Origin of the sequence: Simplicispira hankyongi, assembly GCF_003570885.1 — a bacterium.
Classification (GTDB): domain Bacteria; phylum Pseudomonadota; class Gammaproteobacteria; order Burkholderiales; family Burkholderiaceae_C; genus Simplicispira; species Simplicispira hankyongi.
Genome location: NZ_QXJC01000003.1, coordinates 852,984 through 908,705 on the forward strand (window position 1 = coordinate 852,984; position 55,722 = coordinate 908,705).

Annotated in this window: 56 protein-coding genes, 1 tRNA gene and 1 pseudogene (2 of these 58 running past the window's edge); 20 read left to right on the forward strand and 38 right to left on the reverse strand. The window is 66.0% G+C overall.

Annotated features, from left to right (window positions below):
* The 12 genes from D3F03_RS10600 to D3F03_RS10655 form a co-directional block, all read left to right on the forward strand.
* On the forward strand, positions 1–1,137 hold the 3' portion of the coding sequence (locus tag D3F03_RS10600; RefSeq protein WP_119109313.1) for a protein-disulfide reductase DsbD family protein. It extends 1,101 nt beyond the left edge of the window; the window shows 1,137 of its 2,238 coding nt (coding positions 1,102–2,238); its start codon lies beyond the left edge, outside the window; the stop codon is at positions 1,135–1,137.
* 45 nt (positions 1,138–1,182) lie between these two features.
* Positions 1,183–2,295 carry a uroporphyrinogen decarboxylase gene (gene hemE, locus D3F03_RS10605; protein WP_119109314.1) on the forward strand — a complete coding sequence of 371 codons (1,113 nt, stop codon included), beginning with the start codon at positions 1,183–1,185 and terminating at the stop codon, positions 2,293–2,295.
* 309 nt (positions 2,296–2,604) lie between these two features.
* The gene (gene priA / locus D3F03_RS10610) at positions 2,605–4,683 is read left to right on the forward strand and encodes a replication restart helicase PriA (protein WP_119109509.1); all 2,079 of its coding nucleotides are present in this window, start codon (positions 2,605–2,607) and stop codon (positions 4,681–4,683) included.
* A 39-nt stretch (positions 4,684–4,722) separates the two neighbouring features.
* The gene (atpD, locus tag D3F03_RS10615; protein WP_119109315.1) at positions 4,723–6,159 is read left to right on the forward strand and encodes a F0F1 ATP synthase subunit beta; all 1,437 of its coding nucleotides are present in this window, start codon (positions 4,723–4,725) and stop codon (positions 6,157–6,159) included.
* Complete coding sequence (locus D3F03_RS10620; RefSeq protein ID WP_119109316.1) at positions 6,156–6,611, forward strand: F0F1 ATP synthase subunit epsilon; 456 nt, start codon at positions 6,156–6,158, stop codon at positions 6,609–6,611. Before atpD ends, D3F03_RS10620 begins: the two co-directional genes overlap by 4 nt.
* The gene (locus tag D3F03_RS10625; protein WP_119109317.1) at positions 6,608–6,898 is read left to right on the forward strand and encodes an AtpZ/AtpI family protein; all 291 of its coding nucleotides are present in this window, start codon (positions 6,608–6,610) and stop codon (positions 6,896–6,898) included. Before D3F03_RS10620 ends, D3F03_RS10625 begins: the two co-directional genes overlap by 4 nt.
* Positions 6,895–7,164: an ATP synthase subunit I gene (locus tag D3F03_RS10630; protein WP_119109318.1), complete on the forward strand. Its 270-nt coding sequence runs from the start codon at positions 6,895–6,897 to the stop codon at positions 7,162–7,164. The genes D3F03_RS10625 and D3F03_RS10630 overlap by 4 nt, the downstream gene beginning before the upstream one ends.
* Complete coding sequence (locus D3F03_RS10635; protein WP_119109319.1) at positions 7,161–7,838, forward strand: F0F1 ATP synthase subunit A; 678 nt, start codon at positions 7,161–7,163, stop codon at positions 7,836–7,838. Before D3F03_RS10630 ends, D3F03_RS10635 begins: the two co-directional genes overlap by 4 nt.
* 5 nt (positions 7,839–7,843) lie before the next feature.
* Complete coding sequence (locus D3F03_RS10640; RefSeq protein WP_119109320.1) at positions 7,844–8,095, forward strand: F0F1 ATP synthase subunit C; 252 nt, start codon at positions 7,844–7,846, stop codon at positions 8,093–8,095.
* Between the two features lie 21 nt (positions 8,096–8,116).
* Positions 8,117–8,866 carry a F0F1 ATP synthase subunit B family protein gene (locus D3F03_RS10645; protein WP_119109321.1) on the forward strand — a complete coding sequence of 250 codons (750 nt, stop codon included), beginning with the start codon at positions 8,117–8,119 and terminating at the stop codon, positions 8,864–8,866.
* Positions 8,863–10,437, forward strand: a complete 1,575-nt coding sequence (locus tag D3F03_RS10650; RefSeq protein ID WP_119109322.1) for a F0F1 ATP synthase subunit alpha — start codon at positions 8,863–8,865, stop codon at positions 10,435–10,437. Before D3F03_RS10645 ends, D3F03_RS10650 begins: the two co-directional genes overlap by 4 nt.
* A gap of 3 nt (positions 10,438–10,440) precedes the next feature.
* Positions 10,441–11,331: a F0F1 ATP synthase subunit gamma gene (locus D3F03_RS10655; RefSeq protein ID WP_119109323.1), complete on the forward strand. Its 891-nt coding sequence runs from the start codon at positions 10,441–10,443 to the stop codon at positions 11,329–11,331.
* An 84-nt stretch (positions 11,332–11,415) separates the two neighbouring features.
* Here D3F03_RS10655 and D3F03_RS10660 read toward each other — a convergent pair whose 3' ends face one another.
* Both D3F03_RS10660 and D3F03_RS10665 read right to left on the reverse strand, forming a co-directional pair.
* Positions 11,416–11,670: a DUF3297 family protein gene (locus D3F03_RS10660; RefSeq protein WP_119109324.1), complete on the reverse strand. Its 255-nt coding sequence runs from the start codon at positions 11,668–11,670 to the stop codon at positions 11,416–11,418.
* An 88-nt stretch (positions 11,671–11,758) separates the two neighbouring features.
* On the reverse strand, positions 11,759–12,712 hold the full coding sequence (locus D3F03_RS10665; RefSeq protein WP_119109510.1) for an AEC family transporter: 954 nt from the start codon (positions 12,710–12,712) through the stop codon (positions 11,759–11,761).
* Positions 12,713–12,826: 114 nt separating this feature from the next.
* Here D3F03_RS10665 and D3F03_RS10670 point away from each other — a divergent pair, with 114 nt between their 5' ends.
* The 3 genes from D3F03_RS10670 (at position 12,827) to D3F03_RS10690 (ending at position 17,402) form a co-directional block, all read left to right on the forward strand.
* Positions 12,827–14,896, forward strand: a complete 2,070-nt coding sequence (locus tag D3F03_RS10670; protein WP_119109325.1) for an ATP-dependent helicase — start codon at positions 12,827–12,829, stop codon at positions 14,894–14,896.
* A 232-nt stretch (positions 14,897–15,128) separates the two neighbouring features.
* Complete coding sequence (locus tag D3F03_RS10675) at positions 15,129–16,334, forward strand: phospholipase A (protein WP_119109326.1); 1,206 nt, start codon at positions 15,129–15,131, stop codon at positions 16,332–16,334.
* Positions 16,335–17,015: 681 nt separating this feature from the next.
* Positions 17,016–17,402, forward strand: coding sequence for a hypothetical protein (locus tag D3F03_RS10690; protein ID WP_119109327.1), 387 nt, complete (start codon positions 17,016–17,018; stop codon positions 17,400–17,402).
* 9 nt (positions 17,403–17,411) lie between these two features.
* On the opposite strand, the gene D3F03_RS10695 is transcribed toward D3F03_RS10690, so the two are convergent.
* Positions 17,412–17,882, reverse strand: coding sequence for a universal stress protein (locus tag D3F03_RS10695; protein WP_119109328.1), 471 nt, complete (start codon positions 17,880–17,882; stop codon positions 17,412–17,414).
* Between the two features lie 305 nt (positions 17,883–18,187).
* Here D3F03_RS10695 and tgt point away from each other — a divergent pair, with 305 nt between their 5' ends.
* Together tgt and D3F03_RS10705 are read left to right on the forward strand one after the other, a co-directional pair.
* A complete protein-coding gene (gene tgt, locus D3F03_RS10700; protein ID WP_119109329.1) occupies positions 18,188–19,360 on the forward strand; it encodes a tRNA guanosine(34) transglycosylase Tgt in 1,173 nt (390 codons plus the stop codon).
* A gap of 48 nt (positions 19,361–19,408) precedes the next feature.
* Entirely contained in the window at positions 19,409–19,924 is a 516-nt protein-coding gene (locus tag D3F03_RS10705) for a hypothetical protein (protein WP_245960573.1), read from the forward strand.
* 13 nt (positions 19,925–19,937) lie between these two features.
* On the opposite strand, the gene D3F03_RS10710 is transcribed toward D3F03_RS10705, so the two are convergent.
* Entirely contained in the window at positions 19,938–21,041 is a 1,104-nt protein-coding gene (locus tag D3F03_RS10710) for a zinc ribbon domain-containing protein (RefSeq protein ID WP_119109330.1), read from the reverse strand.
* 196 nt (positions 21,042–21,237) lie between these two features.
* Between D3F03_RS10710 and D3F03_RS10715 the strand changes: the two genes are divergently transcribed.
* The gene (locus D3F03_RS10715; RefSeq protein WP_119109331.1) at positions 21,238–22,413 is read left to right on the forward strand and encodes a saccharopine dehydrogenase family protein; all 1,176 of its coding nucleotides are present in this window, start codon (positions 21,238–21,240) and stop codon (positions 22,411–22,413) included.
* Positions 22,414–22,419: 6 nt separating this feature from the next.
* On the opposite strand, the gene D3F03_RS10720 is transcribed toward D3F03_RS10715, so the two are convergent.
* Positions 22,420–23,040 carry a LysE family translocator gene (locus tag D3F03_RS10720; protein WP_119109512.1) on the reverse strand — a complete coding sequence of 207 codons (621 nt, stop codon included), beginning with the start codon at positions 23,038–23,040 and terminating at the stop codon, positions 22,420–22,422.
* 92 nt (positions 23,041–23,132) lie between these two features.
* On the opposite strand from D3F03_RS10720, the gene D3F03_RS10725 reads away from it, so the two are divergent.
* Together D3F03_RS10725 and D3F03_RS10730 are read left to right on the forward strand one after the other, a co-directional pair.
* Complete coding sequence (locus tag D3F03_RS10725; protein ID WP_199665442.1) at positions 23,133–23,597, forward strand: Lrp/AsnC family transcriptional regulator; 465 nt, start codon at positions 23,133–23,135, stop codon at positions 23,595–23,597.
* A 152-nt stretch (positions 23,598–23,749) separates the two neighbouring features.
* Positions 23,750–24,244 (forward strand): YXWGXW repeat-containing protein, encoded by a 495-nt coding sequence (locus tag D3F03_RS10730; RefSeq protein ID WP_119109332.1) that lies wholly within the window; start codon positions 23,750–23,752, stop codon positions 24,242–24,244.
* A gap of 68 nt (positions 24,245–24,312) precedes the next feature.
* Here D3F03_RS10730 and D3F03_RS10735 read toward each other — a convergent pair whose 3' ends face one another.
* The 33 genes and pseudogenes from D3F03_RS10735 to D3F03_RS10895 form a co-directional block, all read right to left on the reverse strand.
* Positions 24,313–25,545 carry an FIST signal transduction protein gene (locus tag D3F03_RS10735; protein WP_119109333.1) on the reverse strand — a complete coding sequence of 411 codons (1,233 nt, stop codon included), beginning with the start codon at positions 25,543–25,545 and terminating at the stop codon, positions 24,313–24,315.
* Positions 25,546–25,591: 46 nt separating this feature from the next.
* Positions 25,592–26,458 (reverse strand): PhaM family polyhydroxyalkanoate granule multifunctional regulatory protein, encoded by an 867-nt coding sequence (locus D3F03_RS10740; protein WP_119109334.1) that lies wholly within the window; start codon positions 26,456–26,458, stop codon positions 25,592–25,594.
* 92 nt (positions 26,459–26,550) lie between these two features.
* A pseudogene (locus D3F03_RS10745) lies at positions 26,551–27,063 on the reverse strand (copper chaperone PCu(A)C); the annotation flags it as partial.
* 20 nt (positions 27,064–27,083) lie between these two features.
* Entirely contained in the window at positions 27,084–27,638 is a 555-nt protein-coding gene (locus D3F03_RS10750; RefSeq protein ID WP_119109336.1) for a YcnI family copper-binding membrane protein, read from the reverse strand.
* A gap of 10 nt (positions 27,639–27,648) precedes the next feature.
* The gene (locus tag D3F03_RS10755) at positions 27,649–29,982 is read right to left on the reverse strand and encodes a TonB-dependent receptor (RefSeq protein WP_119109337.1); all 2,334 of its coding nucleotides are present in this window, start codon (positions 29,980–29,982) and stop codon (positions 27,649–27,651) included.
* A gap of 79 nt (positions 29,983–30,061) precedes the next feature.
* The gene (locus tag D3F03_RS10760) at positions 30,062–30,421 is read right to left on the reverse strand and encodes a DUF2946 family protein (protein WP_119109338.1); all 360 of its coding nucleotides are present in this window, start codon (positions 30,419–30,421) and stop codon (positions 30,062–30,064) included.
* A gap of 35 nt (positions 30,422–30,456) precedes the next feature.
* Entirely contained in the window at positions 30,457–32,508 is a 2,052-nt protein-coding gene (gene recD, locus D3F03_RS10765) for an exodeoxyribonuclease V subunit alpha (RefSeq protein WP_119109339.1), read from the reverse strand.
* The gene (recB, locus tag D3F03_RS10770) at positions 32,505–36,281 is read right to left on the reverse strand and encodes an exodeoxyribonuclease V subunit beta (protein WP_119109340.1); all 3,777 of its coding nucleotides are present in this window, start codon (positions 36,279–36,281) and stop codon (positions 32,505–32,507) included. Before recB ends, recD begins: the two co-directional genes overlap by 4 nt.
* The gene (gene recC / locus D3F03_RS10775) at positions 36,278–39,856 is read right to left on the reverse strand and encodes an exodeoxyribonuclease V subunit gamma (protein WP_119109341.1); all 3,579 of its coding nucleotides are present in this window, start codon (positions 39,854–39,856) and stop codon (positions 36,278–36,280) included. The genes recB and recC overlap by 4 nt, the downstream gene beginning before the upstream one ends.
* 110 nt (positions 39,857–39,966) lie before the next feature.
* A tRNA-Met gene (locus tag D3F03_RS10780) sits at positions 39,967–40,043 on the reverse strand.
* A 19-nt stretch (positions 40,044–40,062) separates the two neighbouring features.
* Complete coding sequence (rplQ, locus tag D3F03_RS10785) at positions 40,063–40,458, reverse strand: 50S ribosomal protein L17 (RefSeq protein ID WP_119109342.1); 396 nt, start codon at positions 40,456–40,458, stop codon at positions 40,063–40,065.
* 90 nt (positions 40,459–40,548) lie between these two features.
* Complete coding sequence (locus tag D3F03_RS10790; RefSeq protein ID WP_119109343.1) at positions 40,549–41,541, reverse strand: DNA-directed RNA polymerase subunit alpha; 993 nt, start codon at positions 41,539–41,541, stop codon at positions 40,549–40,551.
* Positions 41,542–41,647: 106 nt separating this feature from the next.
* A complete protein-coding gene (rpsD, locus tag D3F03_RS10795) occupies positions 41,648–42,271 on the reverse strand; it encodes a 30S ribosomal protein S4 (protein ID WP_119109344.1) in 624 nt (207 codons plus the stop codon).
* A 92-nt stretch (positions 42,272–42,363) separates the two neighbouring features.
* Positions 42,364–42,768 carry a 30S ribosomal protein S11 gene (gene rpsK / locus D3F03_RS10800; RefSeq protein ID WP_119109345.1) on the reverse strand — a complete coding sequence of 135 codons (405 nt, stop codon included), beginning with the start codon at positions 42,766–42,768 and terminating at the stop codon, positions 42,364–42,366.
* 18 nt (positions 42,769–42,786) lie between these two features.
* A complete protein-coding gene (gene rpsM / locus D3F03_RS10805; RefSeq protein ID WP_119109346.1) occupies positions 42,787–43,152 on the reverse strand; it encodes a 30S ribosomal protein S13 in 366 nt (121 codons plus the stop codon).
* 24 nt (positions 43,153–43,176) lie between these two features.
* The gene (gene rpmJ, locus D3F03_RS10810; protein WP_005793651.1) at positions 43,177–43,290 is read right to left on the reverse strand and encodes a 50S ribosomal protein L36; all 114 of its coding nucleotides are present in this window, start codon (positions 43,288–43,290) and stop codon (positions 43,177–43,179) included.
* A 143-nt stretch (positions 43,291–43,433) separates the two neighbouring features.
* Positions 43,434–44,753: a preprotein translocase subunit SecY gene (secY, locus tag D3F03_RS10815; RefSeq protein WP_119109347.1), complete on the reverse strand. Its 1,320-nt coding sequence runs from the start codon at positions 44,751–44,753 to the stop codon at positions 43,434–43,436.
* A gap of 23 nt (positions 44,754–44,776) precedes the next feature.
* Entirely contained in the window at positions 44,777–45,208 is a 432-nt protein-coding gene (gene rplO / locus D3F03_RS10820; protein ID WP_119109348.1) for a 50S ribosomal protein L15, read from the reverse strand.
* A 10-nt stretch (positions 45,209–45,218) separates the two neighbouring features.
* Positions 45,219–45,401, reverse strand: a complete 183-nt coding sequence (gene rpmD / locus D3F03_RS10825; protein ID WP_119109349.1) for a 50S ribosomal protein L30 — start codon at positions 45,399–45,401, stop codon at positions 45,219–45,221.
* Between the two features lie 13 nt (positions 45,402–45,414).
* Complete coding sequence (gene rpsE / locus D3F03_RS10830; protein WP_119109350.1) at positions 45,415–45,933, reverse strand: 30S ribosomal protein S5; 519 nt, start codon at positions 45,931–45,933, stop codon at positions 45,415–45,417.
* Positions 45,934–45,950: 17 nt separating this feature from the next.
* A complete protein-coding gene (gene rplR, locus D3F03_RS10835; protein WP_119109351.1) occupies positions 45,951–46,316 on the reverse strand; it encodes a 50S ribosomal protein L18 in 366 nt (121 codons plus the stop codon).
* 11 nt (positions 46,317–46,327) lie between these two features.
* Positions 46,328–46,861 (reverse strand): 50S ribosomal protein L6, encoded by a 534-nt coding sequence (gene rplF / locus D3F03_RS10840; RefSeq protein ID WP_119109352.1) that lies wholly within the window; start codon positions 46,859–46,861, stop codon positions 46,328–46,330.
* Between the two features lie 24 nt (positions 46,862–46,885).
* Positions 46,886–47,281: a 30S ribosomal protein S8 gene (gene rpsH, locus D3F03_RS10845; protein ID WP_119109353.1), complete on the reverse strand. Its 396-nt coding sequence runs from the start codon at positions 47,279–47,281 to the stop codon at positions 46,886–46,888.
* A gap of 20 nt (positions 47,282–47,301) precedes the next feature.
* Positions 47,302–47,607, reverse strand: a complete 306-nt coding sequence (gene rpsN, locus D3F03_RS10850; protein ID WP_119109354.1) for a 30S ribosomal protein S14 — start codon at positions 47,605–47,607, stop codon at positions 47,302–47,304.
* 8 nt (positions 47,608–47,615) lie between these two features.
* Positions 47,616–48,155 (reverse strand): 50S ribosomal protein L5, encoded by a 540-nt coding sequence (gene rplE, locus D3F03_RS10855; RefSeq protein WP_119109355.1) that lies wholly within the window; start codon positions 48,153–48,155, stop codon positions 47,616–47,618.
* A 10-nt stretch (positions 48,156–48,165) separates the two neighbouring features.
* Positions 48,166–48,486, reverse strand: a complete 321-nt coding sequence (gene rplX, locus D3F03_RS10860) for a 50S ribosomal protein L24 (RefSeq protein WP_119109356.1) — start codon at positions 48,484–48,486, stop codon at positions 48,166–48,168.
* A gap of 9 nt (positions 48,487–48,495) precedes the next feature.
* Positions 48,496–48,864 (reverse strand): 50S ribosomal protein L14, encoded by a 369-nt coding sequence (gene rplN / locus D3F03_RS10865; RefSeq protein ID WP_119109357.1) that lies wholly within the window; start codon positions 48,862–48,864, stop codon positions 48,496–48,498.
* A 205-nt stretch (positions 48,865–49,069) separates the two neighbouring features.
* Positions 49,070–50,662: a glycerol-3-phosphate dehydrogenase/oxidase gene (locus tag D3F03_RS10870; protein ID WP_119109358.1), complete on the reverse strand. Its 1,593-nt coding sequence runs from the start codon at positions 50,660–50,662 to the stop codon at positions 49,070–49,072.
* A 150-nt stretch (positions 50,663–50,812) separates the two neighbouring features.
* Positions 50,813–52,546: an ABC transporter substrate-binding protein gene (locus tag D3F03_RS10875; RefSeq protein ID WP_119109359.1), complete on the reverse strand. Its 1,734-nt coding sequence runs from the start codon at positions 52,544–52,546 to the stop codon at positions 50,813–50,815.
* Positions 52,547–52,619: 73 nt separating this feature from the next.
* Positions 52,620–52,928 carry a DUF2160 domain-containing protein gene (locus D3F03_RS10880; RefSeq protein WP_119109360.1) on the reverse strand — a complete coding sequence of 103 codons (309 nt, stop codon included), beginning with the start codon at positions 52,926–52,928 and terminating at the stop codon, positions 52,620–52,622.
* A 25-nt stretch (positions 52,929–52,953) separates the two neighbouring features.
* Positions 52,954–53,766 (reverse strand): carbohydrate ABC transporter permease, encoded by an 813-nt coding sequence (locus D3F03_RS10885; protein WP_119109361.1) that lies wholly within the window; start codon positions 53,764–53,766, stop codon positions 52,954–52,956.
* Positions 53,759–54,655 carry a carbohydrate ABC transporter permease gene (locus tag D3F03_RS10890; protein WP_119109362.1) on the reverse strand — a complete coding sequence of 299 codons (897 nt, stop codon included), beginning with the start codon at positions 54,653–54,655 and terminating at the stop codon, positions 53,759–53,761. Before D3F03_RS10890 ends, D3F03_RS10885 begins: the two co-directional genes overlap by 8 nt.
* Positions 54,656–54,716: 61 nt before the next feature.
* Positions 54,717–55,722: the 3' portion of an ABC transporter ATP-binding protein gene (locus D3F03_RS10895; RefSeq protein WP_119109363.1), read on the reverse strand. Its footprint extends 71 nt past the window's final position; 1,006 of the gene's 1,077 nt are visible here — the last part of the coding sequence; the start codon falls outside the window, past its right edge; the stop codon is at positions 54,717–54,719.

The following is a 55,722-nucleotide window of genomic DNA, read 5'->3' on the forward strand; positions in this document are numbered from 1 at the left end:
GTGTTCCCGGTGCTGGCCATCAAGCTGCTGGCCCTGGCGCGGCACGGTGGCCGGCCGCGCGCGCAGCGCCTGGCGGCGCTGGCCTACACCGTCGGCGTGGTGCTCTCCTTCCTGGCCCTCGGTGGGCTGCTGCTGGCGCTGCGCGCCGCGGGCGAGCAGCTCGGCTGGGGCTTTCAGCTGCAGTCGCCCCTGGTGGTGGCGCTGCTGGCCGGGCTGTTCACGCTGATCGGGCTGAACCTGGCAGGGGTGTTTGAGTTTGGCCAGTTCGTGCCGGGGCGCCTGGCCACGCTGCAAGCGCGCCACCCGGTGACCGACGCACTGCTCTCGGGCGTGGTGGCCGTCGCCATCGCCTCGCCTTGCACGGCGCCCTTCATGGGCGCGTCACTCGGCTTTGCCGTCGCCATGCCCGCGCCGCAGGCCCTGGCCGTGTTTGGCGCACTGGGCCTGGGCATGGCCCTGCCGTATCTGCTGGCCGGCTTTATTCCAGCGCTGGCACACGCCCTGCCGCGCCCGGGCCCGTGGATGGGCACCTTCCGCCGCGCCATGGCCTTCCCCATGTTTGCCACCGTGGTCTGGCTGGTGTGGGTGCTGGGCCAGCAAAGTGGTATCGATGGCGCCGGCGCGCTGCTGGCGCTGCTGGTGGCAGGCAGCAGCCTCGTCTGGACGTTGACGCTGCGCGGCCGCACACGCCTGCTGCTGGGCATCGCGGCGGTTGCCGCCAGCGCAGCGCTGCTGCTGGGCCTGGGGCCGAACGTCGTGCGCATGCTGCCAGCCGGTGGCACGTCGGTGGCAACCTCGCAAGCCTGGCAGCCCTGGTCGGCCGCGCGCGTGGCCGAGCTCACCGCGTCGGGCCAGCCGGTGTTTGTCGATTTCACCGCGGCCTGGTGCGTCACCTGCCAGTACAACAAGCGCACCACCCTGGCCGACCCCGAGGTGCTGGCCGACTTTGCCCGGCGCAAGGTCACGCTGCTGCGCGCCGACTGGACGCGGCGCGACCCGGCCATTACCGCCGCCCTCACCCAGCTCGGGCGCAGCGGGGTGCCGGTGTATGTGCTGTACGCCAAGGGGAAAGCGCCCGTGGTGCTGAGCGAAATCCTGGGCAAGGGCGAAGTGCAGGCGGCGCTGGCCGGGCTTTGAGGCCTGCCTGAAGGAGGGCGTGTCGCCGCCTGCGACAATCCCCCCATGAGCTTCGCACCCCTTACCAACGACACCTTTTTGCGCGCCTGCCGCCGCCAGGCCACCGACTACACGCCTTTGTGGCTGATGCGCCAGGCCGGGCGCTACCTGCCCGAGTACAAGGCGACGCGCGCCAAGGCCGGCAGCTTCATGGGCCTGGCGACGAACGTGGACTACGCCACCGAAGTCACGCTGCAGCCGCTGGAGCGTTTCCCGCTCGACGCCGCCATCTTGTTCAGCGACATCCTCACCGTGCCCGACGCCATGGGCCTGGGCCTGTCGTTTGCCGAGGGCGAAGGCCCGCGCTTTGCCAAAGTGGTGCGCGATGAAGCGGCTGTTGGACAGCTTACCGTACCCGATATGGACAAGCTGCGCTATGTGTTCGACGCCGTCACCAGCATCCGCAAGGCCTTGAACGGCCGGGTGCCGCTGATTGGCTTCTCGGGCAGCCCCTGGACCCTGGCCTGCTACATGGTCGAGGGCAAGGGCAGTGACGATTACCGCCTGGTCAAGAGCCTGATGTACAGCCGCCCCGACCTGATGCACCGCATCCTGGCCGTCAACGCCGACGCCGTGGCCCAGTACCTGAACGCCCAGATCGACGCGGGCGCCCAGGCGGTGATGGTGTTTGACAGCTGGGGCGGCGTGCTGGCCGATGGCGCCTTCCAGGAGTTCAGCCTGGCCTACACGCACCGCGTGCTGGCGCAGCTCAAGCGCACCGGCGTGGACGGCCAGGACGTGCCGCGCATCATCTTTACCAAGGGCGGCGCCTTGTGGCTTCAAGAGATGAACGCGCTCGACTGCGAAGTGCTGGGCCTGGACTGGACCGCCAATCTGGCCAAGGCGCGCGCCCTGGTGGGCGGCAAGGTCGGCGGGCCCGGCAAGGCGCTGCAGGGCAACCTCGACCCGAACGTGCTGTTTGCCCCGCCCGCGCAGATTGAAACCCAGGTGCGCAAGGTGCTGGAGAGCTTTGGCACCCCGCACACCGACCGCACGGCGACCGGCCCGACGCACATCTTCAACCTGGGCCACGGCATCAGCCAGTTCACGCCACTCGACCATGTCGCCGCGCTGGTGGAGGCGGTGCACCAGCAGTCGCGGGCGATGCGCGGGGCTTGACACACAGCAATTTTTTTGCTGGTTGTGCACACAAACCTGAAAACACCGCACCACCGGCTTGCGTTTCCCCAAGCCTCTCGTAAGTATTTGATTTGTATAGGGTGAACGGCACTGCTGATTTGCTGGGCAACGTAAGCAAAGCCCCTGTTTTCAAGGCTTCGCGGCGGGTCGGGTCGTTCTATCCACAAAGTTATCCACAGAACCCCTGGATTCTTTAAAAACTTCTGAAGGATCAGCCACTTGCACCCGGATGCGCCAAAGAAGGATGAAGTTCGACACACCGATGCGGTTGTGTCCTGCACGGTGCAAGTGGCAGTGCACACCCCCGCCCACAGCGCGCTGGGCGGCTTGCTGAGCTATGCGAGCCTCCAGCCCCTCGCTCCCGGCACGCTGGTGCGCGTGCCCCTGGGCACGCGCGAAGTGCTGGGCGTGGTGTGGGAAGCACCCGCCAGCGAGCCGGGCGTACCCCCCGCGCAACTGCGCGCCATCGCCGGTGTTCTTGCGGGCCTGCCGCCGCTGAACGCGCACTGGCGCGCCCTGGTGGCCTTTGCCGCGCGCTACTACCAGCGCAGCCTGGGCGAAGTGGCGCTGGCCGCCCTGCCGGCGCAGTTGCGCACCCTGGGGCCCGAGCAGATGGCGCGCCGGCTGCGCAGGCCCGCTGCGGCGGGTACGGACACCGATGCTACTCCATTGATAGCGCTTAGCACAGAGCAGGAAAGCGCCAGAGCCGAAATTGACTCTAAAAATGGGCCTTTCCTGCTGTTTGGCAGCACCGGCAGCGGCAAGACCGAGGTGTACCTGCGCTGCGTGCAGGACCTGCTGCTGGCCGCCCCGGCAGCGCAGGCGCTGGTCATGGTGCCCGAGATCAACCTCACGCCGCAGCTCGAAGAGCGCTTTGTCGCGCGCTTTGGTGCCGGCCAGGTGGTCTCGCTGCACAGCGGCATGACCAACCCGCAGCGCCTCAAGAGCTGGCTCGCCGCGCACAGCGGGCAGGCGCGCATTGTGCTGGGCACGCGGATGGCGGTGTTTGCCTCTATGCCTGGCCTGGGCCTGATCGTGGTCGACGAGGAACACGACGCCAGCTACAAACAGCAGGAGGGCGCCCGCTATTCGGCGCGGGATCTCGCCGTCTGGCGTGCCCGCGCCTGCGGCGCCAAGGTGATCCTGGGGTCGGCCACGCCCTCATTGGAGAGCTGGCACGCCAGCCGCCCGCCAAGCGAGGGCGACCCCGAGGGCGGTCGCTACCAACGGCTTGAGATGCCCAGCCGCATCGGCGCCGCTGCCCTGCCCCGCGTGCGCCGCGTCGACATGGGCCAGCAGCCACGCCGTGCCGTTTTTTCGGCACCGTTGCTGGCCGCCATCACCGAACGCGTGCAGCGCGGCGAGCAGTGCATGGTGCTGCTCAACCGCCGTGGCTATGCGCCCGTGCTGCATTGCCAGGATTGCGACTGGAAGAGCGACTGCCCGCACTGCAGCGCCCACCAGGTGTTCCACAAGATCGACCGCAGCCTGCGCTGCCACCACTGCGGCTACGCCCAGCGCGTGCCGCGCGCCTGCCCGGCCTGCGGCAGCCCCGACATCGCGCCCATGGGACGCGGCACCGAGCAGTTGGAAGAACATCTGGCCGGCCTGCTCGAAGGCGTGTCCCGGCAAGGCGGCGGCCCGGTGCGCATCGCCCGCATCGACGCCGACAGCACACGTGCCGCCGGCGCGCTGCAAAGCCAGCTCGCCCAAGTGCACGCGGGCGAAGTGGACGTGCTGGTCGGCACGCAGATGATTGCCAAGGGGCACGACTTTCGCCGCGTCAGCCTGGTCGCCGCGGTGCAACCCGACGGCGCCTTATTTTCGAGCGACTTTCGCGCACCCGAGCGCCTGTTTGCCTTGTTGATGCAGGCCGCAGGCCGCGCCGGGCGCGACGCCGCATGGATGGCCGAGCGCGGCACCCCGTGCGAGATGTGGGTGCAGAGCCACCACCCCAAGCACCCGGTCTACGAGGCGCTGCGCCGGCACGACTACGCCGCCTTTGCCGCGCAGCAGCTCACCGAGCGCGAGCAGGCGGGCATGCCGCCTTTTGCCTTCCAGGCACTGGTGCGGGCCGACGCGCGCACGCAGGAGGTGGCCCAGGGGTTTCTCGCCGCCGCCGCCAACGCCGCGCGCGAGGCCGCATTGCCCGGCGTGGAACACATCAGCCTGTACCCACCCATCCCGCTGGCGGTGCAGCGCGTCGCCGGCGTCGAGCGGGCCCAAATGCTGGTGGAGAGCGCCAGCCGCCCGGCGCTGCAGCATTTTCTGGCCGCCTGGCAACCGCTGCTGCATGCGCTGCGGGCAGACCCCGCGCACAAAGGGCTGGTGCGCTGGCTGGTGGACGTGGACCCGCTGGCGATCTGATTCGTTTCGCAGCCGGTGCACAATGAAAAGCATCTTTCCATGTCCGCCTTGCCCGAATCCCTTGCCGCTGCCAGCGCTCCCGGAGCGCCGGCCCCAGGCCGTGTGCACGCCGTGCGCGGCGGCGTGGTCGAGGTGCGCTTTCCTCCCTCGATCCTGCCCACGCTTGGCACGGCGCTGCTCGCCTGCCCGCCCGGCGCCCCCACACTGACACTGGAGGTCGAGAGCCAGGTGGACGAATGCACCGTGCGCAGCGTCGCCCTGCAGGACACCCAGGGCCTGGCCCGCGGCGTGCCGGTGCGCTCCATGGGCGGGCCACTGGCCGTGCCCGTGGGCGACGCCCTGCTCGGGCGCCTGATCAACGTGCTCGGCGAGCCCGGCGATGGCGGCGCGCCGATTCCCGAGGACACGCCGCGCCGGCCGATCCACCGCCCGCCCCTCCCACTGGGCCAGCGCCGCGCGGTGGCCGACGTGTTTGAAACCGGCATCAAGGTGATCGACCTGCTGGCCCCCCTGGCCCTGGGCAGCAAGGCGGCCATGTTTGGCGGCGCGGGCGTGGGCAAGACGGTGCTGGTGATGGAGCTGATCCACGTCATGGCGCAGACCTACCAGGGCCTGTCGGTGTTTGCCGGCGTGGGCGAGCGCACGCGCGAGGGGCACGAACTGCTGCTGGACATGCGCAACTCGGGCATGCTGGCCAATACCATCCTCGTCTACGGCCAGATGAACGAGCCGTCCGGCGCGCGCTGGCGCACCCCGCTCACCGCGCTGACGCTGGCCGAGTACTTTCGCGACGAACAGCAGCGCAATGTGCTGCTGCTGATGGACAACGTGTTCCGCTTCGTGCAGGCGGGCGCCGAAGTCTCGGGCCTGCTCGGGCGCCTGCCGTCCCGCGTGGGCTACCAGCCCACCCTGGCCAGCGAAGTGGCGGCGGTGCAGGAGCGCATTGCCTGCGGCGAACACGCTTCGGTCACCGCGATCGAGGCGGTCTACGTCCCGGCCGACGACTTCACCGACCCGGCCGTCACCGCCATTGCCGTTCACCTCGACAGCCGCATCGTGCTCTCGCGTTCGCTCGCCGCCGAGGGCATGTACCCGGCGGTCGATCCGCTCGCCTCGCAGTCGCGCCTGCTCGACCCGGCGGTGGTCGGCCAGGCGCACTGCGACCTGGCCCGCGAGGTGCGCGAGGCCATTGCGCGCTACCGCGAGCTGCAGGACATCATTGCGCTGCTGGGCGTGGCCGAGCTCAGCGCCGAAGACCAGACGCGCGTCAAGCGGGCACGCCGGCTGCAGCGCTTCCTGACCCAGCCCTTCAGCGTGACCGAGGCCTTCACCGGCCAGGCCGGGCGCCAGGTGGCATTGAGAGACACGCTGGCCGGCTGCCGCGCCATTCTGGACGGCGCGGGCGACGATCTGCCCGAGAGCGCTTTCTACATGGTGGGCACGCTGGACGAAGCCCTGGCGAGGAAGACCCCATGAACGCGGCCGACGCCTGGCCACGGGCCAACGCCATCCACCTCGTGCTCTCCAGCCTGGGCGCCGTGGTGGTCGATGCCCCGGGCGTGCGCTCGGTGCGCGCACAGGATGCCACGGGCAGCTTCGGCCTGTGGCCAGGCCATGAGGACCTGTTGGTGGTGCTCAGCGTCGGCCTGCTGTCCTGGCGCGACGCTCAGGATGCCTGGCACTGGTGCGCGGTGCGCAGCGGCGTGCTCACGCTGCGGCGCGGTTGCGAGCTGCAGATCGCCAGCCGCGAGGCCGTACTCGGCGGCGACCCCGCGCAGCTTGAGCACACCGTGCTGGAGCAGTTGCGCCAGCGCCAGCTAACCGAGGAGCATGCACGCCGCGAAAGCCACCAGATCGAAGTGCAACTGCTGCGCCAGCTGCAGCCCGGCAGGGCCGGCATGGGCACTGCGCCGGGAGTATGGCCATGAGCGAGAGCCCCTTGCCAGAGGAAGACCGCACCTGGATCGCACAGCTGCGCCAGCAGTGGGAGCGCCAGCAGCGCAGCCGCCGCGAGGGCGAGCCCAGCCTGCTGCACCAGCTCGCCAGCGTGGGCGTGCTGGGCTGGGTGGTGGTCGTGCCCACGCTGCTGGGCATCGCGCTGGGGCGCTGGCTGGATGCGCACTGGCATACCGGCATCACCTTCACCGCAGCGCTGCTGCTGCTGGGCCTTGTGCTCGGCGGCTGGTCGGCCTGGCGCTGGATACACCGACCATGACGGCGCTGTTTTTCTTCCCCGGCCTGCTGCTGGGCGCATGGCACTTCGGCAGCCTGCACTGGCTCGCCGGGCGGCTCACGGGCAGCGGGCAAGCCCCGTGGGGCCGTCTGTTGGCACTGCAATTGCTGCGCTTCGCGCTGCTCGCCGGTGCCTGCTACGGCGCCGCGCGCGTTGGGCCATTGGCGCTGGTGGCCCTGGGACTCGGGGTACTGGCGGCGCGGCCGCTCGTCATTCATCTCACCAAAACCCGCCGGCCACCCCCATGACCAACAGCCCGTTCAAGCACGAAGTTCTGCTGCACCTGGGGCCGCTGGCCATCACCGCGCCCGTGGTCACCACCTGGGGCGTGATGCTGGCGCTCGTTCTGGGCGCCGCCTGGCTGCGCAGCCGTCTGTCGGTGCGCACGCCCGGCCGGGTGCAAGCGCTCGCCGAACTGGCATTCGACATGGTGCAGACGGAGATGCGCTCGACCATGAATGCCGACCCCGCGCCCTTCCTGCCCATGATTGCCACGCTGTTCGTCTTCATCCTCACGGCCAACCTGAGCGGGCTCATACCCGGCGTCGAGCCGCCCACCGCCGCCCTGGAGACCGACCTGGTGCTCGCGCTGGCCGTGTTTGCCGCCGTGCTGGGCTGGGGCATTCGCCGGCACGGCCTCTGGGGCTACCTGCGCAGCTACGCCCAGCCCAGCCTGCTGGTACTGCCGCTGAACCTGATCGAGGCGCTGACGCGCATCGTCTCGATGTCGGTGCGCCTGTTTGGCAACATCATGAGCGGCGTCGTGATCTCCACCGTGGTGCTGGGACTGGCGGGGCTGCTCGTGCCCGTGCCGTTCATGGCACTTGAACTGCTCACCGGGCTGATCCAGGCCTATATTTTTACCGTGCTCGCCATGGTCTTCATCGCTGCGGCCGCGAGCGAATCTTCTGAACCGGAGTGACCCTTATGGACAACCACTGGATTGAACTTGTCAGCATCGTCTGCGCCGCCTTGACGGTGTCTTTTGGCGCCATTGGCCCGGCGCTCGCCGAGGGCCGTTCGGTGGCTGCGGCCATGGATGCGCTGGCCCGCCAACCCGAGGCCGCCAGCACCATCTCGCGCACGCTGTTTGTCGGCCTGGCCATGATCGAAACCACCGCCATTTACTGCCTGGTCATCGCGCTGCTGCTGCTGTTCGCCAACCCGTTCCTGCGCTAAGCGCTTGTTGACGTTCTGACGATGCACATCGACCTCTCCACCCTGCTGCTGCAAGCGGTCAACCTGCTGGTGCTGCTGGTACTGCTGCGCTGGCTGCTGTACCGGCCGCTGCAGTCCGTGATCGCCGCGCGGCGCGCGCTCGTCGCCAAGGAGCTGGCCGATGCCAGCGACAAAGCGGCACAGGCGCAGCAGGCCGCCAGCGCGCTGGCGAGCCAGCAGCAAACCCTGGAAACCGAACAGGCCCGTCTGCTCGACGCCGCACGCCGGGACGCCGCCGCCGAGCGCGAACAACTGCTCGCCAGCGCCCGCCTTGAGGCCAAGGCACAGCTGGACGCTGCACGTGCACAACTGGCGAGCGAACGCCAGCAGGCCGCATCAAGGCTCTTTGACGAAGCCTCCGGTCTGGCAGTGGACCTGGCGGGCCGGATGCTCACGCTCACGCCCGTCGATGACAGCACCTTCATCGACAGCCTGCTGGCCCAGGTGGCCGCAACGCCCGAGGCGCAGCGTGCGCAGTGGTTCGCGCCGGGCAGTGCAAGAAATGTGGAACTGTGCACCGCACGCGCCTTGGCGCCTGCGGCGCAGGACGCGCTGCGCACGCGCCTGCAGGCCTTGCTGGGCAACAGCGTGGCCCTCACCTGCACGCACGACAGCGCCCTCATTGCCGGCGCCGAACTGCGCTTTACCCTGGGCACGCTGGCGCTGCACTGGGCGCGTACGCTGCAAGAGGCCCGGCAGGCCCTGGCCCCGGTGGCGCAGGAAGCGGCATGAGCGAGGCCCTCGCCGAAGGTTCCGAGGTCTGCGAGACCGCGCCCGTGCCCGAACCCCTGGTGGCCAGCCTTCAGCGCTGGCGCAGCGCCGCCGCCGCGCGCCTGCCCGAAGGCGCTCAGCCGGCACATTTCGAAGAAATCGGCCGCGTGCACGCCACGGGCGACGGCATCGCCGAAATACGCGGACTGGCCGGAGCGCGCCTGGGCGAACTGCTGCGCTTCTCCAGCGATCGCATGGGCTACGCGGCCAGCCTCAATGCCGACAGCATCGCCTGCGTGCTGCTCGACGACAGCGCTGGTGTGGCCGTGGGCGACGCCGTGCGCCGCACGGGCGACGTGGTGCAGGTGCCCGTGGGCGAGGCGCTGCTGGGCCGCGTCGTAGACCCGCTGGGCCGCCCGCTCGACGGCCGTGGGCCGGTGGCAAGCACCGAGCGCCTGCCCGCCGAACGGCCGGCGCCCAGCATTCTCGAGCGCGCACTGGTCCAAGAGCCGGTGCACACCGGCACGCTCGCCGTCGATGCCCTGTTTCCCCTGGGGCGGGGCCAGCGCGAGCTGCTCATCGGCGACCGCGGCACGGGCAAGACGGCGATTGCGGTCGATGCCGTCGTTGCGCAAAAGGACAGCGAGCTGATCTGCGTCTACATCTGCGTCGGGCAAACCTCGGAATCGGCCGCCGCCGTGGTCGCCGCCATTGAAAAGTTTGGCGCCCCCGAACGCTGCATTGTTGTCGTGGCCAGTGGCAGCACCGCCCCCGGCCTGCAATGGCTGGCGCCCTTTGCCGGGTTTTCCATGGCCGAGTGGTTCCGTGACCGCGGCGGCCATGCGCTGGTGGTGGTGGACGACCTGAGCCAGCATGCGGCCACGCACCGCGAGCTGGCCCTTCTGATGCAGCAGCCACCGGGGCGCGAAGCCTATCCGGGCGACATTTTTCATGTACACGCCCGGCTGCTCGAGCGCGCCGCCATGCTCTCGCCCGAGCGCGGCGGGGGCTCGCTGACCGCGCTGCCGGTGGCCCGCACCGAGGCCGGCAACCTGAGCGCCTACATCCCGACCAACCTGATCTCGATTACCGACGGGCAGATCGTGCTGAACCAGCGCCAGTTCGAGCTGGGCCAGTTGCCTGCGGTGGACACGGGCCTGAGCGTAAGCCGCGTCGGCGGCAAGACCCAGGCCCCGCTGATGCGGGGCGCGGTGGCGCAACTGCGCCTGGCTTACGCCCAGTTCCTTGAACTGGAAGTGTTCACCCGCTTTGGGACCGAGCTGGACGCACGCGTCCAGGCGCAGATCGCCCGGGGCCGCCTGATCCGCGCGGCCCTGGGCCAGCCACGGCTGGCGCCGCAGGACGCGGCGCTGCAGGTGGCCCTGCTGATCGCGCTGCAGACCGGGCTGCTCGATACCGGCGGCCCGCAGGCACTGCCGGCCAGGCTCGCGCAACTTGGCGCCGCCATTGCCGCTGACCCCGTGCTGGCGGCAGCGCTGCGCACCCGCGGCAAGCCCCCACCCGGCCTGCAGGAGCGCCTCAGTGCCCAGTTGGCCCAGGTGCTGGGCGAGCCGGCAACCGCAGTGGTGTGAACCGTGGACCGCACTGCCGCCGACGTACAGGCACGGCTTGCCACCACGCAAGGTTTTGGCGAACTGGTCAATGCGCTGCGCGGCATGGCGGCGGCCCGCTCCGAACGCGCCCGCGCCCGCATTGCCGGCGCCGATGCCTACAGCCGCACCGTGGCCGCGGCCATCGGCCAGGCCCTGGCGCTGCTGCCCGAAAGCGATGCGCCAGCGCCCTCTGCCGCCGATCACCGCCCCGGCCCCAGCACCGGCGAAGCGCTGTGGCTGGTGTTTGGCGCGGAGCAGGGCTTCAACGGCGGCTACACCGAGCGTGTGCTGGACGCCTTGCCCACCGGGACGCCAGCCGTGCGCACCGTGCTGCTGGGAGAACAGGCCCAACACATCGCGCACGTGCGCGGGCTCAAGATCGAAGCCCACGCCCCTCTGGTCGCGCACGCGGACGCCGTGATCCCCACCAGTGAACGGCTGCGCAGCTTGTTGCTTGCCACGCTGGCAAAGCGGCCTGCGGCCAGCGTCGAATTGCTGTTTGGCGAGATGGGGGCCGGCAACCACTTCGAACTGCGGCGCCAGCGCCTGCTGCCACTGGACCTCGCCACCCTGCGCGCCGCGCCCGAGCAGGCTCCGCGCGTGCACCAGAAGCCCGCCGAACTGCTGGACCTGCTGGCAGGCGAATATGTCTCGGCGCGGCTCGCCAGGGCCACCCTGCACAGCCATGCCTGCGAAAACCTGGCGCGGCTCTCGGCCATGGCGGCGGCGCACGAGAACATCACGAAAATGAGCAGCACGCTGCAGGACGAGCTGCGCCGCCTGCGCCAGGAGGCCATCACCGCCGAAGTGGTGGAACTGGCCGCCGGCCTGCGCTCCCTGCGCCGGCAAAGCGACGCAGCCGCCAAACCCTGAGCACCGCTGTCCGACAGCCCCTAAGCTGCGGCGCCAGGACGGCGCTGCCGGACTTTAGGCCACGACCTGCCGCCCCAAAAAAATTTAAGCCGGCTTGTAAAACGCCTCGACCTTGCCCTTGAGCGTGATCAGCAGCGGCCGCCCCTTGCGGTCCAGCGTCCGGCCAGCCGGCACCTTCACCCAGCCTTCGCTCACGCAGTATTCATCGACGTCAAAGCGCTCCTTGCCGTTGAGGCGGATGCCAATATCGTGCTGGAACACCTCGGCGACGTGGTGGGCGCTGCGCGGATCGACGCTGAGGCGGTCGGGCAGCGCGGGGGGAACATGGGGCTGGGTCATGGTGGCAATGCAGAACGTAAAAAATATCAGTCAAAAGTGGCTCTAGCGCTTATCTGGCATGCGCTGAGAGCTATAACTTAAATAGCATTCAAGTCAGCAGCGCCACCGCTCCCGAAAAGCTCAGGAACGCCAGCGCCGTGGACACCAGAATGATGCGGGCAATGCGCCCGTTGTGCGCGCCAAAGCGCTCGGCCAGCAGCGAGACATTGCTGGCGCTGGGCAGCGCCGCCAGCAGCACCAGAACGGTGAAGGCGAAAGGGTCCAGCGGCACACCCAGCGCCATCGCGCCGCGCCCGACCAGCCACACCAGCAGCGGGTGCAGGAAAAGCTTGGCCAGCGCCAGCGGCACGTAGTCGCGCACCAGCACGCGCTCGTGCTGGTTCATCTGCGAGCGCGCCAGCACCGCGCCAATGGTGAACAGCGCCACCGGCGAGGCGGCGTCGGCGAGCATGGCGATGGTCTTGTCCACCGGGCCGGGCAGCTTCCACGCCGCCGCCGAGGCGATGGCGCCCAGCGCGATCGACCAGGGCATCGGGTTGGTCAGCATGCCGCGCAGGGCGCGGCGCAAGGCCACCGCCATGCCATGCGTGCCGGCGCCGTCGAGCTGCGACAGCGCAATGCACAGCGAGGTGGTCAGCACCATGTCGATCATGATGGTGACGATGGCAGGCCCCGCCGCAGTGGCCCCCAGCAGGGCCACCAGCAGCGGCACGCCCATGAAGCCGGTGTTGGGAAACGCCGCCACCAGCGCGCCAAACGCCGCGTCGTTCCAGTTGGTGCGCGGGCCGCGCGTGGCCAGCACCGCACCGCCCACCATCAGCACGGCGCACAGCGTGTACACGCCGGCCACGGCCGGGTCCAGCAGTTGGGCAATCGGCGTCTGGGCGCCAAAGCGGTACAGCAGACAGGGCAACGCAAAAAACAACACAAAGGCGTTGAGCCCGGGAATCGCCGGCTGCGGCAACACGCCGCCGCGCGCCGCCAGGTAGCCGCAGAGCACCAGGGCGAAGAAGGGAAAAGTGATGAGGAGGACGTCGAGCACGGGCGGTATTGTCGGGGCTTGGCCGGTGCTGCGCTTGAGCTCGCTATCATCCACGGCTCCCTTCCCCATGGCCGCGCCTGCGAGCGCCGCGCCGCTTGCCCGTTGCCTACCCCCATGTCTCCCGGTCTCAACCTTGCCCAACTGCGCGCCGTGCATTTCACCGAGGGCCCCTGCCTGGTGCTGGCCGGCGCTGGCTCGGGCAAGACGCGCGTCATCACGCACAAGATTGCGCACCTGATCGAGCGCGGCATGGCCCCCAAGGCGATTGCGGCGATCACCTTCACCAACAAGGCAGCGGCCGAGATGCGCGAGCGCGCCAAGGGCCTCATCGGCCGCCAGGCCAAGGACGTGCTGATCTGCACCTTCCACTCGCTGGGCGTGCGCCTGGTGCGCGAGGACGGCAAGCTCCTGGGCCTCAAACCCCAGTTCAGCATCCTCGACAGCGACGATGTGACCAGCATCCTGAAGGACGCCGCCGGCGGCACGACCGACGCCGCCACGGCGCGCCAGTGGCAATGGACCATCAGCCTGTGGAAAAACATCGGGCTGACTGGCGCGCAGGCGCTGGCCCAGGCCAAGGACGACCACGAGCGCAGCATTGCCCTGCTGATGCAGCGCTACGAAGAGCGTTTGACGGCCTATCAGAGCGTCGACTTTGACGATTTGATCGGCCTGCCGCTCAAGCTCCTGCGCGACTTCCCCGAGGTGCGCGAGAAATGGCAGCGCCAGCTCGGCCATGTGCTGGTCGATGAATACCAGGACACCAACGCCACGCAGTACGAGCTGCTCAAGCTCCTGGTGGGCGAGCGCGGCCACTTTACCGCCGTGGGCGACGACGACCAGAGCATCTACGGCTGGCGCGGCGCGACGCTGGACAACCTGAAAAAGCTGCCGCTCGACTATCCCGCCTTGCAGGTGGTCAAGCTGGAGCAGAACTACCGATCCACCTCGGCCATCCTGCGCGCGGCCAACAACGTGATCGGACCCAACCCCAAGCTGTTCCCCAAGACGCTGTTTTCCGAGCTGGGCGAGGGCGAACCGGTGCGCGTGGTCGATGCCGACAGCGAGGAGCACGAGGCCGAGCGCGCCGTGGCCCGCATCCAGAGCCTGCGCGCCGCCGCCAACCCGCCGCCGGAGTGGAAGAGCTTCGCCATCCTGTACCGCGCCAACCACCAGGCCAAGCCCTTCGAGAAGGCGCTGCGGCGCGCCAGCATTCCGTACAAGGTCTCGGGCGGCACCAGCTTTTTCGACCGGGCGGAAATCCGCGACCTGTGCGCCTGGTTTCGGCTGTGGATCAACCAGGACGACGACCCGGCCTTTCTGCGCGCGATCACCGCGCCGAAGCGCGGCATCGGCCACACCACGCTGGGGGCCCTGGGCCAGTTCGCCACGCAGCACAAGCTGAGCCTGTTCGCCGCCCTGTTCTCGCCCATGCTGCCCGCCGCCCTGCCGCGCCGGGCGCTCGATGGCCTGCATGAGTTCGGCCGTTATGTGAACGACCTGGAATACCGGGCACGGCAGACGCTGGGCGCTGAGAATGCCCGCGGCTTCCTGGCCGACTGGCTGAAAGAAATCGACTACGAAAAGCACCTCTACGACGGCGAAGACAGCGAAAAAGTCGCCGCCGCCCGCTGGACCAATGTGCTGGAGTTCTGCGACTGGATGGCCCAGCGCGCCGGCGGCCAGGTGGATGACACGGCGGGCGGGGTCGTCACGCAGGAGGCCAAAAGCCTGCTGGAGGTGGCGCAGACCATCGCCCTGCTCTCGACCCTTTCTGACCGCGAGAAGGACCAGGACGTGGTCACGCTCTCGACCCTGCACGCCTCGAAAGGGCTTGAGTGGCCGCATGTGGTGCTGGCCGGGGTCACCGAAGGCATGCTGCCCTTCAAGCTCGACGACGATGGCGGGCGGCAGCTCAAGGTGAGCGACGAAACCCTCTCGCGCCTGCAGGAAGAGCGCCGGTTGATGTACGTGGGCATCACCCGCGCCCAGCGCACACTGGCGGTAAGCTGGACCAAAAAACGCAAGAAAGGCCGCGAAATGGTGGCCGCGCAACCCAGCCGCTTCATTGCCGAAATGGCGCTCTCTGCCACGACGGCACGCGAAGACCCGCGCGAGAAGCTCAAGGCGCTGCGGGCGGAGTTCGCACGCAAGGTGGCGGCAGCGCCTGGGGCGACTGCCTGAGAATCTGTTGCATTTGCACTACAGACAATACTACCAAAACAATAGCTGCTAACGCTTACTGCATAAGCGCTAGAGGCCAAAAATGCTTAAACTTTTTGCCTTGCGTGCGCGCCCATGCGCCATGCCAAGGCGGTGCTTGCGGCGCGCTCCCACAGGCCGCCCGCCGCGCGCGGCCAACAATCCAGACATTCCCCATCGCAATTCGCCTGGTATTTTTCTCACCCTTCTCTTCATGACCCTGTCTGCATTCACCCCCCACGGCGCTGCCCGCGCCTGCCCCTTGCTGGTGCTCGCCCTGACGGCCAGCGCCGCCGCGCTGGCCCAGGGCGGCGGCGCTGCCATGTCTGGTGCCAGCGCGCCCGACGCCGCCTGGCGCAGCTGCGCGGCCATGACGGCCGACTCCAACGCCCGCCTGGCGTGCTTTGACGGCTGGGCGCAGCAGCAGTCACTGGGCACACCCGTGGCCGCGGGAGGCGCGCCCGCCGCCAGCGCCATCGAAAACGCCGCTGCCCCCAAAGCCCAGGTGGACACCACCCTGCCCGCCACGCGCGTGATCGAAGTCGCCCGCACCGAGGGCTGCCGCGACCCGCAGTACAGCGAGCTCTCGCGCTTCTGGGAGCTCGAATCGGGCACCGACTGCGGCACCTTCAGCTTTCGCGGCTACCGACCCATTTCCGTCTCCGTGGTGGCTGCCAGCAACGTGGACCGCGAGCCCACTTCACCGGCACCCGACCATTCGGCGCTGCAATCGGTCCCCTACCGCCGCACCGAGGGGCGCTTGCAACTCTCCGTGCGCACCAAGGTGGCCCAGGGCCTGCTGACCCAGGGCAACCCCACGCTGAGGGATTCGCTGTGGTTTGGCTACACCCAACAGTCGTACTGGCAGGTGTTCACGCCGCAGATCTCGCGCCCGTTCCGCACCACCGACCACGAGCCCGAAGTCATGTACGTCTACCCGACCGACGCACAGCTCCCCTTTGGCTGGCGCTGGCGCTACAGCGGCATCGGGCTGGTGCACCAGTCCAATGGCCAGAGCGAGCCGCTGTCTCGCAGCTGGAACCGCGCCTATCTGATGACCGGCATCGAGCTCGATAGCCGCTGGCGCCTACAGGCCAAGGTGTGGAAACGCATTGCCGAAGACGCCAGCAGCGACGACAACCCGGACATCAGCGACTACATCGGCCGCGGCGAGCTGTCGGCGTTCTGGAACGCCACCCCGGACAGCACCCTGGGCCTGACCGTGCGCAGCTCACTGGGCAGCACGGCGCGTGGCTCGACACGGCTGGAGTGGCTGCAGGCCTTGGGCACGGGGCTGGGCGGCGGCAAAAGCAACCTGCGCCTGCACACGCAGCTGTTCTCGGGCTACGGCGACAGCATGATCGACTACAACCACAAGCGCACGGTCTTCAGCGTCGGCCTGAGCCTGGTGGATTTCTAACAGGAACACCCCCCTGAGGCGCTGCGCGCCTTCCCCCCGCTCTCGCTACGCTGCGCTGGGCGGGCAGGGGGACGACGCCCTCGCTGCGGGGCGGCCCTTGCTCGGCGTCCCACGCCTGGGGCCGCGCCAGTGGTGTGCGCTGCTGACGAGCGCGCAAGGCGGCCAGCAGCCCCTGAGGCGCTGCGCGCCTTCCCCCCGCTCTCGCTACGCTGCGCTGCGCGGGCAGGGGGACGACGCCCTCGCTGCGGGGCGGCTCTTGCTCGGCGTCCCGCGCCTGGGGCCGCGCCAGTGGTGTGCGCTGCTGACGAGCGCGCAAGGCGGCCAGCAGCCCCTGAGGCGCTGCGCGCCTTCCCCCCGCTCTCGCTACCCTGCGCTGCGCGGGCAGGGGGACGACGCCCTCGCTGCGGGGCGGCCCTTGCTCGGCGTCCCACGCCTGGGGCCGCGCCAGTGTTGTGCGCTGCTGACAAACGCGCAAGGCGGCCAGCAGCGTCCGATCACAACTCGTTACGACATCGCCCTCAAGTTCTGCGCCATCGCGCCGAAGCGCCGCCACAATGGCACGCGCGCCGACACCGGCATGGCTGCGCGCGGCAGGCGCCTGAACAGGGCGACTTTCTCACCGTTTAATCGGCCATTGCCGGCGCCTTGCGCCCTCGACAATGTGGACAAGAGGAGCCTCCGATGGACATGCAATACCAGCTCAAGGCCGGCAGCTACTACCTGTACGACATGCGCGACGTGCCCAGCGCCGTGACCGGCGAGCGGCGCTTCAAGCTCAAGACCGACACCGTGGCGATTGCCTTTGACGCCCACACCGGTGAAGTGCACCAGCACGGCAGCCCGGTGCGCATCCAGTCCTGGGCCAACCACACGCGCCGGCGCCTGCGCGCGGCAGGCAATCAGGCGGTGGCCAACGACCTGGTCGTGGTGTCTGGCCCCCTGCCCGTGGACGAACTCAACAAATGCCTGTGGATTGCCGGCTACTGCCGGCGCATGTTCAAGCGCCTCGCCACGCTGCCCCACGGCAAGCTGCAGCGCCCGCCTGAGACAACGCGCCGCGCCGCCTGAGCTTGCGGTTTATTCGGCCCCGTCCTCATCCTCTGGGACTTCCGGCGCTTCGGCATGCTTGACGATGGTGACCGGCACCGGGCTGGAATGCGCCAGTGCCTGCGACACCGAACCCAGTAGCGCGCCGCTGATAGCGCCCTGACCGCGGGCGCCGATGATGGCCATGTCGCTCTGCGTGTTCTCAATCAAATCCACCAGTGTGTGCGCCGGGTCGCCCATGCCGATTTCCGTCTCGTAGGTCAGGCCCGCTGCATCGAGCAGCGCGCGGGCACCGGCCATCAGGTGGGCACCGGCCTCCAGGCTGGCAGCGGCAATGCGGTCGGGGTCGCGCGAGACGACCAGCTCGTACAGCGTGGCCGGCTCCTGCACGTTGGCCAGCACGAAGTCGGCACGCAAACCAGCGTGCACCAGGCCAATCGCGTGGCGCACGGCATCGAGCGCGAGTTCGGAGCCATCAACGGCAATCAGGATTCTGGGCATACGGGACTTTCTTCTAAGAGCATGGCGGCCAGTGTAGCGGTCGGGCGCTCCAACCCTAGAAACGGCAGTTGACCGCTTGCTATTGTCTGGACAAGAGCATGGTGGCTGGCATTGTTGGCTTCGTTGGCACTCACCCAGGGGGTGAACAGCGCTATGCACCCACCAGCACCACGCTGGCCGCACCATGCGGCGTTGCTCGTCCTTGCGCACAGGAGTGCGCGGCGTCCTCACGCCTTGCCTGGCCCGCCCATCGCAGCACTGGCAGGCGCATTCAACTGCCGCTTCTAGCGGTGACAATCGCACGCATGCTGAAGTTTGAGCTCCTCACCACCGACCCCACCAGCCACGCCCGCCGCGCGGCCATGACCCTTAACCACGGGGTGGTACAAACACCCGTCTTCATGCCCGTGGGGACGTATGGCACCGTCAAGGGCGTGATGCCGCAAAGCCTGCTCGATATGGGCGCGCAGATCATCCTGGGCAATACCTTTCACCTGTGGATGCGCCCCGGGCAGGACGTGATGCAAAGCTTTGGCGGCCTGCACGCGTTCGAGCAGTGGCACAAACCCATCCTGACCGACTCGGGCGGTTTTCAGGTCTGGAGCCTGGGCGCGATGCGCAAGATCACCGAAGAAGGCGTGCACTTTGCGTCTCCCGTCAATGGCGACAAGCTCTTCATGTCGCCCGAGGTGAGCATGCAGATCCAGACCACGCTGAACAGCGACATCGTGATGCAGCTCGATGAGTGCACCCCGTACGAGACCAAGGGGCAGCTCACCACCGAGCGCGAAGCGCGCCAGTCGATGGAAATGAGCCTGCGCTGGGCGCGTCGCAGCCAGGAGGAATTTGCCCGGCTGCAAAGCCCCAATGCGCTGTTTGGCATCGTGCAGGGCGGCATGTTCACCAACCTGCGCGAAGAATCTCTGGCACGCCTGGTCGAGATGGATTTCCCCGGCTATGCCATTGGCGGCGTGAGCGTCGGCGAGCCCAAGGAGCAGATGCTGCACATCATGGCGCACACCCCGCACCAACTGCCCCAGCACAAGCCGCGCTATCTGATGGGCGTGGGCACGCCCGAAGACCTGGTCCAGGGCGTGGCCGACGGCGTGGACATGTTCGACTGCGTCATGCCGACCCGCAACGCCCGCAACGGCACGCTGTTCACGCGCTTTGGCGACCTGAAGATCAGGAACGCCCGGCACAAGACCGACCACCAGCCGCTCGATACCACCTGCACCTGCCACGCCTGCGCGGGCCAGTCGGGCGTGGCGTGGGACCAAGGCGGGCGCGGCGGCTTCAGCCGCGCCTACCTGCACCACCTGGACCGCTGCGGCGAGATGCTCGGCCCCATGCTGACCACCATCCACAACCTGCACTACTACCTGAACCTGATGCACGAAGTGCGCAATGCGCTGGACGCGGGGCAGTTCGCACAGTTTCGGGCGCAGTTCAAGGCGGATCGGGCGCGCGGGGTGTAAGTAAGCGCCTGTTCAAAGGAAAGCGGCCATAGCGGCACCACTGCTTGCATGACGCCCGCACCCGCCCCGCTGCGATGGCTGCTTACCAGCCTGCGCACTCTGGCCGTCTGGCTACTGGCCCTGCTGGTCCTGTTCGAGGAATGGGGCTGGGAGCCCTTGCAGCGCCTGCTCGCGCGCATCGGCCGGTGGCCCGGTCTGCGCTGGGTGGAAGGCCGGGTGCGCGCGCTGCCGCCCTGGGCGGCGCTGGCGGCGTTTGGCGTCCCCACGCTCTTGCTGCTGCCCACCAAGCTGTTGGCGCTGTGGGCCATCGGAAACGGCCAGGTGCTGCTGGGCACGGCCGTGGTGGTTGCGGCAAAAATCATCGGCACGGCCGTGGTGGCGCGCCTGTTCACCTTGACGCAACCGGCGCTGATGCGCCTGGCCTGGTTTGCCACCCTGTACCTTCGCTGGATCGCTCTGAAAACTGCACTGCTGGCGCGCGCCCGCACCTCCTGGCCCTGGCGAGCAGCGCGGGTGCTGCGGCAGCGCATGCGACGCTGGTGGCGGCGCACGCACCCAGAGTGAACTGCCTGAGGCTTCAGCTCGGAATCGGCGGCACTGGTGGCACGGGGACCGCTGCTGCCGGCGCAGTCGCAACGGCCGCAGCACGCCCGGCACCCACCCCGCAGGCATGGCAGAACTTCGCAAACGCACTCTTGCGCGTGTTGCAGGCGCCGCAGCGGTCAAACAAACCGATACCGCAGTGCGGGCAGAAGTCGATCTTTTCGTTCTTCAAATCCACCGGACGCTCGCAGCCGGGACAGACGCTTTTGGCCAGGCGGGCCAGAGCCACGTCGTAGCTCAATTCCTTGCGTCGCTCCTGGTCCGGCAGGGCTTCGGCGAGTTTTTGCCGCTCCAGGTAGCGGTTGAGGGCCAGGATGGCGTAGCGCCCCACCAGCGCGGTTACCGCAATGCCCACCACGTAACGCACGTAGCCGCCGTAGCTCGGCAGGTAGGGCACGAGCTCGACAAAGAAGGCGAACAGAGCGAAAAAGATGAAGCCCCAGACGAAGGGCCAGTAGGTGCCCTTGCGCTTTTTCACAAACAGCCAGCCGGCCACAACGAGCAGCGGCAGGGTCAGCGCCAGCCGGTAGAGGAACACACGCATTTCCACGCGCCGCATTTCCTCATTGAGCTTGGCGCGGGCCGCGGTCTCCATGCTGTCGAGCTGCTTTTGCGTTTGCGCTGCCGCCTGCCGTGCGTCCAGCGCCGCTTGCTGCTGCGCCTCGACGGCGCGCTGCTGGGCCTGTTCGGCGCGCTGCTGTGCGTCGAGCGCACGGGTGCGGGCGATGACTTCGGGGTCTTGCTCGGATCGCTGGGTCACGCTGCGCGTGGCCAGCCAATTGTTGAAGCTCTCGCGCTGGGCGCGCGTTTCGCTGCGCGCCTTGCTGCGCTGGAGCTGCGCCTGGGCCAGGGCGCTGTCGGCGGCCTCGGCCGCACTGCGCTCGCCGCGCAACTGCTCGCGCAGCCGCTGGGCCGCCGGCTGGTTCAGAAAGTTGTCGAGCGCCAGCGGCGTCTCCACCTTGGGCAGGTCGCCCACGATGGTGCCGCCCAGGCCGATCAGGAAGCTGGCAAACACCAGCGCCACCAGCCACAGGCCACGGCGAAACCATTTTTCCGACAGGCGCAGGGATTTGCTCATTTCGTTTTCCTGATGGGATTACTATATTTTCGATAGCTGTTCGCGCAATCACTGTATGCGTTGGAGGCTATTTTCTTCTATTTTTTCTTACCTTTTCATCTGACCCGCCCCAGCGGCGGCGGCCCCTACGCCTGCGCGACAGGCGGGCAGCGCGCCGTCTTTCACAATGCCGCCATCGCACTCAGAGGTATTTTCCATGGCCAAAGCTTTTGATCTTGTCGTTCACGGCGCCACCGGTTTTACCGGCCGGCTGGTGGTGGAGTATCTGCTCCAGCGCTACCCAGCAGGCAGCGGTCTGCGCTGGGCCATGGGCGGGCGCAGTGCAGAGAAACTTGCCTCGGTGCGCGACGCCATCGGCGCGCCAGCCGATACGCCCCTGGTGCTGACCGACAGCAGCGACCCCGCCAGCCTGCAGGCGCTGATGGAGCAGACCCGGCTGGTGCTGACCACGGTGGGGCCCTACCAACTCTATGGCAGTGAACTCGTGGCGGCCTGCGCGGCTGCGGGTGTGGACTATGTCGACCTGTGCGGCGAGCCCGCCTGGATGCGCCAGATGATCGATGCGCACGAAGGTGCCGCAAAGGCCAGCGGCGCGCGCATCGTGTTCTCTTGCGGTTTTGATTCCATACCGTTCGACATGGGCGTGTGGATGTTGCAAAACGAGATGCACGCACGCTTTGGCCACCCCGCCAGCCGCGTGCGCGGACGCGTGCGCAAGATGAAGGGCACCTTCTCCGGCGGGACTGCCGCCAGCCTGAAAGCCACCATGGCCGCCGCCGCCGCGGACCCCGGCGTGCTGGAGCTGTTGCGCAACCCCTTCTCGCTCACCCCTGGCTTTGAAGGCCCGCGCCAACCCTCGGGCAACAAACCCATGGTGGACGAGGCGCTGGGCATGTGGGTAGCGCCGTTCGTGATGGCCGCCATCAACACGCGCAACGTCCACCGCTCCAACTTGTTGATGGGGCACCGCTACGGGCCGGACTTTGTGTACGACGAGATGCTGGTGACCGGCACGGGCGAGAAGGGCGAAGCGATGGCCAACGCCGTGGCCGCCGACAAGTCGCTTGGCTCCGACAGCGGCCCCAGACCGGGCGAAGGCCCTTCGCCCGAGGAGCGCGAGGCGGGGTTCTACGACGTGCTCTTCCTGGGGATGGACGCCGAGGGCCACCAACTGCGCGTGGCGGTCCAGGGCGACCGTGATCCGGGCTACGGCTCAACCTCCAAGATGATTGCCGAGGCGGCCGTGTGCCTGCTGCAGGACGCCACCAGCACACCGGGCGGTATCTGGACCACGGCCCCTGCACTGGGACAGGCGCTGATCGACCGGCTGCAGGCCCACGCCGGGCTGACATTCGCCGTCGAGCCAGCCTGAACCGCCTTAGCGGAGCAGCCCCCACCACTGCCAGAGCGCAAAGCCTGCCAGCAGGGCCGCCGAGCTCCATTGGATGCGTTGGCGCCAGGTCTCGTCCAGGCGCGCGCGCCAACGGGCCACCATGGCAGTCAGCAGCAGCCACCACAGCGCCGAGCCCAGCCACACCCCCGCCACCATGGGCAGCACCGCCACGGTCCGGGCCCCACCGGCCATGGCGCCGAAGATGGCGATGAACGACAGGATGGTGACCGGGTTCGACAGGGTGAGCGCCAGCGTGCCGACAAAACACCCCAACAGATCGCCGGACGTGGCCACGACTGCCGCCTGCCGGGCCATGGGCTGGCGTGCCACGCGCCAGGCCATCGCCAACAGCACCAGCCCACCCACCAGCGCCAGCCAGGTTCGCGCACCCACCAGCGCATCGATCAGAAAGCGCGTGCCCAGCGCCCCGAGTGCGCCATACAGCGCATCCGCCGTGGCCGCTCCGAGCCCCGTGGCCAAGCCGGCACGCATACCGCGCTCCAGCGTGCGCTGGATGGTCAGCAGGCCGATGGGCCCCACTGGCGCAGCGATCGAGAACCCCACCCACAGAGCCTCAGAAAACAACAAAAATACCTTGGAAACCATCTCGCCATGGTAGGCAGAGACGGCGCATGACAACAGCCAGAAAATTCGGCCGAACAGATTGAATGCCGTTCTTTTCAAAGCAAGAATTGGCAATGACAAAACATTCACCGATCCAGCTCGACAACAAGGCCTGGCTGCTACTGCAGGCCCTGCAGGCCGATGGCCGGGCACCGCTCAAGGCGCTGGCCGATGCCACGGGCCTATCCATGCCGGCCACGGCCGAGCGCCTCAAGCGACTGCAGGAGTCCGGTGTGATCCGCGGCTACCAGGCACAGGTGGAACCGGCCGCCGTGGGCTACGGGGTGCGCGCCATCGTAGGCATCCATGTGCCGCAACCGGGCAAGCGCGCCCTGCTGGACAGGCTCGCCGAACTGCCCGAGGTGCTGGAATGCCACCATGTAGCGGGGGAGGATTCCTATGTGATGCAGGTCGTCGCCACCTCACTGCAAGACCTGGAGCGCTTCCTCGCCAGCATCAACGGCTATGGCGAAACACGCACCTCCATCGTGTTCTCCACGCCCATCGAGCGGCGCGGGCTGGCGCGGCCTGCACGCTGAGGGCCTGTTCTCGTCTCTCCTGCAGGCGCGCGTTCGCGCGCAACCGGTCACCCACCTACACACAACTTCACGCTTGCCCTACAGACATTTGACAAGCAGGCCGCATCATGGCGATATTGGCTTTCCGTGAGCCGTATCCCAGGAGAACCTTCATGCACCGCCCTCTCACCACCGCCGCCGCTGTGGCTGCCCTTGCCCTCGCCAGCCTGGCGCCGGCGCAGGCTGCCACCCAGGCCACTGTGATCATCCAGTCCGGTCCAACCCTCGAATACCGCAACCTGCCACCACCACCGCCCCCACGTGTCATCGAGCGCCCTGGCATGCGGCGTGGCCAAGTCTGGGTGGAAGGCCACTGGGAATGGCGCGGCGCACGCTACCACTGGATCAATGGCTACTGGCTGAAGATGCGCCCCGGCTACACCTACATGCAACCTCACTGGGTGCAGAGCGGCGGCGATTGGCGCTTTGAGCGCGGCGGCTGGCAAGGCCGCGGTCCCGGTATGCGCGACCATGACGACATGCGCAACCGCTACAACCGCCACGACATGGACGGCGACGGCCTGCGCAACAACCGGGACGGCGACCGCGATGGCGACGGCGTGCGCAACCGCAACGACCGGCATCCAAACGACCCGCGCCGCAATTAAGCGCCCCCGGCATTGCGGCCTTGCTGCACGCAAAGCGCCCCAGCCCTCGCGGTTGGGGCGCTTTTTCGTTACCGCTTGGTGAGAAACACCGTCAGCACGCCGGTGTAGCCGTAGATATTGGCGTGCGCGATTTCACCGCCGGCAAAAAACCCGACCAGCGGCACATCGCCCAGGGCATGCTGCACGATGCGCAGCTCCGCACTGTCACCGCCAAAATGCCGGCCACCACGGCCTGAGCAGCTCACGTAAAGGGCGCCGGCAATGGCGTGGGTGGGCGCCGCACCTTCGGGCGCCAGTTCCTCACGGATTTCGGCGCAGATGCGCGTCAGATCGGCGCGCGCCGCCTGCACGTTGCGCTGGCAGAACGCCAGGCGCATGCCGCTTTCCACATGCTCTGCGAGGGCTACGCCGTGGCGCGTGCCATCGAGCCCGATGATGTGCCGCACACGGGTTTCGGCGCCGAAATGGCCGGTGCTGCGCAACGCCGGCGCAGGCCCAGAACGCTCGTCGTCCATGAGACCGGCCAGCGTCACGCGCACGCGCTCGATGGCCTGCTGCGGATCCCCCGAAAGCGAGACCTCCAGCGTATCGAGCAGGCGCTCGAGCGCCGGCTCGTTGTCCAACGCCAGCACCACGTTGTCGGCGGCCTCGGTGATGCGGTGCACCGGCCCGACGGGCTGGCAGCCCTGGGTGACGCGCGAGATCAGGGCCACGCCGGCCCCAAAGGCCACGCCCGAGAGGCCGCCGGTAAATACGCCACTGGCGGCGCCCTGCCCGGCAAGGTTGCCGTTGCCACCCACGGCAAATTGCACGCTGGCGCCACGGCTGGCCGCCAGACCACCAAACAAATAGCCGCTCGCCGTGCGGTCGGCCAATTCGGCCACCAGCGCCGCAACCTCAGGCGCGGCGCCATCGGCATGTACCAGCGCCGTCTGCGCCGAAAACCCGCCCACCCCGCTGCAGGGCAGCGGCGCGACGCCGGAGAACACGCGGTACTGGTCGGGCGGCAATTCCAGCAGCATCAGCGCCAGCGCTGGCTGGTCGAAGTACTCGGCGCTGCCGCCGCAGACCCCGACGCCCACGGTGCCGCTCCAGTCGGTGATTTCGGGCAGCTCAGCGGCCAGCAGGTCGAGCACTTCCTGCGCTTGATCGGCGTAGTGGTCGGTGATGTAGAGCAGGCCCAGCGTGGGTGCCGACGCGTAGCCAGGCGTGCCCATCTGCGCGCGCACCTGGGCCAGCGCCATCAGCGCTGCCATGCGGGCTTGCGGATGGGTGGCGTGGCCGGTTGGAAACAGTTTCATCGAGATCCCCGCCAAAGAAGGTGCCCAGCGCTGCGCGCTGGTGGCTTCAGCGCGTGCTACGGGCCGAGGTTTTGCGCGCCGCCGCCTTGCGCGGTGCAGGTTTTTTTGCCGTCGCCTTGGCCACCTTCTTCGCGGCCACTGGCTGTTTGGCCGCGCTGCGGGGGCTGGCCGCCTTGGTGCGGCCGGTGGCGGCCTGCATGCTCTTGACGCCCTGAGCCGCCATTTGTGCGGTCATGCCGGTGGCGGTCTTCAGAGCGTCCTTGGCCAGACCGGTAGCCACGTTGCGCGCGGCGTCCACGGCCGTCTGGCGCGCAGCGTCCTTCATGGCCGAACTGGCGATCTGCTGGAACTGCTGCGTCAGCGCGCCCCACCACTGCATCGGGTCGATGACGCTGGCGGCTTCGGCCTTGCCTTTGGATTTGCCTGCAGGGGCCTTCTTGTCCGTGCCGCCGTGCACGGAGCCTGCGGCCTCGGGCGCTGCTTCGTCCGCCGAGGGGCGAACCGCGTCGGCCGCGCGGGATGCCACGCCGCTGACCATCTGCGCGGCTTGGGCCAAGCCCTCACCCGCCTTGTGCACCCCGCCCATCACGGTATCGGCGGTCTTGAGCTTGAAGGCATTGGCCACGTCGCCCATGCTGAAGTTCATGCCCTTGAGCGTGGCCAGGGTCATCTTCTGCACCTCCAGCGCCTGGATGGTGGCGGCCAGAGCCCGCGAGTTCTGCTCCAGCCAGAACTGCACGGCTTTGAGCTCCTCGACGCGCTTGTCCAACTCTTCGACGCTGAGGGTCGGCGCCACCCAGTTGGAGAGCTGGGGCAACTGCGGGATGTTGCCTGCAGCGCCCTTGGCCAGGCCTTGCAGGAAATCGAAGCCCGGCACGAATTTGCCAAAACCAAAGGGGGTTGAATCGCTCATGGTTGCTTCCGCTGTGGAGGGTTAAGAGGTGTGCGGACAGCTTACTCCAATGCGCCCCGGCTGGGGCGCCCACAGCGGTAATGCGGCGCTCAGTTCTTCTGCGTGGGCATGGGCATGGGCATCGCCATGGGCGCGGCGTGGCCGCCGTGCGCGCCAGGGGGCATGGTGGCCACCGGGACCTGCAGTTCCATGCGGTGCTCCTCGCCCTTGGCGTCCTTGAACACCAGGGTCAGCGGCAATTGCGTGTCCTTGGCCAGCGGCGCCTTCAGGTCCATCAGCATGATGTGGTAGCCACCGGGCTTGAGCTCGACCGCCTTGCCGGCCGGCAGATCGAGCTCCGGCAAAGCACGCATTTTCATGACGCCACCATCCATTTTCATCTCATGCACTTCGGCGTGGCCAGCAGCAGGCGTCTCGGCACGCAGCAGGCGCAAAGGCTCGCTGGCGGTAATGCGCATGAATGCACCCGAGCTCGTTTGGCCCTGCACGCTGGCACGTGCCCAGGCGCCATCGACGGCGGCCGGAGCCGCGCCCTGGGCATAGGCATGGCCGGCCAGCAGAGTGGCGGCAAACAGCAGGGAGGTGGTGAAACGTTGCATAGTCATCGTGGGCTCCTGTGAAAAACTTAGTGCGAATGGCCGCCGGCTGCGGGCAGCAGCTCCAGCGCAGCCGCGGGGGATTTGAGGTCGTGCAGCTTCTGGTCTGCCATGGGCACCTCGGCCCAGTCCATGCGGCCCTGTTCGCAGATTTGCTCCACCGGCCAGTAGATTGTTCCGGCCTGGCTGGGCAGGTGTGCCTGGAGCACGAACTCGTCGTAGAAATCGCCGGGCAGTGCGTCCGCTGGCGTCTTGGCGCTCCAGCGGATGCGGCGCACTTCCTCGGTGATGGTCTTGCCGTGGTCGCTGCGCGGCTGGGCCAGCTTCTCGCGCTCGATAGCAATCGTCCAGCCCGGCTTGGGCATGGGCTTGGCGCCTTCCACGCCGGCGGGGATGGTGACGGCGATCTCGCGCGTGGGCGATGCGCCGCAGCCGTGGCCGACGCGGAACGTGGCCTTGTAGCTGCTGCCTGCATTGGCCACCTGGTATTCCAGCGTGACATGCGCATTTGCAAGGTTAAAAACGCCGCTAGCGCTTACCAGTAAAGCGCTGATAGCTATGAATTTGAGAGTTTTTGAAGGCATGGTGGTTCTTTCAGAGGTCGATCTTGAGTTCCGCGACATAGCTGCGCTGCGGATAGGGGTGGAAATTCCAGAACTGGTAGTTGTTGGCGTTGTCGATGCCGAAGGACGCCACCATGTGCTTGTCGATCCGGTAGCGGGCACGCAGGTCCACGGTGAAGAACTTGCTCACGCCCATGTAGGCAAAACCGTTCACGTCGCTGTTGTCGAGGGTGCGGAACTGCGGGCCGCTGTAGCGCGCGCCCACCGAGGTGCTCCAGCGCTCGTTCCAGCGGTAGCTCGCCAGCGCGCTGGCGCGCCATTTGGCGACATTGGGCTGGCGCTTGCCGATGGTGTCGCCCGGCACCGTGACGAAGCCGGCGTTGTCCTTGATGACCGAATCGGCGTAGGTGACGCTGGCGTTCAGGTCCAGGCCGCGGCGCAGCACATCGCTGCCGCTCCAGGCCAGTTCCAATCCCTTTGTCTGGATGCGGCCAACGTTCTGCACGCGGCTGACGTTGCGGTTGGCCACGGTATCCAGCGTGGTCTGGGTGTAGAGCGCGTCGTGCGTGTCCTCGGTGAAGAAGGTCAGGCGCAGCAGGCTGCTCCCCAGGTCTTTTTCCGCGCTCAGCTCAGTGGTCCAGGATTTTTCCGGCCGCAGGTTCGGGTCGTTGATGTACTGCGCATTCGCGGTGGCGGTGGCGCCATACAGTTCGCTCACCGTCGGAAAGCGCACTGCCCGGCCGGCCGAGGCCTTGAGCACCGTGTCCGGCAGCCACTGCCAGGAGAGCGCCGCCTTGGGCGAGAAGTGCGTCTCGCTGCGCTCGGCCCAGCGCGTGTCGATGGCGGGCGCGGCGCCAGGGATGGCGGTGCTGCCGTCGTAAGCGCTCCAGCGCTCGCCGCGCAGGCCCAGCACCGTCTTCCAGCGTGGCGCGAACGACCAGGCATCCTGCGCGTACAGGCTTTGCAAGCGCGTCTTGCCGCCCACCTCGCTGACCCGCGCGCCGGGGCCGTCCTGCAGCCAGTTGCCCGGGATCGCGGAGGTGAGGTAGTCCAGTTGGTAGCTGTCCTGCTGGAAGCCGAAATCGACGATGTGGGCGCCCTGCATGCCGCCCGGGCGCCAGATGCCCTTCAATGCCAGGTTGTTCCAGCCTGTTCCGTTGCCGTCTGCCAGCGTACCAGGCCCGCCAGAGGCGGCACCGGGCAAGGCATTGGCGGCGCTGTTCTGGCGCTTTTGGTCCTTGCCGTAGTCGTAGAGGCTGGCCGCCACTTCCCAGTCAAACACGCCCTGCGTATGGCTCTTGACCGACAGGCCGTGCATGGTGTGCAGGAGCGATTCGTTAGTCAGCGCGAAATCGCTGCCGGTCAGCGGCGCGTAGCTGCGCCCGCCGATGTTGATGGCGCCGCTCGTGACCGGCTGGCCCGCGGCATCGCGCAGGTACGACACCGGCCGCCCCTGCGACTGGTTTTGCCACACCCCCAGCGTATAGGCGGCGCGCAAGGTGGGCGTGATGTCCCAGGCCAGCTTGGCCTTGAAGTGGTCCTGCCGCGTGGTGTACGCCGTGCCGCTGCCCAGAATCCACCAGGGGGCATTGGCGCTGTTCAAACCTGGCACCGCGCCGGTGACCGGTGTGCCGGCCGTGCCGGGCGTTCCGCTGGCCAGCGTGCGCGTGGCAAAGGTCAGCGGCTGGCCCTCGCTGTCGGTGTGGCTGAAGTTGAGGAACCAGGCCCAGTCGCCGCTTTTGTTGCCCACCGAGGTGCTGGCCTGCCAGCTGCGGGTTGTGGTGTTGGTGCCGTAGAGCTCAAAAGGCTGCGACACGTAGCCCATCTTGGCGTGCGCCTCGAAGTGCGTGGGCATGCGCGTGACGTAATCGACCACCGCGCCCACCGAGTTGCCAGGGTAGGCGGCGGAGAACGGCCCGTACATCACATCGACCCGCTCGATCTCCTCGGGCGTCACCAAACCCCAGCGCGGCGGAAACGACAGGCCGCCGATGCCGTTGCCCAGGTAGTTCGACAGCAGGATGCCGTCGGCATACACCGCCGAGCGCGCGCTGTTGCCGGTGCCCGAGGCCCGGCTGGAGAGGATGGCGTGGTTGTAGTCGCCGATGTAGCGCTTGCGCACCAGCAGGCTGGGGAAGTACTTGAGCGCGTCCTCGCTGTCGGTGGCGTTGATGCCCTGCTCGATCTGCTCGCCCGTGACACCCTCCATGGTGGTGGGAATCTGCGTCGGCAGCGAGGTGGGCTGACCACCGGTGATGGTGACGACGCCCAGTTCTTTGGTCGGGGCATCGTTGGCCTGGGCATACGCGCTCAGGCTGAAGGGAAAGGCCACGGCAAGCGCCATGGCCACGCGATTTCTGCGCATGGGAACACTCCTGAAACCAATGAAAACGACCGCCAGCGCTTATCCCTATTGGGCAAGCAGCTACGGTTGCAATAGCACTTCAGGAGAACAGCGGAGGCCCGCGCGCCGGCAGCGGCGCGGCCGTGCGCGCCGCAATGTGCGCGGCGGGAATGGGCAGCAGGGCATGGGCCAGCGGCAGGGCCTGCGGCAGGCGGATGGGCGCAGGCGGCGGGGCGGCACTGCCAAAGTGCACGCACAGCGGACAGTCAAGCGTATGCCCGCGCTGCGTCTGCGTACCATCGTCGCCCAGCGCCAGCAGCTTGATGTCGCCGCTGGCCGAGCACACCAGTTGCGCCGATTGCGGGTGAACGAAAGGCGACGCCGTCGCCACGCCGATGGACATGGCAAACCACACCAGCATGAAGCTGGCGAGAGCGCGAAAGCGGCGCAAGGTTTGCATGGACAGGGATTGTAGGCGGCACGCTTGCCGAACGCTCATCCGGCTTCGCGCCGCAGCAGGTCTTGCAAGCCGCTGGCGCGCTGGGTGCGCAGCTGCACCGCCTGCGCCAGCAGCCCGGCGCGTGGCGCCACCAGCGTAAAGACCTGGCGCGCGCGGGTGATGCCGGTATAGACCAGTTCGCGCGAAAGCAAGGCGCCCGCGTGCGGCGGCAGCACCAGCGCGGTGTGCTCGAACTCCGAGCCCTGCGCCTTGTGCACCGTCATGGCGAACGCGGTTTCCACATGCGCCAGCCGCGCCACGCTGACCGAGCGCAAGCTCGGGCCATCGGCAAAAAACACGCGCAGGCCGGCGCCCCCCGCAGCCGGCAAGGCCAGACCCACATCGCCATTGAACACGCCGGCCTCCGCGTCGTTGCGTGTGACGAGCACCGGGCGCCCGGCGTACCACTGGCCGGTGCCGCCAAGCAGCCGCGCCTCGCGCGCCGCACGTTCGATGGCGCGCGCCATCCCCTCGGCACCCCAGGGGCCTTCGCGCACCGCGCACAGCAGCCGGAAGCGCTCGAAGGCGGCGAGCACGCTGGCGGTCCAGGCGGCGTGCCCGGGAGCATCGTCCGCCGCCGGCTGGCGGCCAAGCCGCAACAGGTAGTCGCGGTAGCTCGGCGCCGGCCCTTCGGCAAGTGCAAGTGTTACGGCAGCTTGGGGGTCAACCCCCTCCAGCGAATGCAGGGCGCCACTGGCGTCATGGCGCAGCAGCGCCGCCGCACGCGCGCCGTCCCCCGCATGGACGGCCAGCGCCAGCGCACCGATGGGGCCGGAAAAGCGGTGGCTCTCACGCAGCATGACGGTGTTCGCGGCCAGCAGCGGCACCGGCACCGGCACCGCCAGGGCTCGCAGCGCCAGGGGAATGTCCACACCGGCTGCCGCCTGGGCATAGCGCACCGTGCCCGCGCCGTAATGGCCCTGTTCCGCGCCCTGGCACAGGTCGCCCAGCACGGCGCCTGCCTCGACCGAGGCGAGCTGGTCTTTGTCGCCCAGCAGCACCAGGCGGGCGTGGGCGGGCAACGCGGCGAGCAGCGAAGCCATCATTTCAAGGTGCACCATGGAGGCTTCATCGACGATGAGCACGTCCACATCCAGCGGCGCCGCCGCGTGGTGGCGCAGCCGCCGCGTGCCTGGGCGGGCGCCCAGCAGCGCGTGCAGGGTACGCGCCGGACCGATGCGCGTGGCAAAGCCGGCCAGGTCCAGGGTATCGCCCACCCGCGCCTGCAAGCCCGCCAGCGCCGTCTCCAGCGATTGGCGCAAGCGCGCTGCCGCCTTGCCCGTGGGCGCGGCCAGCGCGACCCGCAGGCGCTCGGGCGTGCTGTCCACCGCCAGCAACGCGGCGAGCAGGCGGGCTGCGGTGTAGGTCTTGCCGGTGCCGGGGCCGCCGGTGACGATGGCCAGGCGCGAGCGCAAGGCGATGGCACAGGCGAGCTTCTGCCAGTCGCAGGTGCCGGTGGGCGCCGGGTCGAACAAGCGGTCGAGCCAGTGGCGCGCGAGCGCGGTGTCCACCGCGATAGGCTCGGCAGCGCGGGCGCGCAACTGCTGCGCCACCGCTTGCTCGAAATGCCAGTAGCGCCGCAGGTACAGGAGCGGCGCCTCGGGCGGGCCGGCGAGCACCAACGGGGTGCCACCGTCCGGCTGGGCACCCTGCTGCGGCGCGCGGGCGGCGTCCTGCACACAGTGGCTGGCGCGCAGCGCCTGCATCCACTGCGTGGGGTCGGTAGAAAGGCCGCGCAACAACGCGTCCAGCGCCTCCTGAGCCGCTGGCGGCCAGCCCGGCAAGGCAAGCGGCCGAGCGCACAGCAGGTTCACCGGAAGGCAACTGTGGCCACGGCCCTCGAACTGTGCCAGCAGGGCGGCGGCCACCAGCAGCTCGGGTGCAGCGTCGGGGTCGAGCCGGGCCATGAACTGTGCCAGCGCCCAGTCGAGCTGGCGCAGCCAGCCTGCGTCGGCCAGGGCACGCAGGCCGGCAAGGGTGGCGGCGCGCGGGTCGGGCACTCCCGGAATCTGGGGCATCTCACACATGCCCAGGTCGGCCGTGCTCATGGGTGCACCTCGCCTGCCACGGGCGTCTGGAGCAGCGCATCGAGCGCATCCAGCAGCGCCAGCGGCGGCGCAAGCTGCACCACGCCGCTGGCCGGCCCGTCGATGCCGCGCAGGAAGTACAACAGCACGCCGCCCAGGTGCTGCTGCGGGGCATAGTGCGCGCCCAAGCGCGCGCGCAGCAGGCGGTGCAGCGCCAGCAGGTAGAGCGCAGCCTGCACGTCGTAGCGGTGCTGGGCCAGGGCCTGCTCCAGGGCGGGCAGAGCGTAGGCCTGGGCGTCCGGCCCTAGCCAGTTGGATTTGTAGTCCAGCACCCAGTAGCGCCCGCCATGCTCGAACACCAGATCGGCAAAGCCCATCAGCATGCCGTGCAGCGCACGCTCGGGCAGGGCCGGGCGTGGCAGGCCAGGCAGCAGATGCTGGCGGCACAGCGCGTCGATGTCCTGCGCCGGCAAGCGCTGGGCGGGCAGCCAGAATTCCATCTCCGGCAGGCGCGTGGCGAGGGCGGCGAGGGGCACGCCCAGCGGCGGCAAGGGGGTTGCCACGACCGCCGCCAGCCAGGTCAGCACCTCGTCTGCCACCGCGCCATAGGCAGAGCGCTCGCAGCGCCGGCGCAGGCGCGCGGCCACCGGACCATCGGGCGCGAATGCAAAGCCTTCGCCCGCGAGCCATTCGAGCTGCTCATGCAAAAAGTTGCCCACCAGCGTGCCGCGTGCAAAGCCGTGCCAGAGCGCCGGTGGCTCGGGAAACAGGTCGGCCGTACTGCCGCGCGGGCGCTTGGCCAGCGTGGCGCTGCCGGGTTCTGCGCGTTCGGCATCGTCCGGCACCGGCGCCTCATCATCCGCCGGCATGGCGCGGTGCGTCGGCAGCAGTGCCTGCTCCGGGCCGGCGGATGGCAGGCCGCGCACCAACTGGGAAAAACTGGCGATGCCCCAATGCCGGTCGAACCAGGCGGTGTAGTCCATGCCCTCCTGCAAGGCGCGCACGCCGCCGCGTGGAACAAAGGCGGTGCAAGGCGCGGCGCCCTCCTCCACCGCTTCCAGGCGGATCGCTGGCTGTGCGTCCGCCAGGTCGTGCAGTGCGGCAAGCCACTCCTCGGGCGAGCGCGCCTCGCCTCCGGCCAGCACGCTGCCGGCCGCGCTGCGGTGGGTACTGGTCTTGGCCGACTTGCCTTCGCTGATGGCGGCAAAGCCCAGCCAGAGCGCGTGCCGCGCGCGGGTCAGTGCCACGTAGAACAAGCGCAGATCTTCGCGCAGGCGTTCGCACTCGGCCTGCTGCCATTGCGCGTCGCTGGGCGCAAGCTGGAGCGTGCGAACGCCCGCGGCATCCGACAGCGCCACGGCGGGGTTGCGCTTTTGCTTCTTCACCGGCCGCATGGAGCAGGCAAACGGCAGGCAGACCACCGGGTATTCCAGCCCCTTGCTTTTGTGGATGGTGACGATCTGCACCAGGTCGGCATCGCTCTCCAGGCGCACGATCTGCTCGTCGGCGGCCGCGCCCGCTTGCTGCAACTGGCCGGCAAGCCAGCGCACCAGCGCCTGTTCGCCATCGAGCGTGCTGCTGGCGGTCTGCAGCAGTTCGGCGAGGTGCAGGAAGTTGGTCAGGCGCCGCTCGCCACCGGCCTCGCGCAGCCAGCGCGCGGGCAGGCCGAACTGGTGCAGCGTCTGGCGCAGCATGGGAAGCACGCCCTGCGATTGCCACAGCGCCTGCAGCGCGCGCAATTGCTCGCTGCGCGCCTCCAGCGCTGCATCGTCCTGCGCCAGGCGTTCGAGCTCGGTGATCGGCAAATCCAGTGTCGCGCTCGCCAGCGCGGTGCGCAGGCGCCGCGCATCGCGCGGCTCGGCCACGGCTTGCAGCCACCAGAGCAGGTCGCGCGCTTCGGGGCCCTTGAACACCGAGTCCTTGTCCGACAAATACACCGAGGCCAGGCCCCGGCGGCGCAGCGCACGCTGCATGGCCTGGGCTTCGGTGCCACTGCGCACCAGCACGGCGATGTCGGCGGGGCGCAGTGGCCTGAACGGCTCGCCTTCCTCGGCAAAGCCCGCCTGCGGGTCGTTGAGCCAATCGACAATCTGCTCGGCGCAGCGTGCGGCAAAGCGCTGGCGCTGCACCGGCGCGCCCGCGGGCTCCAGGGCGTGGGCGAGCACCATCGGGGGCAATGCGCCCGCGCGTGTCACCAGGCGCTCCTTGCGCCCTTTGGCGCCCACCGGCACAAAGGGCAGCGGGTCGGTTTCGAGCGCGGCACTCACCCCCATGTCCCCCACCACTTCGCCGGTGCGAAACCCAAAGGCACCCGCGCCAGGGCGCTGCTCCGCACGGGAAAACCAGTGGTTGACCACCTCCACCAGCACCTGGGTGGAGCGGTAGTTGGTGTCCAGCATGGCGTGCCGGCCGCGGGTGGCGCGGCGCGCGGCCAGGTAGCTGTAGATATCGGCACCACGGAAGGCATAGATCGATTGCTTGGGGTCACCAATGAGCAGCAGCGCCGTCGCCGGGTCGTTGGCCTGCGGCTGGTACAGGCGCTCGAAGATGCGGTACTGCAGCGGCGAGGTGTCCTGGAATTCGTCAATCAGCGCCACCGGGTGCTGCGCCAGGATGCGCGCACGCAGGGCGTCGCCGCGCGGCCCCGAGAGTGCGCGGTCCAGCCGCACCAGCATGTCGTGAAAGCCAAAGCTGCCGCTTTGCTGTTTGAGGTGGGCCAGGCGCTCGGCGATCCGCGCGGCAGCGTGCTCGCGCAGCGCAATCTCGGGGGTGGGCAGGGTTTGCTGCGCGGCCAGCAGCGCAGGGATGGCAGAAAAGTCCGGCGGAATCTCGCTCGGCGGCGCATCGGGCTTGCGCAAGGCCAGCAGCGCTTCGCGGCACAGGCGTTCGGTGGCGGTCTTGGTGAGCGTGAGCGGCTCCACCCCGTCGGAGCGGGCCCAGTCGGCCACCGTGCGCAGCCAGCCGGTGACGGACGATAGCTTGCGCGAATCCCAGGCCGCCTTGCGCTCGGCCAGCTCGGTCTGCACCCACAGCGCCAGTGCGTCGGCGCGCTCGGCCCACCCGGCCTTGAGCCCGGCGACGGCTGCCGCGTGCCGTGCATCGGCGCGGGCCAGGCAATCGGCAGCGCTGCCCTCGCCCGCACCGGGCGCCAGCACCAAGGTTTCCAGCGCGCGCGCATCGGCGGCCAGGGCGTCCACGTCGGGCCACACGGTCAGCACGCGCTCCAGAAGCTCGGGCGAGAGCGGGTACACCTGCTGGCGCCAGTGGTCGTGTACCGCCTGGGCGCGCAGGGTGGCTTCGTCGGCGTCGAGTTCTTCGCCAAACAGCGCGCCGCTATCGAAAGCGTGCTCACGCAGCATGCGCTGGCACCAGGCGTCGATGGTCTGCACCGCCGCGTCGTCCATGCCCTCGGCGGCAGCCGCCAGGCGCCAGGCGGCCTGCGCGCGTGCGGGGCCGGGCGTGTACGCATCGCGCAGCGCGGTCAGGTACGTGTCGTCTGGCGTGGGGTCAAACTCGCCACGCAGCACGCGCGCTGCTTCGGTCAGGCGCGCGCGGATGCGGCCCGAGAGCTCCCGCGTGGCCGCCCGGGTGAACGTCATCACCAGAATTTCGGCCGGCGCCAGCGGCCGGGCATAGCCGGCCTCGCCGCCGTGGCCCAGCACCAGGCGCAGGTAGAGCGCGGCAATGGTCCAGGTCTTGCCCGTTCCGGCGCTCGCTTCGATGAGGCGGCTGCCGTGCAAGGGAAAGTGCAGCGGGTCGAGCTTGTGGGCGGCAAGGTCGGCGAAGGGGCTCATTCGTCTTCCTCCGCGTCATCGCCATCGCCGGGCGCAAGGGTGGTGTGCGGTGTGATCTGGAGCGCCTCGGCCGCCCATCGCGCCAGCGGCGCGTGCAGCAGCAGCGCCAGGGCCTCGAAACGCCCATCGGCGGCGAGCGCCTCGAAGTCGGGGTAGAAGCGCTCCCACTCCGGGTCTTTGACTTCGCCCGGCGCGCCCTGGCGCGACCCCGAGCCTTCGTACGCGGCCTGGGCGGGTCGCTCGCTCACCAGGGCCAGCGCAGTGGCGAGCGGCAAGGGCAGCGGCGCATCGGCGTGCCACTGCTGCTGCCACAGCCCCAGAACGACCGTGAGCGTCTGCTGTGCTGTTGCCTGCTCCATGGGCGGCCAGCAGACCACCGCATCACCGGCGACGAGCACCCCTTCCACCAGGGCGCCACAGGCGGCCGCCGCGAGCGTGCGCAGCCACCAGACCAGCATTTTCTCGGGCCGCGCCCGCGCCGGCCCTTTCCCCTTGACAAGCACGCGCGAGACCGTGCGCCCCAGCAGGGCGACGCGCCCGTCGGCTGCGCGGCGCAGGGAGTCGATCCAGTCTTCCAGGGCGGCAGGCGCTGCATTTTTTAGGTCTAAATGGCCTCTAGCGCTTATTCCATATGCGTTAGCAGCTACCAAATCAGAAGCATCCAACGATTCCCACACCACCCGCAGGCGCGGCGCCGGTACGCTCCACAGCGCGCACTGCTGCTGCCAAGCCTCGGCCACGGGAAGCAGGGTGTCGAACAACATGTGCTGGGCGCGGGCCCCCAGCGCAGCCATGGGCAGGCGGCCCGCGCGGCGCAGCCCTTCCAGGGCGTCGGCCAGCATGGCGTCCAGCGGGGCGGGGTCGCCCACCGCTGTGCGGGCGTCGAGCGCGGCCAGCGTGTCCTCGGCCATCTGGTACTGCTCCAGGCCCGCGACGGCAAAGCTCTCATCGTCGGCCACCTCTTGCTCGGGCGGCTCAAACACCACCGCCAGTCGCTCGCGCAAAAAAGCACGCGCCGGGTGGCGCAGCCAGGCGCTGAGCTGCGCGAGCGTGGCGATGTGGGGCGCAGGCGTGGAGGGGGGCGCCGGGCGCAGGGCCGCATCCGGCTGGCCCGGCGCAGCGGCCTCGTGCGCGGCACGCCACTCGCGCGCGTAGGTGAACCAGCGCGCGTCGCCCTCGAAATACTGGCGGCTGAAGGGCTGCAGCGGGTGCTCGGTGGTGCGCGCCTTGACCGCCTCTTCGCCCCAGCCAGCGGCCAGGTAGTCGCGCAGTTGGGACACCAGCACCGAGGGCGGCTGTTCGCTGTTGTCGCGCACGCTGCGGCCGGTCCAGCTCACCAGCAGCATGCGGCGTGCCGAGAGCAGGGCTTCGAGCATGAGCTGGCGGTCGTCGCTCTGGCGCGACCGGTCGCCGGGCCGCGCCATGCCGGGCAGCGCCATCAGGTCAAAGTCGCTGCGCGGGCTGCGGCGTGGGTAGTCGCCGTCGTTCATGCCGAGCAGGCAGACCACCTCGAACGGGATGGCGCGCAGCGGCAGCAGCGTGCAAAAAGTGACGCCGCCGGCCCGAAAGCGCTGGGCGAGCTGCGGTTCATCGAGTGCCTGCATCCAGGCAGCGCGCGCGATCTCCAGCGGGATGGTGCCGGCGAAATCGCCTGCCTCGCAGGCTGCCAGCCAATCGACCAGCGCGGCTTCGAGCGCCTGCAGCACTTGGCGATCGGCCTCGTCCACGGGCTTGGCAAAGTCGGCCATGAGCGCGCGAAAGCGTTGCGCCCACACGCTGGGATCGGTAGGCTCCTGGCAGGATTCGAGCCAATGCCTGAGCCGTGCAAGCAAGGCAGCCAGCGCGCCGGCGAGTTCGGCGTCGAGCCCACCCACCTCGTCCCAGGCCTCGATGCCGCCAAAGCTGCCACTGCCCACGGCGTAGCCGAGCAGCATGCGCTCCAGCCCGAACCATGCCGTGTTCTGCGCGCCGCAGGCCTGCAGGCCCAGGCCCGCACGCTGCCCGGCGTCCAGGCCCCAGCGAATACCAGCGCCCGACATCCACTGCGCGAGCTGGGCCACACCGTCGGTCGCCAGGCCAAAGTGCGCTGCAATTGCCGGAACGTCGAGCAGATCGCGCAGCTCGCTCATGGCAAAACGTTGCTGGGGCACCTGCAGCAGCCAGTCAAGCGCCCCCACCAGGGGGTGGCTGGCACGCGCACCCAGGTCGGCAATCCCCCAGGGGATGTAGCGCGCATCGCCCTGCGGCACCTGGCCAAACACCGCCCGCACGGCGGGGGCGAAGCGCTCGATATCGGGCACCATCACCACGATGTCGCGCGGCGCCAGTGGCTGGTGGCCCAGTGGGTGGGCGAGCAGATCGAGCAGTTGGTCGTGCAGCACCTCGACCTCCCGCAGCGCGCTGTGGGCACTGTGGAAGACGATGGAGCGGTCATCCTCTGCCAGCACTGTGGGCGGGTGCTCCGCCAACGGCACCAGGTCGCGTATGCGCTGCTGCACCTGCAGCAGCAGCGGTGGGGTGGGGCCATCGTCCGCTTCGTCGAAATAGTCCACGCGCGCCATGCCGAGGCGTGCCTGTGCAGTGGCGGTCTCGTCGAAGGCGTCGAGCTGGCGCACGAAGTCGCGCCCCTGGCGCCCCCAGGCGGCCAGCAGCGGGTGGGCGTGCGCATGCAGGCTCTCGATGGGCAGTTGCGCCAGATCGACCCCGCCGCGCAGCGGGTGGCGCCGACGTGCCGCAGCGAGCAGCTCGCGACCGTCAATGGCGTCGGCCCAGTGAAAGCGGCACGGGTTGGGGATGGCCATCAGCACCTGGCTGTAGCGCGACAGGTCTGCCAGGAGTTCGAGCACTGGCAGCGGCAAATGGGTCATGCCGAACAGCACCACACGGCGCGGCAGCGACGCAGCCAAGGGCTCGCCAGCGCGCAGCGCCGCCAGCGCCCGTTGGTGAATCTGCGGCCGAATGGCGGCGCGCTCCGCCTCGCCCAGGCCGCCCAGCACGGCACGCCAGAGCAAAGGCTGCCAGAGCTGCTCAGGAGGCACTGGCAGCGCAGCGCCCTGGCCGCGTACCAGCCTGTCGTGGCCCTGTGCCCAATCGCCCAGCCAGTCGGGGCGATAGACCTGGTACTGATCAAACAAATCCGCGAACCGCCCAGCGAGCTGCCACAACCGATCAGGTTCGCCAGCGCGAAGAAACCCGGCCACCGGCTCGAAGCCAGGCTGCGCAACCAAGTCAGGGAGCTGCTGCAGCAGGCGCCAGATCAGCGCCGTTTTGTCCACCGCCGAGCGCGGCGGCACGGCGGCCGCGCCCAGCACCTGGCGGTAGCTGCGCCACAAAAAGCGCGCCGGCAGCTCGACCTGCGCCGCCGCGCAAACCCCAGCACGCTCGGCCAGCGCCATCTTGAACCACTCGGCCACGCCGTTGCTTTGCACCAGCACGATTTCGGATTCAAGCGGCGCGAGCGGGTGCTGCGAAAGCCATTCGAGGACCGCGTCGGCCAGCCATTCGGCACGGTTACCGTGCAAGGCGATCAGGCCAGGCTGGACAGGAGAGCGTGGGGCCGCAGCGGTGTCAGGCATACAGCGCCGATTCTGGCCTATCAAGCAGGCCCGACGGGCGCTGCTTCATCTGAGCTAGGAATTTATAAGCCAGAAATGCAAAACGCCCACAGAAGTGGGCGTTTGCTGATTGGTTGCGCGAGAAGGATTTGAACCTCCGACCTTTGGGTTATGAGCCCAACGAGCTACCAGACTGCTCCATCGCGCGGTAAGACGTAAATTATAGCTTATTTAGCGGCTTCTGCCGGTGCAGCAGAAGATTCTTCGCTGCGCTCGACCAATTCGACGAACGCCATGGGGGCGTTGTCGCCGACGCGGTAACCCATTTTCAGGATACGCGTGTAGCCGCCGGGGCGCGCGTTGAAACGCGGGCCCAGCACCGTGAACAGCTTGGTGACGCTGTCGCGGTCGCGCAGGCGGTCAAACGCCAGGCGGCGGTTCGCCAAAGTATCCACCTTGGCCAAGGTGATCATGGGCTCAATGACGCGGCGCAGTTCTTTCGACTTGGGCAGCGTGGTCTTGATGGCCTCGTGCTCGATGAGCGAGTTCATCATGTTGCGCAGCATCGCGAGGCGGTGCGAGCTGGTGCGGTTGAGTTTGCGAAGGCCGAGTCCGTGGCGCATGGTGCTTATCCTTAAATGTAATTAAAACGGGCAGCCGTATCAGGTACTGCCCGGGCACGGCCCTTTCTGTGAGGGCGCGAAATTATAGCTTTAGCGCTTGTCCAGACCGGCAGGCGGCCAGTTTTCAAGCTTCATTCCCAAGGTGAGCCCACGCGAGGCAAGCACTTCCTTGATTTCGTTGAGCGACTTGCGACCCAGATTGGGGGTCTTGAGCAGCTCGTTCTCGGTGCGCTGGATCAGATCACCGATGTAGTAAATGTTCTCTGCCTTCAGACAGTTGGCAGAACGCACGGTCAGTTCGAGCTCGTCCACCGGGCGCAGCAGAATCGGATCGAAACTTGCGTTGCTGCGTGCTCCAGAAGGCGCATTGATGGCATCCATCTCGCCACCATCGAGCTGAGCGAATACCGCGAGCTGCTCCACCAGGATGCGCGCCGAAGCCCGAACCGCATCTTCTGCCGTGACCGCACCGTTGGTTTCAATTTCGACGACCAGCTTATCGAGGTCGGTGCGCTGCTCCACGCGCGCGCTCTCGACCGTGTAGCTGACGCGCTTGATCGGCGAGAACGAAGCATCCAACACGATACGGCCAATGGACTTGGTCGCCTCATCGCCGTAGCGGCGCTGATTGCCCGGCACGTAGCCGCGACCCTTTTCAACCTTGATCTGCATGTCAAGCTTGCCGCCTTGCGACAAGTTCGCAATCACATGATCAGGGTTGACGATTTCCACGTCATGTGGCGTCTGAATGTCGCTGGCGGTGACCACGCCTTCGGCGTCCTTGCGCAGGCTCAGCGTGACCTCGTCACGGTTGTGCAGCTTGAACACCACACCTTTGAGGTTCAGCAGGATGTTGACGACATCTTCTTGGACGCCATCCACGGACGAATACTCGTGCAGCACGCCAGCGATGGTGACTTCCGTCACGGCATAACCAACCATGGAAGACAACAGAACTCGACGCAGCGCATTGCCGAGCGTGTGACCATAGCCACGCTCGAAAGGTTCGAGCGTTACTTTGGCACGGTTGTGACCAACCTGATCGACGTTGATGGTTTTTGGCTTCAGCAAATTCGTTTGCATGCAGACTTCCTCTCAATACCCCCAGCTCGTTACACCGGTAAGGCTGGTGAAGCGCCCACCCAGCGATGCCTCGCTGAGCAGGAACGATAAATTCAGATTTGCTGGCTTAGCGCGAGTACAACTCGACGATCAGCGATTCATTGATGTCGGCGCCGAACTCGTCTCGATCGGGCACTTTCTTGAACACGCCTTCGGCCTTGTCGGCATTGACATCCACCCAGGCGGGCATACCGACCTGCGCAGCCAGTTGCAGGGCTTCGACGATCCGGTTTTGCTTCTTCGATTTCTCGCGCACGGCAACCACATCGCCCACCTTGACCAAGTAGGAAGGAATGTTCACCGACTGGCCGTTCACCGTGATCGCCTTGTGCGACACCATCTGGCGTGCTTCAGCGCGCGTCGAGCCAAAACCCATACGGTATACGACGTTGTCGAGCCGGCATTCCAGCAACGACAGCAGGTTGGCGCCCGTATTGCCCTTTTTGCGCTCCGCGGCTTCGAAGTAACGGCGGAATTGCTTCTCCAAAATGCCGTACATGCGCTTGACCTTTTGCTTCTCACGCAGTTGCAGGCCATAGTCGGAGGTGCGCTGACCCGAAGTGCGACCGTGCTGGCCGGGCTTGGAATCAAACTTGGACTTGTCCGCGATCGAGCGGCGTGCGCTCTTAAGAAACAGATCGGTGCCTTCACGGCGGGAGAGTTTGGCCTTGGGGCCGAGGTAACGTGCCACTTGAATGTCCTTCTGATGTCTCTACCGCAAACCATTGCGGGAGCCGCCTGCGGCGTGGATACGGGCGCAGGCGGCGGTGGGCTTGGAGTAATTTAAATACGGCGACGCTTTTGTGGGCGGCAGCCGTTGTGGGGAACCGGTGTCACATCAGAAATTGAGGTGATACGGATACCGAGCGCACCCAGGGCACGCACCGAGGACTCGCGACCTGGCCCTGGGCCCTTGATCTCGACATCCAGGTTTTTGATGCCTTGCTCGATGGCAGCGCGCCCGGCCGTCTCGGATGCGACCTGTGCCGCAAACGGCGTGGACTTGCGCGAACCCTTGAAGCCTTGGCCACCCGACGAAGCCCACGACAAGGCGTTACCCTGGCGATCGGTGATCGTGATGATGGTGTTGTTGAACGAGGCATGCACGTGGGCGATACCGTCGGAGACGTTCTTGCGAACCTTCTTACGGACACGCTGTGCGGCGTTATTGGCGGGAGACTTAGCCATATGGTTCTTTCAATCTCTTTATTTCTTCAGGGCCGCGGCGCCCTTGCGCGGACCCTTGCGGGTGCGGGCATTGGTGCGTGTGCGCTGGCCGCGCACCGGCAAACCGCGGCGATGGCGGAAGCCTCGGTAGCAGCCGATGTCCATCAAGCGCTTGATGTTCATCGTGGTTTCGCGACGCAGGTCACCTTCGATGGTGAACTGCGCGATCTGGTCGCGAATCTTTTCGAGATCGCCGTCCGTAAGATCCTTGATCTTCTTGGAGTAAGCGATTTCGCAAGCTTCACAGATCTTGCGTGCGCGGGTGCGACCAATGCCATAGATGGCCGTTAAGCCAATCTCTGCGTGCTGATGCGGCGGAATGTTGATGCCAGCGATACGTGCCATGTGCGTCCTCTAATACTTTCCTGTTCAACCCTGGCGCTGCTTGTGACGCAGGTCCGTGCAGATCACGCGCACCACACCCTTGCGGCGGATGATCTTGCAGTTGCGGCAAATTTTCTTGACCGAAGCCGAAACTCTCATTTCATTCTCCTAAAACCAGTCGTGGTGTGCGGCCTATGCCATAAACACCGTGTTTGCGTGCGCCATGGCGCACTGCGTTAATGCGAAACCCGAAGGCTTCATCTAATAGTGCTGCGCCTCCGTGGACTTGCAGCAAGCCTTCGTCAAGCCCCGGCCCCGCCTTTGAAATTAGCCTTCTTCAATAGCGATTCATATTGCTGGGACATCAGATAGTTCTGCACTTGTGCCATGAAATCCATCGTGACCACCACGATGATCATCAAAGAGGTGCCACCAAAATAAAACGGCACGTTGTACTTCAGGATCATGAATTCAGGCAGCAGACACACCAACGTGATGTAGATAGCCCCAGCAAGCGTCAAACGGACAAGGATTTTATCAATGTACCGCGCTGTCTGGTCGCCCGGCCGAATACCAGGAATAAACGCGCCACTCTTCTTGAGGTTGTCCGCAGTCTCTCGGCTGTTAAATACCAGCGCGGTGTAGAAAAAGCAGAAAAACACAATGGCCGTCGCATAGAGCAACACATAGATCGGCTGCCCCGGTGTCAAAGCGCCCGAAATATCTTTCAGCCAGCGCATGGAATCACCCGCGCTGAACCAGTTCACCACCGTTGCCGGCAACAAAATGATCGAAGACGCGAAGATAGGCGGGATCACGCCAGACATATTGAGCTTCAGCGGCAGGTGAGACGATTGACCGCCATACACCTTGTTGCCGACCTGTCGCCGCGCGTAATTCACAAGTATCTTGCGCTGACCACGTTCAACGAACACGACGAAATAGGTCACCAAGCAAACAACCAGAACAATGAACAATGCCGCAATGATGCTCATGGACCCGGTTCGTACCAGCTCCAAAAGACCACCAACAGCGTTGGGAAGCCCTGCTGCAATACCAGCGAAAATCAGGATGGAAATTCCATTGCCCAGACCGCGTTCGGTGATTTGCTCGCCCAACCACATCAGGAACATGGTGCCTGCCGTCAGACTCACGACCGCAGTCATGCGAAAACCGAAACCAGGCGTCAGAACCAAGCCAGCCGAACTCTCGAGTGCAACTGCAATACCCAGGGACTGAAAAAGCGCCAGACCCAGCGTGCCATACCGCGTGTACTGCGTAATCTTGCGCTGACCGGCCGCCCCTTCCTTCTTCAACTGCTCAAACGCCGGCACCGCATAGCTCATGAGCTGCATGATGATCGACGCCGAGATGTACGGCATGATTCCCAAAGCGAACACCGTGAACCGGGACAGCGCGCCGCCCGAGAACATATTGAACAAATTGAGAATACCGCCCTGCTGGCCACTGAACAATTGTTTGAGCTGCGTAGGATCGATGCCCGGAACTGGGATATGCGCGCCGACGCGGTAGACGACCAACGCAAGCAGCAGAAACACCAACCTGCGGCGCAGGTCGCCGAATTTGCCGGTTTTGGCTATTTGAGCTGCGTTAGTTGCCACGGAAGCCTTTCGTCACCGTTTGTTCAGGCGAGACTGCCGCCTGCAGCTTCAATAGCAGCGCGCGCGCCCGCAGTGGCGCCAACGCCTGTCAACTTGACAGCCGTAGCAAGTTCACCACTCTTGACGATCTTCACGACCTTGGCCATCTGGCTGACCAAACCTGCTTGCTTCAACGCCAACATATCCACTTCCGCCAGACCCAGCCGCGCCAAGGCAGCCAATGTCACTTCGGCGTTGTACTTGAGCGTTTGCGACTTGAAACCGCGCTTGGGAAGGCGGCGTTGCAAAGGCATTTGACCACCTTCGAAACCTACCTTGTGGTAACCACCGGAACGCGATTTTTGACCTTTGTGGCCGCGTCCTGCTGTTTTTCCCAGCCCGGAGCCAATGCCGCGACCGACGCGACGCTTCGCGTGCTTGGCGCCAGCGGCCGGCTTAATGCTATTGAGTTCCATCTCGAACCTCTCAGAGGACTTTGACCAGGTAACTGATCTTGTTGATCATGCCGCGCACTTCAGGACTGTCCTGGAGTTCGCTGACACTGTTGAGCTTGCGCAGGCCGAGGCCGCGCACGGTAGCGCGGTGCGACTGCTGGGTTCCAATCGGGCTGCGAACCAGCTGGATCTTCACGGTTTGTTGCGTAGACATGTGTGCGCTCCTGTCAGATGAAGAGGTCTTCGACCGACTTACCGCGCTTGGAAGCAATTTCCGAAGGCGTGGTGGAATTGGTCAGCGCATCAAACGTGGCGCGAACCATGTTGTAAGGGTTAGATGAACCATGGCTCTTGGCCACGATGTCGGTCATGCCCATCACTTCGAATACGGCACGCATCGGGCCGCCAGCAATGATGCCGGTTCCCTTGGGAGCAGGAGCCATCATCACGTGGGCTGCGCCGTGGTGGCCAGTGACCTGGTGGTGGATGGTGCCGTTCTTCAGCGACACCTTGACCATGTTGCGACGCGCCTCTTCCATCGCTTTTTGCACGGCAGCCGGCACTTCCTTCGACTTGCCCTTGCCCATGCCGACGCGACCGTCGCCATCGCCTACCACGGTCAGTGCGGCGAAACCAAGAATCCGCCCACCCTTCACGACCTTGGTGACGCGATTGACCGCGATCATCTTCTCGCGCATTCCGTCGTCGCGACTGTCGTCTTGCACTCTGGGTTGAAATTTAGCCATTTTTTTATCCGTTCCGCTTAGAACTGCAGACCCGCTTCGCGGGCAGCATCGGCAAGCGCCTTGACGCGGCCATGGTACGCAAAACCTGCGCGATCAAATGCCACCTTCTCGACGCCAGCAGCCTTGGCGCGCTCTGCAATGCGCTTGCCAATGACCTCGGCTGCGGCGGCATTGCCTCCCTTGCCGGAGGCACCCAGCGCGGTGCGGACTTCTGGCTCGACAGTGGAAGCGCTCGCAAGCACCTTGCCACCATCGCTCGAAATGACTGCTGCGTAGATGTGAAGATTCGTGCGATTCACCGTGAGTCGCGCCACGCCTTGCTGGGCAATGCGGATCCGCGTCTGACGGGCTCGGCGAAGTCGCTGCTCTTTTTTGGTCAACATGGTGCAGCTCCTTACTTCTTCTTGGTTTCTTTGATCACAATGCGCTCGCCCACGTAGCGAATACCCTTGCCCTTGTAGGGCTCGGGGGGACGAATCGCACGAATCTCGGCAGCAATCTGCCCTACACGCTGACGGTCAGCACCCTTGATCACGACCTCTGTCGGAGTCGGGGTCGCCACGGTGATGCCTTCCGGCATCTCCTTGTTGACAGGATGGGAGTAACCCACCGACAGATTCAGCTTGGAACCCGTCGCCTGCGCCTTGTACCCCACCCCCACCAGACTGAGCTTCTTTTCGAAGCCAGCACTGACACCAACGACCATGTTGTTCACCAACTGGCGCAAGGTGCCACTCATGGCATTGGCTTCGCGGCTCTCGTTCGCAGGCGCGAAGCTCAGCTTGCCGTCTTGGCTACCAACCGTAACCAGCGCGTTCTGCGCCAACGACAAGGAGCCGCCTGACCCCTTCACATTGATCAGGCCGTTCGTGATCGACACATCCACACCAGCGGGGATGGTGACCGGCATTTTTCCTACTCGGGACATTCAGTTTCTCCTCAATGTCACGGCTTAAGCCACATAGCAAAGCACTTCACCACCGACACCGGTAGCGCGCGCTTTACGATCCGTCATCACACCCTTAGGCGTGGTAACAATGGCTACGCCGAGGCCGTTCATGACCTGCGGAATGGCATCACATCCCTTGTAAATTCGCAAACCAGGGCGACTGACACGCTCAATGCGCTCAATCACCGGGCGACCTGCGTAGTACTTCAGGGTAATTTCAATTTGTGACTTGCCATCTTCGGTCTTGACTTCAAAACCGTCGATGTAACCCTCGTCCTTCAGGACTTGGGCAATGGCCACCTTCACTTTGGAAGATGGGACGGCGACGCTGGCTTTGGAGACCATCTGCGCATTGCGGATGCGGGTCAGCAGGTCAGCAATGGGATCACTCATGCTCATGTTGTATCTCTCCTGCCGGCTTACCAGCTGGCCTTGGTGACACCGGGGATGTCGCCTGCAAAAGCCAGTTCACGGATCTTGGCACGGGCCAGACCGAATTGACGGAACGTTCCACGCGGACGACCAGTGATCGTGCAGCGGTTACGCTGGCGCGTGGGGTTGGCATTGCGCGGAAGCTTTTGCAAGCCCAGACGCGCTGCTTCGCGCTCTCCGCCGGTCGACTTCATGTTCGAAGCCGCCGCCTTCAGTTCTGCATATTTCGCTGCGTATTTCGCAGCAAGTTTTTCGCGCTTGAGTTCGCGCTGGATCAAAGCTACTTTTGCCATACGCTGCCTCAGTTCTTGAACGGAAAACGGAAACCAGTGAGGAGCGCCTTACACTCTTCGTCGGTCTGCGCCGTGGTAGTAATGCTGATATTGAGACCGCGCAAGGCATCGACCTTGTCGTACTCGATTTCAGGGAAAATAATCTGCTCTTTCACGCCGACGTTATAGTTGCCGCGGCCATCGAATGCGCGACCGGAGATACCCCGGAAGTCGCGCACACGAGGAAGCGCGACTGTCACGAAACGATCGAGAAACTCATACATCTTGACGCCGCGCAGCGTGACCATGCAGCCAATCGCCTGACCTTCGCGGATCTTGAAACCAGCGATGGCCTTCCTGGCCTTGGTGACGACAGGCTTTTGCCCAGCAATCTTGGTCAGATCCGCCACAGCGCTGTCCATCACTTTTTTATCAGCAACCGCCTCACTCACACCCATATTGAGCGTGATCTTGGTCAGACGCGGAACCTGCATGGGCGAGGTGTAGCCAAACTGCTTCATCAGTTCGGGCGCCACTTTGTCGCGGTAGTGTTCTTGAAGTCGTGCCATTTCTATTTCCTCAGGCCGTCTTGATTTCGGCACCGCTCGACTTGAACACACGAACACGCGTGCCATCTGCCTGCAGCTTGATACCTACGCGATCACCCTTGCCCGTCGCAGCATTAAAAATGGCGACATTGGACTGGTGAATGGGCATGGCCTTTTCAACGATGCCACCCGTAGAACCCTTCATAGGGTTGGGCTTGACATGCTTCTTGACCAGATTGACGCCTTCGACCACCAAATGGGAGTCGTCCGCGCGCAGCGCGACCGTGCCGCGCTTTCCCTTATCGCGCCCCGTGAGCACGACGATTTCGTCGCCCTTGCGAATCTTGTTCATCGCGTGTCCTTAGAGAACTTCAGGAGCCAGGGACACGATCTTCATGAAACGCTCGGTGCGCAATTCACGCGTGACCGGGCCGAAGATGCGGGTGCCGATCGGCTCCAGCTTTGCATTGAGCAACACCGCAGCGTTGCCATCGAATTTGACCAGCGAGCCGTCACCGCGGCGAATACCCTTGGCAGTACGAACCACCACGGCACTGTAAATTTCGCCTTTTTTGACGCGCCCACGAGGAGCCGCCTCTTTGACAGCCACCTTGATGATGTCGCCCACGCTGGCGTAACGACGCCTGGATCCGCCCAGCACCTTGATGCACAAGACGGATTTCGCGCCGGTATTGTCGGCAACGTCTAACCGAGTTTCAGTCTGGATCATTTCAATATTCCCAACTTGCACCAGAAGACTACCGCTCCGAGAACACCTCGAAAGCAATTGCCTGCCAGTCAGTCTTGGGCCCGCCGTCCACGCTACAAACCATTTGCAGCGCTTCCGCTGGGCAGAGATTTCGCTAATTTCTTAGCGAAGCCTGCTATTTTCACTAAAAATTCTTCGCCCGTCAAGTAGCGCAGCGCGATTTTTCTTAGTGGGGCAGGCTGGCGTATTGTGACGCAAGCTCCCGAAAAGGCGCCAGCTGGGGGTCCAGGCCGGTTTCCTCATGGACGATCCCAGCCACACGCTCAGCCATTTCACTGGCTTGGCGGGCGTCGAGAAACAGAGCACGCCAGCGGCGGGCCAACACATCCTCCACCGTGCGTGCGTACTCGTTGCGCACAGCAAAGCGCACCATCGCTTCTGTCAGATTCATGCCAAGAACCACGCCAGCGCCAGGCAGCTGGCGTATGAAGGCAGCCTCACTGCCGTAACTGTGCCAACCTGGGGCTTCGCACAGCCGATGCCGTGCGTACCCGGTTTCTGCGCCAACCAGTGGAAAATCGTTCGTGGCGCCCCCTTTTCGAGCGTCCAGCAGTTCGGAGTTGAAGCATTTTTGCAACACATCTTCGGCCATTGCGCGGTACGTGGTCCATTTGCCACCGGTAACCGTCACCAAACCGCTGCGGCTGGCGAGCACGGTGTGCTCCCGGCTGAGGCTCTTGGTGTTATCGCCATTTTCGTCCTGCGGTTTGACCAGGGGCCGCAGACCCACCCAGACACTGCGGACATCGCTTGCCTGGGGTGCGCGGCGCAGATATCGCGCGGATTCACTGAGGATAAAAGACACCTCCTCCGCGAAGGGCGTGGGCTCGCGGTCAAGGTCGTGCCGCGGGGTGTCTGTGGTTCCGAGGATGACCTTGCCCAGCCAGGGAACAGCGAAAAGCACGCGGCCGTCGGCCGTCTTGGGCACCATCAGCGCATGATCAGACGCGAGGAAATCCCGGTCTACAACCAGATGCACGCCTTGGCTTGGCGCCACCAGCGGCGACACCGCCCGTCCTGTCGCTTGGGCATCTTTCTCGCGCAAGGCATCGACCCAAACGCCTGTGGCATTCACCACGCAGCGCGTGCGCAGCGTGAACGTATGGCCCGATTCAGCATCTCTGCACACCACACCGGAGATTTTTCCACCCTCGTTCACGAGGTCCGTTGCTTCCACATAGTTGGCAACCAAGGCCCCGGTGCGGGCCGCCGTACGCGCCAACGCCAGCGCCAGCCGCGCATCGTCAAACTGGCCATCCCAGTATTTCACACTGCCCTTAAGCCCCTGCCGCCGCACGGTTGGCAGGCACTCAAGCGTGCGTGTCCGGCCAAGAAATTCGGTGGGCCCCAGCCCCGCCTTGCCGGCCAGGGCGTCGTACATTTTCAGGCCCACACCGTAAAACGGCGTCTCCCAACACTTGTAGGAAGGCATGACGAACGGCAGAGGTTGCGCAAGGTGCGGTGCGTTGTGAAGCAAGGTGCTGCGTTCATGCAAAGCCTCCCGTACCAAGGCGATATTGCCCTGAGCCAAATAGCGCACACCACCATGGACCAGTTTGGTGGCGCGTGATGAAGTGCCTTTGGCAAAGTCCAATCTCTCGATCAGCGCAACCCGAAACCCCCGCGTGGCAGCGTCCAGTGCCACCCCCAAGCCGGTAGCGCCGCCGCCGATAACCACAAGATCGTAGGTTGCAGCGCCGGCCAGACGCTCCAGCAATTCAGCGCGAAGGGTAGGCAAGGGCGAAGAATGGGAAGCCATGAGAGCCGCAGGTAGAAGGATGAATAAGGGTTAACCCTAGTCCATTGTGCTGCGGCACCACGTTTTCTGCCAGCAGTCCACGGACTTACGATCCCGCCGCCACACACCACAGGGTATGCGGCGGCTCAGGAAGCTATCAGGACGCAGCGCTCAACGCACCTTGCCATCCTTCCAGGCTTGCAGGAGCTTGTCGTAGTCAACGGTTTCACCCTTGGGCTTCTCGTTGGCCAGCTTCTTCCAGGGTGCATGCTCGTCGCTGAGCCACTTGGCCGGATCGCTCTTGGGGTTGAGCTTGGGCGCGCAGTGGGCCATTCCCGCCCGTTGCAGCCGTGCCATCACGTCGTCCATCTCCTTGGCCAGGTTGTCCATTGCCTGCTGCGGCGTCTTCTCACCCGTTACCGCCACGGCCACGTTCTTCCACCACAGCTGGGCCAACTTGGGGTAGTCGGGCACGTTCGTGCCAGTGGGGGTCCAGGCCACGCGGGCCGGGCTGCGATAAAACTCGATCAAGCCACCGTACCTATTGGCGTTCTTGGTGAAGTATTCGCTGCGGATATCGCTGTCGCGGATGAAGGTCAAGCCGGTGATGGATTTCTTCAGCGATACGGTCTTGCTGGTCACGAACTGCGCATACAGCCACGCGGCGGCGGCGCGGTCTGGGTTCGCAGACTTCAGAAAGGTCCAGGAGCCTACGTCCTGGTACCCATTCTGCATGCCATCTTTCCAGTACGGGCCGTGCGGGCCGGGGGCCATGCGCCATTTGGGCGAACCATCGGCGTTGACCACCGGTAGACCAGCCTTGGTCATGTCGGCGGTAAATGCCGTGTACCAGAAGACTTGCTGCGCGATTTGGCCTTGGGCAGGCACAGGTCCCGCCTCGCCGAAGGTCATGCCGGTGGCCTCGGGCGGGGCGTACTTCTTCAGCCAGTCGATGTACTTGGTCAGGGCGTACACCGCGGCCGGGGAGTTGGTGGCGCCACCACGTGAAACCTCGGCACCCACCGGTGTGCACTTGTCAGCAGCCACGCGAATGCCCCATTCGTCAATCGGCATGCCGTTGGGAATCCCCTTGTCGGCTTCCCCGGCCATGGACAACCACGCGTCGGTGAAACGCCAGCCCAGCGAGGGGTCTTTCTTGCCGTAGTCCATGTGTCCATAAATGGGCTTGCCATCGATGGTCTTGACATCATTGGTAAAGAAGTCAGCGATGTCCTCGTAGGCGCTCCAGTTCACCGGCACGCCCAGGTCGTATCCGTATTTGGCCTTGAATTTGTCCTTCAGATCCTTGCGCGCAAACAGATCGGCACGGAACCAGTACAGATTGGCGAACTGCTGGTCAGGCAGTTGGTACAGCTTGCCATCAGGTGCCGTGGTAAAGCTGGTGCCAATGAAATCCTTGATGTCCAGATAGGGATCGGTCAAGTCTTTCCACGGCCCGGCCATCTGGTCGGTCAGGCTCATCGCGGTGCCATAGCGGTAGTGGGTACCAATCAGGTCGGAGTCGCTGATCCAGCCGTCATAAATGGATTTGCCCGACTGCATGGAGGTTTGCAATTTCTCCACCACGTCACCCTCCTGGATGATGTCGTGCTTCACCTTGATGCCCGTGATCTCCTCGAAGGCCTTGGCCAGGGTCTTGCTCTCATATTCGTGCACGGTCAGGGTCTCCGAGACCGTGCTGATCTCGTTCACTCCCTTGGCCTTGAGCTTCGCGGCGGCATCAATGAACCACTTCATTTCCTTGAGCTGCTGGTCCTTGCTCAGCGTAGAGGGCTGAAACTCGGTGTCTACCCACTTTTTGGCTTCGGCCTCGCCAGCCCAGACCGCGTGCCCCATGGCCAGCGCCGCAGCAGCAAACGCCACTGCTTTCAATTGCACCTTCATTGCATGTCTCCTCATGTATCCCCCTTTGCGAAAAGAGCCCGGCCACGGGGGTGCCAACCGGGCTCCAGGAATCTCAGCCTTTGCGCATGATGAACACGAGCAGGGCCATGGACAGCACCAGGCTGATCCACACCGAAGGTTCGGCTTCCAGCGAGAACCACTGCGCCATTTTTTCGCCCAGGCCCACCCAGAACAGGTTGACGTAGGCTGCGGTAAGCAAGCCAATGAACAGGCGATCGCCTCGCGTGGTGGCGATCGGCAAAAAACCTTTGCGCAGCACGGTGGGCGACTTGATCTCCCACACCGTCATACCCGCCAGCATCAGCGCGATGCAGACAAAAAATACCGCCACCGGCATGGTCCAGGCCATCCACTGAAACATCGCTGTCTCCTTTATTCCTTGGGCGTCAGACGCGCCCCATTGCAAAACCCTTGGCGATGTAGTGCCGCACGAACCAGATGACGATGGCGCCTGGCACGATGGTCAACACCCCCGCAGCAGCCAAGGTCGCCCAATCCATGCCCGAAGCAGACACCGTGCGCGTCATGATGGCCACGATGGGCTTGGCGTTCACGCTGGTCAGCGTGCGCGCCAAGAGCAGTTCGACCCAGCTGAACATGAAGCAGAAGAACGCCGCCACGCCCACGCCGGACTTGATAAGCGGCAGAAAGATCGTGAGGAAGAAGCGTGGAAAGCTGTATCCGTCGATATAAGCCGTCTCGTCAATCTCGCGGGGAATGCCGCTCATGAAACCTTCCAGAATCCACACCGCCAGCGGTACGTTGAACAGCAGGTGGGCCAGCGCCACGGCGATATGGGTGTCCATCAGCCCGACCGTGGTGTAGAGCTGGAAGAAAGGCAACAGGAACACGGCTGGCGGCGTCATGCGATTGGTGAGCAGCCAGAAAAAGACGTGCTTGTCACCAAGAAACTGGTAGCGCGAAAACGCATACGCAGCTGGCAGGGCAACCGTGAGCGAAATCACCATGTTGATGGCGACATAGATCAGGCTGTTGATGTACCCCGAATACCAGGCCGGATCCGTGAAAATGGTGCGGTAGTTGCCCCAGGTGAAATGCTGCGGGAAGAACGAGAAGCTGGACAAAATATCTTCGTTCGTCTTGAAGCTCATGCTCACCATCCAATAGATGGGAAGCAGCGCGAACACCAGGTACAGCGCGAGAAAAATGCTGCGCTTGTGAAAGCGGTTCTCATTCATGGCCAACGCCCTCCTCGCTGCTCGTGCCGACCCGTTGCATCCAGTTGTAGAGGACAAAACACAGCAGCAGGATGATGAAAAAATAGATCAGCGAGAAGGCTGCCGCCGGCCCGAGGTCAAACTGACCCACAGCCTTCTGCGTGAGGTATTGCGAAAGAAAGGTGGTGGCATTGCCCGGCCCACCCCCGGTCAGCACGAAGGGCTCGGTGTAGATCATGAAGCTGTCCATGAAGCGCAGCAGCACGGCGATCATCAGCACACCGCGCATCTTGGGCAGTTGGATGTAGCGAAACACGGCAAACTTGCTGGCCCCGTCGATGCGGGCCGCCTGGTAATAGGCGTCGGGAATGGAGCGAAGCCCGGCAAAGCACAGCAAGGCAACCAGCGGCGTCCAGTGCCAGACATCCATCGCCAGCACCGTGAGCCAGGCCTGGGTGGCATTGCCGGTGTAGCTGTAGTTGATGCCCAAGGCATCCAACCCCGCACCCAGCAAGCCGATGTCCGAGCGTCCATAGATCTGCCAGATGGTGCCCACCACGTTCCACGGAATCAGCAAGGACAGCGCTACCGTTACCAGTACGGCAGACGACTTCCAGCCCTTGGCCGGCATGGAGAGCGCCAACGCGATGCCCAGCGGGATTTCCACCAGCAGCACCGCAAACGAAAACATCAGTTGGCGAATCAGCGCTTCGTGCAGCTCCTCGTCGCGCATCACCGAGGCAAACCAATCGGTTCCGACAAAAACACGGCGATCGGGCGAAATGATGTCCTGCACCGAATAGTTCACCACCGTCATCAGCGGAATGATGGCCGAGAAGGCCACACAGATCAGCACAGGCAGGATAAGGAACCAGGCCTTCTGGTTCACCGGCTTGGTGGTCGTACTCATTGTGTAACCTCCGTGCTGCGCACTGCGGTGCGAGCTTGCTTGGGGCGGCCCGACGCGGCGCTCATGCCAGCAACTCCTCGTTTTGGTAAAAGCAGGTGTGCTCACCCAGGATCCGCAGCCAGACCGTATCGCCCGACACGGGCAACTGCGCATCGGGGTCAAAGCGCGCGCGCAGCACCTGGCCTGCAACCTCTGCCGCCAACATCAGCGAAGTCCCCAGGTCTTGCACCCGCAACACCTTGCAGGGCAAGGCCCCCGCCTCGCCCGGCGCGGTACGTGCCAGGTACTCAGGGCGCACACCGATTTGCAAGGCGCCAGCCGGCAAGCCGCGCTCGGCAGGTGCATCGAGCCAATGGTCGACAAGCTGCAAGCGGCCTGCGACATGCTCCACTGGCAGGAAGTTCATGCCTGGCGAGCCAATGAAATGGCCCACAAAGACATGCTGCGGGCGCTCGAACAAGGCATCGGCCGCCCCCACCTGCACGGCGCGGCCGCGCGTCATCACCACCACCTGGTCGGCAAAGGTCAGCGCCTCGACCTGGTCGTGCGTGACGTAAATCAGCGTGAGCTTGAGTTCGTGGTGGATCTGCTTGAGCTTGCGCCGCAGCTGCCACTTGAGGTGCGGGTCGATCACCGTGAGCGGCTCGTCGAACAGCACCGCCGCCACGTCCGGCCGCACCAGGCCGCGACCCAACGATATCTTTTGCTTGGCATCGGCCGCCAGCCCGGCGGCACGCTGGTCGAGCTGGCCGCTCAGCTCCAGCATTTCGGCAATCACGCCGACGCGCTCGCGTATCTGCGCCTCGGGCACCTTGCGGTTGCGCAGCGGGAAGGCCAGGTTCTGGGCCACCGTCATGGTGTCGTAGATCACCGGGAACTGGAACACCTGGGCAATGTTGCGTTCCTGCGGGCTGGCATGCGTGACGTCGCGCCCGTCAAATTGCACGCCGCCGTGAGACGGCACCAGCAGACCCGACATGATGTTGAGCATGGTGGTCTTGCCACAGCCCGAGGGGCCCAGCAGCGCGTAGGCGCCGCCATCGGCGAACTCCATCTTCAGCGGCAGC

Bases quoted from the DNA above. Each gene is read 5' to 3' on its own strand.
- D3F03_RS10675 (WP_119109326.1), top strand. From the start codon at position 15,129: ATGACCCTGTCTGCATTCACCCCCCACGGCGCTGCCCGCGCCTGCCCC.
- D3F03_RS10670 (WP_119109325.1), top strand. From the start codon at position 12,827: ATGTCTCCCGGTCTCAACCTTGCCCAACTGCGCGCCGTGCATTTCACC.
- rpmJ (WP_005793651.1), bottom strand. From the start codon at position 43,290: ATGAGAGTTTCGGCTTCGGTCAAGAAAATTTGCCGCAACTGCAAGATC.
- rpmD (WP_119109349.1), bottom strand. From the start codon at position 45,401: ATGTCTACGCAACAAACCGTGAAGATCCAGCTGGTTCGCAGCCCGATT.
- D3F03_RS10890 (WP_119109362.1), bottom strand. From the start codon at position 54,655: ATGAGTACGACCACCAAGCCGGTGAACCAGAAGGCCTGGTTCCTTATC.
- D3F03_RS10695 (WP_119109328.1), bottom strand. From the start codon at position 17,882: ATGCCCAGAATCCTGATTGCCGTTGATGGCTCCGAACTCGCGCTCGAT.
- rpsN (WP_119109354.1), bottom strand. From the start codon at position 47,607: ATGGCAAAAGTAGCTTTGATCCAGCGCGAACTCAAGCGCGAAAAACTT.
- recD (WP_119109339.1), bottom strand. From the start codon at position 32,508: ATGAGCACGGCCGACCTGGGCATGTGTGAGATGCCCCAGATTCCGGGA.
- D3F03_RS10725 (WP_199665442.1), top strand. From the start codon at position 23,133: ATGACAAAACATTCACCGATCCAGCTCGACAACAAGGCCTGGCTGCTA.
- rplQ (WP_119109342.1), bottom strand. From the start codon at position 40,458: ATGCGCCACGGACTCGGCCTTCGCAAACTCAACCGCACCAGCTCGCAC.
- recB (WP_119109340.1), bottom strand. From the start codon at position 36,281: ATGAGCCCCTTCGCCGACCTTGCCGCCCACAAGCTCGACCCGCTGCAC.
- rpsH (WP_119109353.1), bottom strand. From the start codon at position 47,281: ATGAGCATGAGTGATCCCATTGCTGACCTGCTGACCCGCATCCGCAAT.
- D3F03_RS10660 (WP_119109324.1), bottom strand. From the start codon at position 11,670: ATGACCCAGCCCCATGTTCCCCCCGCGCTGCCCGACCGCCTCAGCGTC.
- D3F03_RS10760 (WP_119109338.1), bottom strand. From the start codon at position 30,421: ATGCAAACCTTGCGCCGCTTTCGCGCTCTCGCCAGCTTCATGCTGGTG.
- D3F03_RS10630 (WP_119109318.1), top strand. From the start codon at position 6,895: ATGACGGCGCTGTTTTTCTTCCCCGGCCTGCTGCTGGGCGCATGGCAC.
- D3F03_RS10645 (WP_119109321.1), top strand. From the start codon at position 8,117: ATGCACATCGACCTCTCCACCCTGCTGCTGCAAGCGGTCAACCTGCTG.
- D3F03_RS10740 (WP_119109334.1), bottom strand. From the start codon at position 26,458: ATGAGCGATTCAACCCCCTTTGGTTTTGGCAAATTCGTGCCGGGCTTC.
- rplN (WP_119109357.1), bottom strand. From the start codon at position 48,864: ATGATCCAGACTGAAACTCGGTTAGACGTTGCCGACAATACCGGCGCG.
- D3F03_RS10720 (WP_119109512.1), bottom strand. From the start codon at position 23,040: ATGGTTTCCAAGGTATTTTTGTTGTTTTCTGAGGCTCTGTGGGTGGGG.
- rpsM (WP_119109346.1), bottom strand. From the start codon at position 43,152: ATGGCACGTATCGCTGGCATCAACATTCCGCCGCATCAGCACGCAGAG.
- D3F03_RS10710 (WP_119109330.1), bottom strand. From the start codon at position 21,041: ATGAGCAAATCCCTGCGCCTGTCGGAAAAATGGTTTCGCCGTGGCCTG.
- hemE (WP_119109314.1), top strand. From the start codon at position 1,183: ATGAGCTTCGCACCCCTTACCAACGACACCTTTTTGCGCGCCTGCCGC.
- D3F03_RS10690 (WP_119109327.1), top strand. From the start codon at position 17,016: ATGGACATGCAATACCAGCTCAAGGCCGGCAGCTACTACCTGTACGAC.
- rplR (WP_119109351.1), bottom strand. From the start codon at position 46,316: ATGTTGACCAAAAAAGAGCAGCGACTTCGCCGAGCCCGTCAGACGCGG.
- rplX (WP_119109356.1), bottom strand. From the start codon at position 48,486: ATGAACAAGATTCGCAAGGGCGACGAAATCGTCGTGCTCACGGGGCGC.
- D3F03_RS10885 (WP_119109361.1), bottom strand. From the start codon at position 53,766: ATGAATGAGAACCGCTTTCACAAGCGCAGCATTTTTCTCGCGCTGTAC.
- D3F03_RS10715 (WP_119109331.1), top strand. From the start codon at position 21,238: ATGGCCAAAGCTTTTGATCTTGTCGTTCACGGCGCCACCGGTTTTACC.
- D3F03_RS10875 (WP_119109359.1), bottom strand. From the start codon at position 52,546: ATGAAGGTGCAATTGAAAGCAGTGGCGTTTGCTGCTGCGGCGCTGGCC.
- D3F03_RS10625 (WP_119109317.1), top strand. From the start codon at position 6,608: ATGAGCGAGAGCCCCTTGCCAGAGGAAGACCGCACCTGGATCGCACAG.
- tgt (WP_119109329.1), top strand. From the start codon at position 18,188: ATGCTGAAGTTTGAGCTCCTCACCACCGACCCCACCAGCCACGCCCGC.
- D3F03_RS10750 (WP_119109336.1), bottom strand. From the start codon at position 27,638: ATGCCTTCAAAAACTCTCAAATTCATAGCTATCAGCGCTTTACTGGTA.
- D3F03_RS10790 (WP_119109343.1), bottom strand. From the start codon at position 41,541: ATGCAAACGAATTTGCTGAAGCCAAAAACCATCAACGTCGATCAGGTT.
- rpsE (WP_119109350.1), bottom strand. From the start codon at position 45,933: ATGGCTAAATTTCAACCCAGAGTGCAAGACGACAGTCGCGACGACGGA.
- rplE (WP_119109355.1), bottom strand. From the start codon at position 48,155: ATGGCACGACTTCAAGAACACTACCGCGACAAAGTGGCGCCCGAACTG.
- recC (WP_119109341.1), bottom strand. From the start codon at position 39,856: ATGCCTGACACCGCTGCGGCCCCACGCTCTCCTGTCCAGCCTGGCCTG.
- D3F03_RS10650 (WP_119109322.1), top strand. From the start codon at position 8,863: ATGAGCGAGGCCCTCGCCGAAGGTTCCGAGGTCTGCGAGACCGCGCCC.
- D3F03_RS10620 (WP_119109316.1), top strand. From the start codon at position 6,156: ATGAACGCGGCCGACGCCTGGCCACGGGCCAACGCCATCCACCTCGTG.
- D3F03_RS10755 (WP_119109337.1), bottom strand. From the start codon at position 29,982: ATGCGCAGAAATCGCGTGGCCATGGCGCTTGCCGTGGCCTTTCCCTTC.
- D3F03_RS10730 (WP_119109332.1), top strand. From the start codon at position 23,750: ATGCACCGCCCTCTCACCACCGCCGCCGCTGTGGCTGCCCTTGCCCTC.
- D3F03_RS10735 (WP_119109333.1), bottom strand. From the start codon at position 25,545: ATGAAACTGTTTCCAACCGGCCACGCCACCCATCCGCAAGCCCGCATG.
- D3F03_RS10870 (WP_119109358.1), bottom strand. From the start codon at position 50,662: ATGGCTTCCCATTCTTCGCCCTTGCCTACCCTTCGCGCTGAATTGCTG.
- D3F03_RS10640 (WP_119109320.1), top strand. From the start codon at position 7,844: ATGGACAACCACTGGATTGAACTTGTCAGCATCGTCTGCGCCGCCTTG.
- rplO (WP_119109348.1), bottom strand. From the start codon at position 45,208: ATGGAACTCAATAGCATTAAGCCGGCCGCTGGCGCCAAGCACGCGAAG.
- rpsK (WP_119109345.1), bottom strand. From the start codon at position 42,768: ATGGCTAAGTCTCCCGCCAATAACGCCGCACAGCGTGTCCGTAAGAAG.
- D3F03_RS10880 (WP_119109360.1), bottom strand. From the start codon at position 52,928: ATGTTTCAGTGGATGGCCTGGACCATGCCGGTGGCGGTATTTTTTGTC.
- D3F03_RS10705 (WP_245960573.1), top strand. From the start codon at position 19,409: ATGACGCCCGCACCCGCCCCGCTGCGATGGCTGCTTACCAGCCTGCGC.
- rplF (WP_119109352.1), bottom strand. From the start codon at position 46,861: ATGTCCCGAGTAGGAAAAATGCCGGTCACCATCCCCGCTGGTGTGGAT.
- D3F03_RS10635 (WP_119109319.1), top strand. From the start codon at position 7,161: ATGACCAACAGCCCGTTCAAGCACGAAGTTCTGCTGCACCTGGGGCCG.
- atpD (WP_119109315.1), top strand. From the start codon at position 4,723: ATGTCCGCCTTGCCCGAATCCCTTGCCGCTGCCAGCGCTCCCGGAGCG.